This is a genomic window from Actinoplanes sp. ATCC 53533 (assembly GCF_003947245.1).
Genome location: NZ_QHHV01000099.1, coordinates 1 through 55,355 on the forward strand (window position 1 = coordinate 1; position 55,355 = coordinate 55,355).

The 55,355-nt window shown below is 71.6% G+C and carries 54 protein-coding genes and 3 pseudogenes (1 of these 57 running past the window's edge); 17 read left to right on the forward strand and 40 right to left on the reverse strand.

Features of this window, described 5'->3' with window-relative positions; genetic code table 11:
• The coding region (locus DMB66_RS29160; RefSeq protein WP_148112778.1) for a transposase at positions 1-429 on the forward strand (429 nt) is incomplete at its 5' end.
• 14 nt (positions 430-443) lie between these two features.
• Here the strand turns inward: DMB66_RS29160 and DMB66_RS29165 are convergent.
• The 5 genes from DMB66_RS29165 to DMB66_RS29185 form a co-directional block, all read right to left on the reverse strand.
• A complete protein-coding gene (locus DMB66_RS29165; protein ID WP_125807323.1) occupies positions 444-1,559 on the reverse strand; it encodes a caspase family protein in 1,116 nt (371 codons plus the stop codon).
• Positions 1,552-1,953, reverse strand: a complete 402-nt coding sequence (locus DMB66_RS29170) for a hypothetical protein (RefSeq protein ID WP_125807324.1) — start codon at positions 1,951-1,953, stop codon at positions 1,552-1,554. The genes DMB66_RS29165 and DMB66_RS29170 overlap by 8 nt, the downstream gene beginning before the upstream one ends.
• 146 nt (positions 1,954-2,099) lie before the next feature.
• Positions 2,100-2,984, reverse strand: a complete 885-nt coding sequence (locus tag DMB66_RS29175; RefSeq protein ID WP_158647399.1) for a M28 family metallopeptidase — start codon at positions 2,982-2,984, stop codon at positions 2,100-2,102.
• A gap of 78 nt (positions 2,985-3,062) precedes the next feature.
• Positions 3,063-5,153 carry a M36 family metallopeptidase gene (locus tag DMB66_RS29180; protein WP_125807326.1) on the reverse strand — a complete coding sequence of 697 codons (2,091 nt, stop codon included), beginning with the start codon at positions 5,151-5,153 and terminating at the stop codon, positions 3,063-3,065.
• Between the two features lie 124 nt (positions 5,154-5,277).
• A complete protein-coding gene (locus DMB66_RS29185) occupies positions 5,278-6,090 on the reverse strand; it encodes an isocitrate lyase/PEP mutase family protein (protein ID WP_125807327.1) in 813 nt (270 codons plus the stop codon).
• A gap of 89 nt (positions 6,091-6,179) precedes the next feature.
• On the opposite strand from DMB66_RS29185, the gene DMB66_RS29190 reads away from it, so the two are divergent.
• On the forward strand, positions 6,180-7,172 hold the full coding sequence (locus DMB66_RS29190) for a zinc-binding dehydrogenase (protein WP_233624913.1): 993 nt from the start codon (positions 6,180-6,182) through the stop codon (positions 7,170-7,172).
• A 97-nt stretch (positions 7,173-7,269) separates the two neighbouring features.
• Here DMB66_RS29190 and DMB66_RS29195 read toward each other — a convergent pair whose 3' ends face one another.
• Positions 7,270-8,112, reverse strand: coding sequence for a rhamnogalacturonan acetylesterase (locus tag DMB66_RS29195; RefSeq protein ID WP_233624914.1), 843 nt, complete (start codon positions 8,110-8,112; stop codon positions 7,270-7,272).
• A 195-nt stretch (positions 8,113-8,307) separates the two neighbouring features.
• On the opposite strand from DMB66_RS29195, the gene DMB66_RS29200 reads away from it, so the two are divergent.
• Positions 8,308-8,988, forward strand: coding sequence for a type 1 glutamine amidotransferase domain-containing protein (locus tag DMB66_RS29200; RefSeq protein ID WP_125807328.1), 681 nt, complete (start codon positions 8,308-8,310; stop codon positions 8,986-8,988).
• Between the two features lie 8 nt (positions 8,989-8,996).
• Here DMB66_RS29200 and DMB66_RS29205 read toward each other — a convergent pair whose 3' ends face one another.
• From DMB66_RS29205 to DMB66_RS29220, 4 genes are all read right to left on the reverse strand, one after another.
• Positions 8,997-9,293, reverse strand: coding sequence for a hypothetical protein (locus tag DMB66_RS29205; protein WP_255441001.1), 297 nt, complete (start codon positions 9,291-9,293; stop codon positions 8,997-8,999).
• A gap of 18 nt (positions 9,294-9,311) precedes the next feature.
• Positions 9,312-11,978 carry a bifunctional diguanylate cyclase/phosphodiesterase gene (locus DMB66_RS29210; RefSeq protein WP_125807330.1) on the reverse strand — a complete coding sequence of 889 codons (2,667 nt, stop codon included), beginning with the start codon at positions 11,976-11,978 and terminating at the stop codon, positions 9,312-9,314.
• Between the two features lie 149 nt (positions 11,979-12,127).
• A complete protein-coding gene (locus DMB66_RS29215) occupies positions 12,128-12,430 on the reverse strand; it encodes a transcriptional regulator (RefSeq protein ID WP_125807331.1) in 303 nt (100 codons plus the stop codon).
• Complete coding sequence (locus DMB66_RS29220) at positions 12,427-12,870, reverse strand: hypothetical protein (RefSeq protein WP_125807332.1); 444 nt, start codon at positions 12,868-12,870, stop codon at positions 12,427-12,429. Before DMB66_RS29220 ends, DMB66_RS29215 begins: the two co-directional genes overlap by 4 nt.
• 135 nt (positions 12,871-13,005) lie before the next feature.
• Between DMB66_RS29220 and DMB66_RS29225 the strand changes: the two genes are divergently transcribed.
• A complete protein-coding gene (locus tag DMB66_RS29225; RefSeq protein WP_125807333.1) occupies positions 13,006-14,253 on the forward strand; it encodes a hypothetical protein in 1,248 nt (415 codons plus the stop codon).
• On the opposite strand, the gene DMB66_RS29230 is transcribed toward DMB66_RS29225, so the two are convergent.
• The 9 genes from DMB66_RS29230 to DMB66_RS29270 form a co-directional block, all read right to left on the reverse strand.
• Positions 14,246-15,214, reverse strand: coding sequence for an aldo/keto reductase (locus DMB66_RS29230; RefSeq protein WP_125807334.1), 969 nt, complete (start codon positions 15,212-15,214; stop codon positions 14,246-14,248). The two genes, DMB66_RS29225 and DMB66_RS29230, sit on opposite strands and share 8 nt — an antisense overlap.
• Before the next feature lie 61 nt (positions 15,215-15,275).
• Positions 15,276-17,132: a xylan 1,4-beta-xylosidase gene (locus DMB66_RS29235; protein WP_233624915.1), complete on the reverse strand. Its 1,857-nt coding sequence runs from the start codon at positions 17,130-17,132 to the stop codon at positions 15,276-15,278.
• Positions 17,129-18,664, reverse strand: a complete 1,536-nt coding sequence (locus tag DMB66_RS29240) for a glucoamylase family protein (protein WP_233624916.1) — start codon at positions 18,662-18,664, stop codon at positions 17,129-17,131. Before DMB66_RS29240 ends, DMB66_RS29235 begins: the two co-directional genes overlap by 4 nt.
• A gap of 43 nt (positions 18,665-18,707) precedes the next feature.
• Complete coding sequence (locus tag DMB66_RS29245; RefSeq protein WP_125807335.1) at positions 18,708-19,619, reverse strand: carbohydrate ABC transporter permease; 912 nt, start codon at positions 19,617-19,619, stop codon at positions 18,708-18,710.
• Between the two features lies 1 nt (position 19,620).
• A complete protein-coding gene (locus DMB66_RS29250) occupies positions 19,621-20,565 on the reverse strand; it encodes a carbohydrate ABC transporter permease (RefSeq protein WP_233624917.1) in 945 nt (314 codons plus the stop codon).
• Between the two features lie 2 nt (positions 20,566-20,567).
• On the reverse strand, positions 20,568-21,830 hold the full coding sequence (locus tag DMB66_RS29255) for a sugar ABC transporter substrate-binding protein (protein ID WP_125807337.1): 1,263 nt from the start codon (positions 21,828-21,830) through the stop codon (positions 20,568-20,570).
• Positions 21,827-22,861, reverse strand: coding sequence for a LacI family DNA-binding transcriptional regulator (locus tag DMB66_RS29260; protein ID WP_199752675.1), 1,035 nt, complete (start codon positions 22,859-22,861; stop codon positions 21,827-21,829). The genes DMB66_RS29255 and DMB66_RS29260 overlap by 4 nt, the downstream gene beginning before the upstream one ends.
• Before the next feature lie 364 nt (positions 22,862-23,225).
• Complete coding sequence (locus tag DMB66_RS29265) at positions 23,226-24,422, reverse strand: hypothetical protein (RefSeq protein ID WP_125807338.1); 1,197 nt, start codon at positions 24,420-24,422, stop codon at positions 23,226-23,228.
• Between the two features lie 165 nt (positions 24,423-24,587).
• On the reverse strand, positions 24,588-25,655 hold the full coding sequence (locus DMB66_RS29270) for a saccharopine dehydrogenase NADP-binding domain-containing protein (RefSeq protein ID WP_125807339.1): 1,068 nt from the start codon (positions 25,653-25,655) through the stop codon (positions 24,588-24,590).
• A 96-nt stretch (positions 25,656-25,751) separates the two neighbouring features.
• Here DMB66_RS29270 and DMB66_RS29275 point away from each other — a divergent pair, with 96 nt between their 5' ends.
• The gene (locus tag DMB66_RS29275; protein ID WP_125807340.1) at positions 25,752-26,690 is read left to right on the forward strand and encodes a helix-turn-helix domain-containing protein; all 939 of its coding nucleotides are present in this window, start codon (positions 25,752-25,754) and stop codon (positions 26,688-26,690) included.
• Positions 26,691-27,072: 382 nt separating this feature from the next.
• Here the strand turns inward: DMB66_RS29275 and DMB66_RS29280 are convergent, their stop codons facing one another.
• Positions 27,073-28,560 carry an HNH endonuclease signature motif containing protein gene (locus DMB66_RS29280; protein ID WP_158647400.1) on the reverse strand — a complete coding sequence of 496 codons (1,488 nt, stop codon included), beginning with the start codon at positions 28,558-28,560 and terminating at the stop codon, positions 27,073-27,075.
• Positions 28,561-28,900: 340 nt separating this feature from the next.
• A complete protein-coding gene (locus DMB66_RS29285; protein ID WP_233624918.1) occupies positions 28,901-29,212 on the reverse strand; it encodes a helix-turn-helix domain-containing protein in 312 nt (103 codons plus the stop codon).
• Positions 29,213-29,297: 85 nt separating this feature from the next.
• Here DMB66_RS29285 and DMB66_RS29290 point away from each other — a divergent pair, with 85 nt between their 5' ends.
• A complete protein-coding gene (locus DMB66_RS29290) occupies positions 29,298-30,182 on the forward strand; it encodes an NAD(P)-dependent oxidoreductase (protein ID WP_125807342.1) in 885 nt (294 codons plus the stop codon).
• Here the strand turns inward: DMB66_RS29290 and DMB66_RS29295 are convergent.
• A complete protein-coding gene (locus DMB66_RS29295) occupies positions 30,169-31,041 on the reverse strand; it encodes an NAD(P)-dependent oxidoreductase (RefSeq protein ID WP_125807343.1) in 873 nt (290 codons plus the stop codon). The genes DMB66_RS29290 and DMB66_RS29295 overlap by 14 nt on opposite strands.
• A gap of 133 nt (positions 31,042-31,174) precedes the next feature.
• On the opposite strand from DMB66_RS29295, the gene DMB66_RS29300 reads away from it, so the two are divergent.
• Complete coding sequence (locus DMB66_RS29300; RefSeq protein ID WP_125807344.1) at positions 31,175-31,552, forward strand: helix-turn-helix domain-containing protein; 378 nt, start codon at positions 31,175-31,177, stop codon at positions 31,550-31,552.
• A 59-nt stretch (positions 31,553-31,611) separates the two neighbouring features.
• Here DMB66_RS29300 and DMB66_RS66045 read toward each other — a convergent pair whose 3' ends face one another.
• Entirely contained in the window at positions 31,612-31,830 is a 219-nt protein-coding gene (locus DMB66_RS66045; RefSeq protein ID WP_370319447.1) for a CGNR zinc finger domain-containing protein, read from the reverse strand.
• 81 nt (positions 31,831-31,911) lie between these two features.
• Here DMB66_RS66045 and DMB66_RS29310 point away from each other — a divergent pair, with 81 nt between their 5' ends.
• Positions 31,912-32,331 (forward strand): GNAT family N-acetyltransferase, encoded by a 420-nt coding sequence (locus DMB66_RS29310; RefSeq protein WP_199752677.1) that lies wholly within the window; start codon positions 31,912-31,914, stop codon positions 32,329-32,331.
• Here the strand turns inward: DMB66_RS29310 and DMB66_RS29315 are convergent.
• Positions 32,317-33,321, reverse strand: a complete 1,005-nt coding sequence (locus DMB66_RS29315) for an NAD-dependent epimerase/dehydratase family protein (protein ID WP_125807345.1) — start codon at positions 33,319-33,321, stop codon at positions 32,317-32,319. The two genes, DMB66_RS29310 and DMB66_RS29315, sit on opposite strands and share 15 nt — an antisense overlap.
• A 107-nt stretch (positions 33,322-33,428) precedes the next feature.
• Here DMB66_RS29315 and DMB66_RS29320 point away from each other — a divergent pair, with 107 nt between their 5' ends.
• Entirely contained in the window at positions 33,429-34,466 is a 1,038-nt protein-coding gene (locus DMB66_RS29320) for a hypothetical protein (RefSeq protein WP_125807346.1), read from the forward strand.
• Here the strand turns inward: DMB66_RS29320 and DMB66_RS29325 are convergent.
• Both DMB66_RS29325 and DMB66_RS29330 read right to left on the reverse strand, forming a co-directional pair.
• Positions 34,443-34,967, reverse strand: a complete 525-nt coding sequence (locus tag DMB66_RS29325) for an O-acetyl-ADP-ribose deacetylase (RefSeq protein ID WP_125807347.1) — start codon at positions 34,965-34,967, stop codon at positions 34,443-34,445. The two genes, DMB66_RS29320 and DMB66_RS29325, sit on opposite strands and share 24 nt — an antisense overlap.
• Positions 34,942-36,159 (reverse strand): DUF418 domain-containing protein, encoded by a 1,218-nt coding sequence (locus tag DMB66_RS29330; protein ID WP_125807348.1) that lies wholly within the window; start codon positions 36,157-36,159, stop codon positions 34,942-34,944. The genes DMB66_RS29325 and DMB66_RS29330 overlap by 26 nt, the downstream gene beginning before the upstream one ends.
• A 93-nt stretch (positions 36,160-36,252) precedes the next feature.
• Here DMB66_RS29330 and DMB66_RS29335 point away from each other — a divergent pair, with 93 nt between their 5' ends.
• Positions 36,253-36,927, forward strand: a complete 675-nt coding sequence (locus DMB66_RS29335; RefSeq protein ID WP_125807349.1) for a TetR/AcrR family transcriptional regulator — start codon at positions 36,253-36,255, stop codon at positions 36,925-36,927.
• A 6-nt stretch (positions 36,928-36,933) separates the two neighbouring features.
• Here DMB66_RS29335 and DMB66_RS29340 read toward each other — a convergent pair whose 3' ends face one another.
• Genes DMB66_RS29340 through DMB66_RS29350 form a run of 3 tightly spaced genes read right to left on the reverse strand, consistent with a single transcriptional unit; the run spans position 36,934 to position 40,673 of the window.
• Entirely contained in the window at positions 36,934-38,802 is a 1,869-nt protein-coding gene (locus DMB66_RS29340; protein WP_125807350.1) for an ABC transporter ATP-binding protein, read from the reverse strand.
• A 33-nt stretch (positions 38,803-38,835) separates the two neighbouring features.
• The gene (locus tag DMB66_RS29345) at positions 38,836-39,795 is read right to left on the reverse strand and encodes a sensor histidine kinase (RefSeq protein ID WP_125807351.1); all 960 of its coding nucleotides are present in this window, start codon (positions 39,793-39,795) and stop codon (positions 38,836-38,838) included.
• 5 nt (positions 39,796-39,800) lie between these two features.
• Complete coding sequence (locus tag DMB66_RS29350) at positions 39,801-40,673, reverse strand: MEDS domain-containing protein (protein ID WP_125807352.1); 873 nt, start codon at positions 40,671-40,673, stop codon at positions 39,801-39,803.
• A 123-nt stretch (positions 40,674-40,796) separates the two neighbouring features.
• Between DMB66_RS29350 and DMB66_RS29355 the strand changes: the two genes are divergently transcribed.
• Entirely contained in the window at positions 40,797-41,543 is a 747-nt protein-coding gene (locus tag DMB66_RS29355; RefSeq protein WP_125807353.1) for a PP2C family serine/threonine-protein phosphatase, read from the forward strand.
• Here DMB66_RS29355 and DMB66_RS29360 read toward each other — a convergent pair.
• Entirely contained in the window at positions 41,540-42,781 is a 1,242-nt protein-coding gene (locus DMB66_RS29360; protein WP_125807354.1) for a sensor histidine kinase, read from the reverse strand. The genes DMB66_RS29355 and DMB66_RS29360 overlap by 4 nt on opposite strands.
• Before the next feature lie 217 nt (positions 42,782-42,998).
• Here DMB66_RS29360 and DMB66_RS29365 point away from each other — a divergent pair, with 217 nt between their 5' ends.
• Both DMB66_RS29365 and DMB66_RS29370 read left to right on the forward strand, forming a co-directional pair.
• Positions 42,999-44,351, forward strand: a complete 1,353-nt coding sequence (locus DMB66_RS29365; protein WP_125807355.1) for a hypothetical protein — start codon at positions 42,999-43,001, stop codon at positions 44,349-44,351.
• A gap of 18 nt (positions 44,352-44,369) precedes the next feature.
• Positions 44,370-45,770 carry an MFS transporter gene (locus DMB66_RS29370; RefSeq protein WP_125807356.1) on the forward strand — a complete coding sequence of 467 codons (1,401 nt, stop codon included), beginning with the start codon at positions 44,370-44,372 and terminating at the stop codon, positions 45,768-45,770.
• Between the two features lies 1 nt (position 45,771).
• Here DMB66_RS29370 and DMB66_RS29375 read toward each other — a convergent pair whose 3' ends face one another.
• From DMB66_RS29375 to DMB66_RS64130, 4 genes and pseudogenes are all read right to left on the reverse strand, one after another.
• A complete protein-coding gene (locus tag DMB66_RS29375) occupies positions 45,772-46,644 on the reverse strand; it encodes a hypothetical protein (protein ID WP_125807357.1) in 873 nt (290 codons plus the stop codon).
• A gap of 124 nt (positions 46,645-46,768) precedes the next feature.
• A complete protein-coding gene (locus DMB66_RS29380) occupies positions 46,769-47,242 on the reverse strand; it encodes a nitroreductase family deazaflavin-dependent oxidoreductase (RefSeq protein ID WP_125807358.1) in 474 nt (157 codons plus the stop codon).
• A gap of 13 nt (positions 47,243-47,255) precedes the next feature.
• Positions 47,256-48,809 (reverse strand): GGDEF domain-containing protein, encoded by a 1,554-nt coding sequence (locus tag DMB66_RS29385; protein WP_125807359.1) that lies wholly within the window; start codon positions 48,807-48,809, stop codon positions 47,256-47,258.
• A gap of 47 nt (positions 48,810-48,856) precedes the next feature.
• Positions 48,857-49,006, reverse strand: a pseudogene (locus tag DMB66_RS64130) (AraC family transcriptional regulator); the annotation flags it as partial.
• 219 nt (positions 49,007-49,225) lie between these two features.
• Here DMB66_RS64130 and DMB66_RS29395 point away from each other — a divergent pair.
• A complete protein-coding gene (locus tag DMB66_RS29395; protein ID WP_125807360.1) occupies positions 49,226-49,801 on the forward strand; it encodes a hypothetical protein in 576 nt (191 codons plus the stop codon).
• 100 nt (positions 49,802-49,901) lie between these two features.
• Here DMB66_RS29395 and DMB66_RS29400 read toward each other — a convergent pair whose 3' ends face one another.
• The 3 genes from DMB66_RS29400 to DMB66_RS29410 are packed head-to-tail and all read right to left on the reverse strand — an operon-like array spanning position 49,902 to position 52,269.
• Positions 49,902-50,489: a copper resistance CopC family protein gene (locus DMB66_RS29400; protein WP_125807361.1), complete on the reverse strand. Its 588-nt coding sequence runs from the start codon at positions 50,487-50,489 to the stop codon at positions 49,902-49,904.
• Positions 50,486-51,652, reverse strand: a complete 1,167-nt coding sequence (locus DMB66_RS29405; RefSeq protein ID WP_125807362.1) for a Dyp-type peroxidase — start codon at positions 51,650-51,652, stop codon at positions 50,486-50,488. The genes DMB66_RS29400 and DMB66_RS29405 overlap by 4 nt, the downstream gene beginning before the upstream one ends.
• Positions 51,653-51,669: 17 nt before the next feature.
• Complete coding sequence (locus DMB66_RS29410) at positions 51,670-52,269, reverse strand: copper chaperone PCu(A)C (RefSeq protein WP_125807363.1); 600 nt, start codon at positions 52,267-52,269, stop codon at positions 51,670-51,672.
• Positions 52,270-52,431: 162 nt separating this feature from the next.
• Between DMB66_RS29410 and DMB66_RS29415 the strand changes: the two genes are divergently transcribed.
• Together DMB66_RS29415 and DMB66_RS66050 are read left to right on the forward strand one after the other, a co-directional pair.
• A complete protein-coding gene (locus DMB66_RS29415; RefSeq protein ID WP_125807364.1) occupies positions 52,432-52,992 on the forward strand; it encodes a sigma-70 family RNA polymerase sigma factor in 561 nt (186 codons plus the stop codon).
• 159 nt (positions 52,993-53,151) lie between these two features.
• Positions 53,152-53,262 (forward strand): annotated as a pseudogene (locus tag DMB66_RS66050) (hypothetical protein); the annotation flags it as partial.
• Between the two features lie 210 nt (positions 53,263-53,472).
• Here DMB66_RS66050 and DMB66_RS66055 read toward each other — a convergent pair.
• Positions 53,473-53,991: pseudogene (locus tag DMB66_RS66055) on the reverse strand (class I SAM-dependent methyltransferase); the annotation flags it as partial.
• Between the two features lie 34 nt (positions 53,992-54,025).
• A complete protein-coding gene (locus DMB66_RS29425; protein ID WP_125807366.1) occupies positions 54,026-54,223 on the reverse strand; it encodes a hypothetical protein in 198 nt (65 codons plus the stop codon).
• A gap of 224 nt (positions 54,224-54,447) precedes the next feature.
• Between DMB66_RS29425 and DMB66_RS29430 the strand changes: the two genes are divergently transcribed.
• Positions 54,448-55,227: an SGNH/GDSL hydrolase family protein gene (locus tag DMB66_RS29430; RefSeq protein ID WP_125807367.1), complete on the forward strand. Its 780-nt coding sequence runs from the start codon at positions 54,448-54,450 to the stop codon at positions 55,225-55,227.
• A gap of 4 nt (positions 55,228-55,231) precedes the next feature.
• On the opposite strand, the gene DMB66_RS29435 is transcribed toward DMB66_RS29430, so the two are convergent.
• Positions 55,232-55,355: the end of a hypothetical protein gene (locus DMB66_RS29435; protein ID WP_125807368.1), read on the reverse strand. It continues 503 nt past the right edge of the window; 124 of the gene's 627 nt are visible here — the last part of the coding sequence; the start codon falls outside the window, past its right edge; its stop codon occupies positions 55,232-55,234.

The window sequence follows — 55,355 nt, forward strand, 5'->3', positions numbered from 1 at the left end:
GGCGCGGTCAACCTGCTCACCGGCACCGTGCATCACCACGTCAGCGTCAAGAACGTCTCCGTGGTGTTCTGCTACTTCCTGCAGCAACTCCTCGACGCCTACCCGCAAGCCCCGGCCATCGCCGTGATCTGCGACAACGGCAGCACCCACCACTCCAAAATCACCCAACGCTGGCTCGCCGCGCATCCCCGCATCCAGATCATCGAAGGCGCGAAATACAGCCCTCAGGACAACCCGGTCGAACGGATCTGGGCCACGATGAAACAACACATCGCGAACACCGCAACCGCCACGATCAGCGACCGGATCCAACAAGCCCACACATTCTTCCAGCACCGCACCGAAACCCAGAACCTGGCCACCGCAGCACCCTGGACCTCGCCCTGGCTACCCCAGGGTTACGGGAAGGAGTTCTGGCCAGGGGCTTAGCCAGCGCGCCGCGCTCAGTCGGCCGTGCCCGCCGCGGGCCGGCGGAACCGCAGAATGGTGCCGACCGCCAGATAGACCAGATAGCCGCTCAGACCGATCGGCATCGCAACCGTCAGCGCGGCCGGCACCGAATCGTCTTGCGTCCAGTGCACCGCGCCGAGCGCGAGAGCGGCCGCCACGCCGCTGAACGGGCCGACCGGATCGCCCAGCGCCGCGCGCAACGGCTGCCACCTCGCAAATCTCCGGGGCCGGCCGCAGATGATCCACACGTCGCCGTCCGCCGCTCCCCGGACATCCGAGCTGGGCATCATGCGGACGACCTCGTGCGCGGGGAACATCGTGCGGTGCTGGCTGTCGACGTACCGGGCCAGCTCCCAGACCGAAATCCAGCCGTCGCCGTCGCGGTCGGCCCCGATCGACGTCATCCCCTTGATGAGCATGGCGGTGTACGGGCTGCCGGTGTCGCCGTCCCGCGCCGGCTGGCCGTCACCCGCGGCGAACAGGAAGTACAGGCCCCGGCCCTGCTCCGGTGGGCGCGCCGCGACAAGGCCCTTGTCGGCGCGGGTCAGATCGAGCATCGGGTTGGGCCGCGCCGCACCGTCGCCCTCGGTGCGCGGAAAGTCGCGGGTCACGGAATCGAAGAAGCCGTGCCAGCCCTTCGTCCCGCCGCCGGCCTCGCCCGTCACCGCCGCCGCGGCATTGCAGCAGTCGAGGATCCAGATCTTCGCGCGGGCCTTGGATCGCTCCAGCAGGGCCCGGATCTCGGCGGCTCTGAGGGCGGTGCCGACCGGCTTCTTCGGATCGGTGTCGCTCGCCGCGAGCCACAGGCTGTTGTCGGGCTTGGCTCCGGCACCGCGCTCCTCGAGCTTGAAGCCGTGACCGGAGAAGTAGACGAGCGCGGTCTCCTGCTCGTCGAAACTGAACAGGAACGCCTCGATCTTGTCGAGCAACTCCTCGGCGGGACGGTCGATCAGCAGGAGATCCACGGTGAAGCCGCCGAGCTTCCGCAGCGTGCTGCTCATCGCCGCGGCGTCGAAGACCGGGCCCATGAGATCGGGGATGCCGGGGTTGTCGTGCCGGCCGGTGGCGATGATCAGCGCCCGCCGGCCGGGCGGCCCGGTATCAGCCATCGCTCGCGTCGTCGTGCCGGGAGTCGCCCGTGCCGTTCAGTTCACCGATCAGTTGCGAAAGATCGGCCGGTGGATTGTTGGCGTCGATCTCTATCGTGCCGCCATCCCGCCGCTTCGCAGTTATCGTGATCCTTTTGTTCTGGTTTCGCACCCACTCGCCGGCCACCTTGGCCATCCCCGAAATCGCCGTCACGCTGACCAGGTAAATGAGGGCTGCCGGTGTCGCCTCGCCCACCTGGGCGACCATCTCGACGACGTTCTTGTCCCGCGATCCGACAGCCGGGCCTGCCCCGCCATCGGCGACGGCACCGTCGAAGCCCTGCTGCGCCAGCTGCCAGCGCAGCTTCGCCAGCGCCGATCCGGGACCGGCGTGGCCCTCGTCGGGCAAACTCAACGTTACCGTCGTACACGAATCGGGACCCGGCAATGAATCGTTCATGGATAAACTTTCGCCTTTCTCGGCATGCGATTCGAAAGCTTATCCACACCCGCTCACGAGCAACAATTACTGTGCGCCTTTCGGGTATTTCCGCGCCCGGGTCAGGGCGCCGCTGTCGCGCCGAGCGCGGCGGCGACCGCGCCGGCGTTCATCCGGAGAATGCCGACGGCCAGCGCCAGGTCCAGCCCGGCGAGCGTGTCCCGGGGGGTGTGCTCGTCGACGTTCAGCTGGTCCTCGCCCTCGATGGTCAACACCGCCGGGAGGCCGGCGTCGATGAAGGACACGTGGTCGGAGGCGAAGGGCTCAAGCGAGACGAACACCTCCAGGTCCGAGGTGTCGCGCGCGGCCTGGGCCAGGGCGTCGATCACCGACTGGGAGACCGGCGCGCCCTCCAGCAGGACCGACGGCGTGGCCGTGTTACGCCGCCCGATCATGTCCATGTTGACGACCATGGCGATCCTCGACCGGTCGGCGCCGGACAGCCCGGCCACGTGGGCGCGGCTTCCGTGCAGGCCCTGCTCCTCGCCGCCGAACAGGACCAGGCGCAGGTCGTGCTCCGCCGTAGCGGCGCCGAACACGCGGGCGAGCTCCAGCACCCCCGCCGCTCCGGAGGCGTTGTCATCCGCGCCCGGCGCCGGCGCGGCGGCCCCGCCGGCCTGGTTGATCGAGTCGAGGTGCGCCACGACGTACACCAGGCGCCGCTCGGCCTCCGGGGCCGTGCCGGTCTTGTCGGCGATGACGTTGAGCGTCTCGCGGCCCGCCACGGCGACCGGTTCCGAGCGGGTCGCGTATCCGAGGGCCGCGAGCCGATCGCCGGCCGACCGCGCCGCCGTCCGGTACGCCTCCGTGAACGAGTGCCGGGTCGGATGTGCGATGAGCTCTTCCAGGGCCGCCCGGTAGCTGTCGGCCGACACCTGGTCGACCAGCTCCGTGGCTGTCCTTGCCGTCGTCCGCGCGGCGGCCGCCACCGTGCGTGGCAGCAACACCGGCGGCGATTGCCCGGCAGGACGCCGACGGCATCCGATGGCCGGCCCAGGTGCATCCATGACCTCTCCTCAGGTGACCTATGCGGAAGGCACCGTGAAACTCTCCACGATGCCGGTCAGGTCGGTGGAGTTCTGCGCGGGCGCGACCGCCCCGGCTCCGATTCCGCGCTTGGCGAAGCCCGCCCAGATCTCGGTCAGGTCCTCGGGGTTGAGGGCGGTCGCCGCCGAGATGATCCCGTCGCGGGCATGCCGGAACGTCGGTCGCGATGCGGTCAGTTCGAGGCCGCCCACCACATACCGCAGCATCCGCCGCTCGGCCTCCTCATGTCCGTGCTTGCCGACGAGATTGACGAAGATCTCCCACAGGAGGGTGCACCAGATCTCCCCGGCATTGTGGACGGCGTTGTTGGCGCCGCCGCCGTTCGGGCTGATCAGCGGCGCAGCCGGCAGCAACTGGCCGGCGCTGATGTGCCGGAAGGTCAACGGGTTCTTCCCGATGTCCGCGGAGTAGGGATACCGCCGGATCGAGAAGTAGTAGTTGTCGCGGAAGGTCGGAGTCAGGTCGGTCCAGCCGCCGACCGGGAACACGCCGTTGGCGAAGTCGTCGGTGGGCTGCGAGGTCATGCAGATGGCGAAGAAGTCCCCCCAGCCCTCGCCCATGGCCTTGCCCTGCACGTTGGTCAGGCCACTCGCGTTACCCACCAGGCGGTTGGTGATGTAGTGCCCCATCTCGTGAAACGTGATGAGTGCCTCGTGGTTGCTGGTGCGGGTCGGCTGGTCGGGTCGCGGCCCGCGGAATTCGAACATCTGCATCCGGGGGCTGGCGCCGTCCGCCGGGGTCGACATGTTGGCGTTGTCGGTGCCGCTGAAGTCGTTGCCCTCCGCGAGGATCGGATCGCCTCCGATGCCGCCGCGCCCGAAGTTGTCCTGCTGGGCGTTACCGGCGGCCTCGTCGAAACCCGCCTCGTACCAGCGGTCGTGCAGCCAATTGACGTGGAAGAACATGCCGACCAGGCTGTTCTGGAGGTTCACCTGGTCGCTGGCGTCGAGGCTGTGATCGTAGGTGTAGTCGAAGGTGCCCGGAGCCGTGATCCGGCCTTCCACGTCGCCGGGGCCGAAGCCCTGGCCGGCCGCCAGGTCGGCGTAGGCGATGCAGTTGTTTCCGCGGGTCGTCTGCGCGTTCGGCGGCAGCCAGGGGTCGCGGCCCGGCAGGCAGTCGAGCGTCACGAGTTGCTCGGCGACCGGGGCGGCCTGGAATCCGTCCGGCTGTCCACTGGGGTGCGGGGTGCCGGGCGCCGGGCCGTCATGGGGGCGGAACACCGCGTCGCCGGTGTTGTGCACGCGATAGGTGAACGGGGCCTGCTCGCTGGACAGGTTCTTGCGGAACAACACGATCGGGGTGTCCACCGCGTCGATCACGTAGCTGAACGGCGGGAACCCGGCGATCCAGAGCTCCAGGTACTGGCCGGCGGCGAACTGCTGATTTCCCAGGGGGAACATCACGTCCTTCAGCCGGATGGGGCGCTCGAACCGGGGCCGGGGATCGCTGCTCCCGGCGCGGTAGTTGAACAACCGGTACGGACCGCTGTCGGCCGTGGCAGGCGCGGCGACGAAGTCAGCGGCCTGATAGACGACGCGGGTCAGGTCGAACGCGGCCTGGGCGATCCCCTCTTGCGGGCTGCGCGCCGCCGCCGTCGCCGTCCGAGCCCGCCGGGCGGCGCCGTCCAGCCCCGGGAAGAGCTGCCCGGACAGGGAGATCACGCCGTTGTCGGCGTCCAGCGCGACCGTGACGTCCGAATTGAAGACCTCGACACCGTCGACGCTCTGCGTCACTCGCGCGGTCCGCAGGCCGGTGCGGCTGACCGGCTGCACCTCGACCGCGGCCGCGTCCTCGGGCGTGAGGTTCCAGACGTCACGCCGGTCCTGGATGAACTGGCGCACCGCGTCGCCCGGATCCTCCGGTGCCGGCGCGGACAGCCGTGCGCTGGGCTGCCGGCTGGTGACCCGGTTGGGCAGCCCGGTCGTCTCGTCCTCTTCGATGATCAGGTCAGGGACGTCGGCGGCCAGTCGGTCCCGCCCCGCCGACGTCAGGCCCGCGGATGACACTTCGGCGCTCCGGGCCACCTGAATTCCCTGGTCGTAGAGCGCGTGATAATCGTCCGGGATCATTTGTCACCTCTGACGTGCCGGCTGGGACGAAGACAACCGACTCAGTATCCCTCCGCAGCATCACCGCGCAGTCAGGTAAACGTCACCGTGCGCCATCGAGTGACAGGCCGACCTCGCGGACGTCTCAGGTGTCGATCTTGTCGGTGCCCCGGTCGGCGGTCGCCGCCGGCCGGTCGAACAGCGTGGTGAGCGCGGCCGGCGGCATCCGGTCGATCCGTTCGGCGTCACCCTCCTCAGCGATCGCGCGGTAGGCCAGCGACGCCGCCCGCAGCGCGGCGAGCACGGCGGCGAGCGGGTGCAGCACGAGGCGCACGCCCAGGCCGGCCAGCTCGGTGCCGGTCAGGCGACCGCGGCCGGTCGCGGCCTCGGACCGGCTGACAACCAGGGGTACGCCGGGAAGCGCGGCGCGCAGCGGGCCGAGCTCGTCCGCCTCGTGGAGGTCCGCGGGGAACACCGCGTCCGCACCGGCCGCCGCGTACGCCCGGCACCGCTCGATCGTCTCGTCGAGGCCCCGGCCGCGGGCCCGCGCGATCAGCACCACGCCGGGCGCCTGCTCGGCCAGCGCCGCGATCCGGGCGGCTGACCGGTCGGCGTCCGCGCCGTCGTCGAGGCAGATCCCGCTGATCCCCGCCCGCTGATAGGCGAGCGCGGTCCACACCGCGTTCTCCGGGCGGTCGTAGCCGACGTCCGCGTCGGCGAGCAGCGGCACGCCGCCGAGCGCCGGGACCAGGGTGGCCGCCCGGTCGGCGATCTGCGTCGCCGGGGCGAAGCCGAGGTCGGGCCGGCCGAGCATGGTGGCGGAGATGGCCGCCCCGGACAGGTGCACGGCCCGGTGCCCGGCCCGGACCGCGAGCGCGGCACTCGCCGGATCCCAGACCCCCGGTGCGTGCGTGAGGTGGTCGGCGACGAGCATCGCCCGCAGATCGGCGGCGGTCATGGGCGGGGCAACCCGGTGTCGTTCATGCCGCCGATCATGACTGGTCGATCGGCGACTCGCGATCCCCCGCACGGTGCTAGCGTCCATCCGTGACCGAGCTCAGCATGCGGGTGGCCCGTCTACACGGCGCTCGGGACGTCCAGCTGCACACCGAGGAACGACCGCCGCCGGCCGGCGCCGACGCCCGCCTGGTCGAGGTGACCTCGGTCGGGGTGTGCGGCTCCGACCTGCACTGGTTCACCGAGGGCGGGATCGGCGACGCCGTGCTGGCCCGGCCGCTCGTGCTCGGCCACGAGATGGCGGGCATCATCCGCGGCGGAGCGGACGACGGCGCCCGGGTCGCGATCGACCCGGCCATTCCGTGCGGCGCCTGCGAGTCCTGCCGGGACGGCCACGGCAACCTGTGCCCGGAGGTGGTCTTCGCCGGGCACGGCTCCTGCGACGGCGGCCTGCGCCAGTTCCTGACCTGGCCGGCCCACCGCCTGCACCCGCTGCCCGACCACCTCAGCGACGACGACGGCGCCCTGCTGGAACCGCTCGGGGTCGCGCTGCACGCGATCGACCTCGCCCACCTGCGGATGGCCTCGACGGTGGCGGTCGTCGGCTGCGGCCCGATCGGCCTGCTGCTCGTCCAGCTGGCCCGCCGGCACGGCGCCACCCGGGTGCTCGCGGTCGAGCCGTTGCCGCACCGCATGGCGCTCGCCGAGAAGTTCGGCGCGGAGCCGGCCGACGGTGCCGGCGTCGCGGACGTGGTCTTCGAGGTCTCCGGCTCGGACGCGGCGGTCGACACGGCGCTGCGGCTGGCCAAGCCCGGCGCCCGGGTCGTGCTGGTCGGCATCCCCGACGGCGACCGCACCACGTTCAGCGCGGGACAGGCCCGCCGCAAGGGCCTCACGCTCGTCCTGGTCCGCCGGATGGGCGAGGTCTATCCCCGGGCGATCGACCTGGCCGCGCGCGGCCTCGTCGACCTGGCGCCGCTTGTCTCGGACGTCTTCCCGCTGAGCGAGGTGGTCACCGCCATGGCCACCGCCGCCGCCCGAACCGGGTTGAAGATCGTCATCCACCCGAACGAGGCGACGTAGGTAGCGCTCAGCGACGCCAGGTGCGGGTGGTGGTCCTGGTCGAGTTTCCCGCCTTGTCGTAGGCGCGCAGTTGGCCGGTCCCGAGTGCGGAGGTCTGTCACAGCGGGTCGGGCCCGGGCCTGGTCGGGAGCCAGACGAGCAGGTCCTCCGAGATCTCCGGGTCCAGAAGGGCCCGGCAGTCCCGGCCCGGAAGCATCCGCCCCGCCGACACCACGAGCCGGGCCACCTCGATCGCCCCGCGCGCCTGGAAATGGGTGTCGTCCGAGACGCCGTCGGGAAACTTCGGCGACTCGCCGGCGTCCAGCCAGAGGAAGTAGTCCTTGGTGACCTCCGGCCCCACGGCGTCCCACAACGCGAACGACAGGGCGGTGAGGTCGATCAGCGGCGTACCGGTGGCGGCGGCCAGCGCCCGCATCGCGTCCGGATACTCGCCGTGCGACAGGAACGCCGTACCGTCGCTCGCGAAGCGTCGCCGCTCGACCGGGGTGACCAACACCGGGAGGGCCCGCGCGGCCCGCGCGCCCACCACGTAGCGGCACAGATACTCCTGGAAGGTGGTCCACGGCTCGGTGTGCCGGGTCGGGTTCTCGGACTCGTCGGCGTGCCCGAAGGAGATGAGCAGCACGTCGCCGGGCTGGATCACCGCGAGGATCCGATCGAGCCGGCCCACCTCGGCGAAGCTCATCGAGCTGGAAGCGGAGACCGCCTCGTTCACCACCACCGTCTTGGGGTGGAGAAAGGCCGGAAGGGCCTGTCCCCAGCCGGCGCGAGGAACCTCCGCCACGGCGTAGGACGCGGCGGTGGAGTCGCCCACCACATAGATCGTCCGCCGCGACGCGCCGTTCGGCCGCCCCGCGCGGGCCGGCCCGGCTGCACCCAGCCAGCTCCCGGCCACACCGCCGACAGCGGCGCGCAGCAGCACTCTGCGATCGAACATCATGTCCCATATGATCATAAAACCGATGCTTCGCCCGTCACCCCACCCGGCGTCGGCGCGTTCCCGCCGACGACGCTGAGGGCGCCGTTGGTGTCGCCGCTGCCGTGCCCGGCAGCATGGACAGGATTAAGCTGCAGCTCGCCACGATCGCCGGCCGCAACTGGAAGTCACCACTGATTTCGATACGTGGAGGTAGTCATGTCATCTGTCCTGCTGGTGCTCTCCGGTGCCCGGGTGTGGAGTCTCAAGGACGGCACCCAGCGTCCGACGGGCTTCTGGGCCGAGGAGTTCGTCACGCCGCACCGGCTGCTGATCGAGGCGGGCCACGAGGTCACCATCGCCACGCCTGGTGCCCGCGTGCCGGTCGCCGACCAGGTGAGCTTGGCTGACGCCGCCGCGCCGGAACTGCGGGAGTACCTGGACAGCGTCAAGGACCTGTTGGCGTCGCCGGCCCGGCTCGAGGACGTCGACCCGGCCGCGTACGACGGGGTCTTCATCCCCGGTGGGCACGGGCCGATGCAGGACCTGGCGGTCAACCCGGACGTAGCCCGGATCCTCGCCGCGATGCTGCCCGACAGCGGCAAGGTCGTCGCCGCGCTCTGCCACGGCCCGGCGGCGTTCCTCGCGGCCGGTGACGCCGAGGGCAACTGGCTTTTCAAGGGCCGCGAGCTGACCGCCTTCACCGACGACGAGGAGCAGCAGGCCGGGCTGGCGGACAACGCGCCGTGGCTCCTGGAGGAGCGGCTGCGCGCCGGCGGTGCCGTTTTCGCATCGGGCCCGGCGTGGGCGTCGCACGTGGTCGTCGACGGCAACCTGATCACCGCACAGAACCCGGCCTCGGCCGAGGCCGCCGGCCGGGCCCTCCTCGCCCAGCTCTAGCTCGATCTTTACCCGGTGGCCGGTCGGATCGACCCCATGTCCGGGCTCGGGCCGGGCGTCGCCAAGCTTCCGAGGATCGCGAGCAGTTCGGCGCTGCGGCTGCCCGGTTCGGCGTGCACGACCTTGAGAATCAGGCCGTCCGTGCCGATGATGGCCAGCTTGCTGGCGTGCAGCTCGAGGTCGCCGACCTTCGGATGGCGCAGCCGGGTGACGACATGCGACTGCTTGGGCCGCACGGCGTGCCGGCCCCACAGGCGGCGAAACTGCTCACTGCGTACGGACATCTCGCCCACCAGTTCCGCCAGGCGGTGACCTGCCGATGGTCAGCGGTTGCGGTGGGATGCGTCGCGGTGCTGTTCCAGCAGCGCCTCCAGGTGCTCTGCCGGCATCGGCTTGCCCAGCAGGTCGCCCTGGCCGAGCCGGCAGCCCGCCGCCTGCACGGTGTCGAGGTCCTCCGGCGTCTGGAGGCCGTGCGCGATCACCTCGAGGCCGAGCCGGCGGCCGAGTGCGACCGTCACGTCCATGACCGCGCCCCGCTGCTGGACCGTTTCGGCCGGTTGCCCGAACACCTCGCGGTCGACCTTCAGCAGGTCGATCGGGAGAATACGCAGCCGGCTCAGCGAGGTGGGTCCGGCGCCGAAGTTGTCGATCGCCGTACGTATGCCCTGCGCGCGCAGCCGGCCCAGCTGAGCGGCCAGGTCCTCGACCGCGGGTTGCTGCTGGCCGTCGCGGGCCTGCAGGAGGCCTTGCTCGGCGATCTCGATGACCAGCGCCGACGGCGGGATCTGATAGATCTCCTGTGCGGTGTGCAGGCTTGCCTGGAAGGCCGGGTCGACCAACTCGCGCGGGCGGACGTTGACGGCCAGCCAGAGCGACTCGTGCTGCCGTCGCCAGTTGACGAGCAGCCGGCAGGACTGGTGCAGCGCCCAGTGCCCGACCTGGGTGAGCAGGCCCAGATCCTCGGCCAGCGGAAGCAGCTCGTCGGCCGATACCGGGCCGAGTGTCGGGTGCCGCCAGGTCAGCAGGGCCTCGACGCCGACCGGACGGCGGCCCGGCAGCTCGACGATCGGCTGGTAGCTCAGGTCCAGCTCACCGCGGGAGACGGCGCCGGGAAGGTCCTGTTCCAGGGTGGACCGGCGCAGCAACCGGGTCTCCATCTCCTCGTCGTACCACTCGATGGCGCCCGGCGGGCCGGACCGGACCGATCGCAGGGCGAGGGCCGCGCGGCGGATCACCTCGTCGAGGTTCGCGTCCGCGGTGAGGTCGGCCAGGCCGGCCCACGCGGACAGGTGGGAGACCGTGCCGGCCGCCTCGTACGGCGCGGTCAGCGCGTTGAGCAACTGGCTGGCGAGCAGGTGGGCGCGGACCGCGCCGCAGCGGGTCAGCACCGCGAAGCGGGCCTCGCCCAGCCGGGCCGGGACGTCCACACCGTCCACCCGGGTCCGCAACCGGCGTGCGGCCTCCACCACGACCACCTCGGCGAGATCCGGTCCGTGCACGTCGCCGATCGCGGTCAGCCCGCCCATCTCGATGACGATCATCGCGCCCGCGTCCGGGATCAGCTCGCCCGCCCGGCGCAGGCCCTCCCGGTTCGCCAGGCTGGTCTGCTGGTCGAGGTGGACCTCCTGACGCAGCGCCTGCTCGAGGTCTCGCAGGCTGCTGACGTCACGGACGTGCACCACCAGGGTCCGGCCGGGCTCGGCCGGATCCGCGCCGCTCGTCGTCCATTCGGTCTCCCGCCACCGGCCGAAGCCGTCGCGGAGGCGGACCGCGATGCTCTCCCCGGGGGATCGCACACCCTCGACCATCCGTACGGTCAGATACGCGTGCACCGCCTCGGCCTGATCCGGGTGGACCAGCACAGTCGCCGCCCGGCCGAGGACGTCCTGATCGGACAGGCCGAACTGGCGCGCCGCGGCCGGCGACTGCCAGCGCACCGCCAGGTCCGGGTCCAGGACCATCGCCACGTCCGCGGCGCCGAACACCAGGCTGCGCAGCCGGTTGCCCTGATCGGTGAGGTGGTCGGCGTGCCGGCGCAGCGCGATCGCCGACGTCCACTCCCGGACCGCGACGGCCATGACCGCGGTGGCGGCCAGGATGATCGACACCGTGTCCAGGCCGCCGCCGTTGATCAGGTGGTACACGGCGACCAGCGCCGACGCGAGAATCGGCAGCGCGAACAGCGGGATGCCCGCCGACGGCTCGCTGCCCGCGGGCGGGATCGGGCGCACGTCGGGGCGGATCCGGACCGATCCGTGCCACAGCAGAGCGGCGGCCACGTTGATCGCGCCGGCCGCCGCCAGGGCCGCCATCGCCGCGTTCGGCTCGAACGGGAAGTCCATGCCGATGACCAGCGCGGTCAGCCCGATCAGCGACAACGCCGCGCCGGGCCCGCACCACTGCAGCGCCGCCCGGTGCCGGATCGCGTGCACGCCCGCCACCGCGACGGCCGCGGCGGCGCCGCCGCCGAAGATGAGCGCGGTGATCGACGCGCCACGCCTCTCGCCCTCGCTGAACAGGAGCAGCCAGGGCGGGAAGATCAGACAGGCCGTCACGCCGAGAATGTCGAGCCCGACCCGCAGCCGCGCCAGCGGGTTGCGGCGCTGGTGCGGGCGCAGGATCGCCGGCAGGTAGGCCCCCGCCACGAAGAACAGGGTCACCAGCGGGATCTCCGCCGGCAGCGGAACCTCGGCGACCAGCACGTCGGGCGCCACCAGAACGGCGACGCCGCTGGCCGCGCCGGCCAGCGCGGTGAGCAGGACGCCACCGGCCAGCGACAGGGCACGCAGGTGCGGCCCGCTCGATCGGCCGGTGACCACGGCGCGGATCATCATCGCGCCGATCCCGCCGGAGCAGGCCGTCAGCAGGCCCGCCCCGGCGGCCGCCGGGAGCAGGGTGAGCACAGCGGTCAGCACGACCACGACGAGAAACGCCGGTACGGCGACCACTGCCGACCGGCCGGTACGGCGTGAGGTAGATCCGCCTGCCATCGGTGTCATCCAGGTGCTACGAAGGGTGGCTTCGGCGCGCCGACGAGTGCGCACCATACCCGTCAACGATCGACCCGCCGCGATGGTTACGGCCGTCGCTCCACCCGTCTGTGCTCACCCCGGTGACGACGGCCGGCACCACTGCCACGCTATTCGTGACTCACGGTCGGGTTGTCGAGCAGCGACCTGAGGGCAGCGGTGTGTCCCGCGTAGGCCCGCCTGCCCTCGGCGGTCAAACGGACCCAGGTCTTGACGCGGCCCCGGCCGGTGGGCTTGGTGATGGTGAGGTAGCCGGCCTCCTGGAGGACCTTGAGGTGCTTGCTCAGCACCGAGTCGGCCACGCCCAGCAGATCGCGGAGCACGCTGAACTCGGTGCTGGACGTGGCGTCGAGGAAGGCGCAGATCCGCAGCCGGTGGGGGGCGTGCACCACCTCGTCGAACCGGCCGGTCATAGGCCCGCTCGCAACTGGGCCCGCAGCGCCGTGTCGAACTTGCGGCCCAGGACGTTGCCCGCGGCGAACGCCACCGCGGCCAGGCACCATGCCGGCCAACTGAGGCCCGTCCAGTACGTGATCGCCCAGCCGGCGGCGACCAGGGCGCCCAACAGCACACCCAGCGCCACGGCCCACCGGCTGGCGGGGCCGGCCTCGAAACCGGAGATCCAGACGCCGGTCAGCCGGCGGTAGGCGGACGCGAGCGCCAGGCAGCCGCCGGCGAACAGCAGGCTGGTGATCAGCCTGGCGGTGGTGTCGCCGAGGCTGACACCGAGGACGTAGCCGGCGAGGAGCAGGCCGAAGATCGGGTGATACCACATCGGAGTGATCAGCCGGTCGGCGACGGCCGCCCGGGCTGCGGCGATGATGGCCAGGTCCTCAGCACTCTTGCTTTCCATGACGGAAAGTCAATCACATTCCAAGACGGAAAGTCAAAGATTGGTTTTGTCGGCAAGCGGGTGCTTGGATCCACGATCATGGAAGATCATTCGGGTTCACGGGGGCGTCGCCGTACGCTCGCGGTCGTCGCCGGCGTGACAGCGGCCCTGATCGCGATCACTGTGGGTGCCGTGGTGATCTGGCCGTCCCGCGAGCCCGCTGCGGTGGCGCAGCCGCAACCGAGGCCGTCCCTGCCGCCGACGCCGTTCGAGCAGGCTGTCAAGATCCTCGACCAGCAGGCCGCAGCCTTGCTGAGGGGCGACGAGCGGGGCTGGCTCGCCCCGGTCGACCGGGACCGGCCCGCGCTGGTGGCGCGCTACCGAAGCATCTTCCGGAACCTGCGCGGCCTCGGCGTGAGCCACGCCGAGTTCCACGCCTCTCCGAGGCTGGACGGCAATCCCGGTGCGGTGACCGCCAACGCGGCATTCGGCTACTGCTTCAGCGGCGTGGCCTGCCCCAGCTGGCGCAGCGAGACCGGCGACGGGCCGCCGAAGATGATGCAACTCCTCATCTTTGAGTTGATCAACGGCAAATACACGATCACCGTCTTGGCGGATGGACTGGGTGCCGGCACCAACCACGTGCAGCCGGCACCGTGGGACGGCGATGAGCTGGTCTTCGCCCGCGGCAAGCGGGTCACCGTCGCCGCGGCGCGCAGCCAGGCAAAGCACGTGAAGAAGGTGCTGGCAGCTGCCGAGAAGGCAGCGGTCGTCGCCGACCGCTTCGCCGGCCGCGTGCGCAATCCGCAAAAGCGCTACCGCGTCTACCTCGCCGATGAGCAGGCATGGAAGAAGTGGTACGGCGGGGACCGGCCGAAGTGGTCCATCGGCTACGCGGTGCCGCTGAACTCGACCGGCACCGACGTGCTTTTGCGGGCCGGTAAGGCGTTGCGGACCCGGCGTCAGCTTGCCTTCATCATCCAGCACGAGCTCGGTCACGTGGTCACCCTGGCCGGCCTGACCCGGAGCGATATCGCCGGCAACAAGTGGCTGGTGGAGGGCATCGCCGAATACATCGGCGCGTATCCACGAGCGGCGAACAGGACCGGCAACTGGAACATCCTCGCGGCGGAGTTCCGGCGCGAGGACGCACCGACGACGATCGCCACCGAATCGCTCGCCGACGACGCCGACGACCGTACGGTCGACCGGCTCTATGCCATGGGGCACTTCGCCGCCAGTTGCATGGCCGACAAGTACGGCGAGCGCAAGCTGTTCGCCTTCGTCAGCCGCGTGCTGCGGCAGGGCGACATACCCGATCGGGCCGCGCGCGCCGCGTTCGGCAAGTCGTTCGACGCGGTCGACAAGGTCTGCCTGGAGTGGATCAAGGACAATGTCACGTGATCGGCCGGCTCGCGCGCAGTGCCGCGATCGCGTCCAGTTCGGTCTCGGTCAGCGGGCCCCGCGCCTCGGCGGCGACGCACTCGTCGAGTTCCGCGCGGTTCTTGACGCCCAGGATCACCGAGGCCACGCCGGCGACGCTCAGCGCGTACCGGTGGGCCAGAGCCGCCGGCGTCTCGCCCAGCTCGGCCGCCAGCTCGCGGAACGGCTCGGCGCGGGCGAAGTCCGTGCCGGCCGGCTGGCCGGTCACGTCGCGGTCGACGGCCGAGGTGAGCGAGCCGGCAGCCACCACGCGGATGCCGAGCACCGGCACGCCGTGTGCGTTCGCGGTCCGCAGGATCTCCTCGTTGGCCGGCCGCACGTTCGGGCCGAAGGCGCACATGTCGCCGCTGAGGTCCAGCGCGTTGACGACGACCTGGGCGGCGTCCGGCCGCACCTCCTCCCGCAGCGCGCCGAGCACGGCGTCCGGGTGGCCGACCGCCGTGATCCCCCAGGCCCGGATCCGCCCGGCGGCGCGCAGCCGCTCCAGCTCGGGGATCACCTGCTCACGGTAGGTGCGCCAGCCGACGGTGTCCGGGGCGCCGGCGCTCTCGTCGGCCGGGCGGATCTGCCTGTGCAGCAGCAACAGGTCGAGGTGCTCGCGGCCCATCCGCCGCAGGCTGGCCTGCAGGCTCCGGCCGATGACGGCGGCGGCATCCGCGCCGTCGGGCGGTTGCACCTTCGACGTGATCAGGACGTCGGGCGCGGGCCGCTCCCGCAGCGCGGCGCCGACCACCTGTTCGGACTCGTACTCGGAGCCGTAGCTGGGCGCCACGTCGAGCATGGTGATTCCGGCGTCGATCGCGGCGTGCACGGTGGCGATCGCCTCGCCGCGCCCGGTGCTGCCCCAGACCCCGGCGATGCCGCCGCCGCCCAGAGTGAGGGCGCTGACGGTGCCGAGGCGGCCGAAGTCTCTGGTCTGCATGGTGGTCCTCTCGCGGTCGTCGCTTACCGGATGGACCGTACGACCTGGAGTGCGCTCCAGATCAACCGTTGCCTCCCGGTGCGTTTTCGCCGGCACATTCGCCGGGCGACGGTGTGGCCAGGTGGGCGCGGGTCGTTCCCGACGGCGGCGCCGACAACTCGACGAAGGCGATTCCGGGCATCGGCAGCTCCAGCTCGATCGAGAACGTGCCGTCGGCCGGCACGGTGCACTCCCGCTCCGGTTCGGCCTCCGCCAGGCGGTCCTCGGCGGCCAGCGCCGGCCACTGCTCCTGGTCCGGCCAGTCCGCGCCGCCGGACATCGCCGCCCACCGCGACCGCAGGTCACCGTGCCGGGCGTCGACCCGCCACACCCGGAGCGTGCGCGGGCCGGGTGAAAGGCCGGTGAGCTGCACGGTGACCAGCCGGTCCAGCCCGGCCGCACCGTCCACCTTCGACTGGTCCAAGGTGCTGTTCCAGACGAGCACGCCGGTGTCGCTCGCCCACGCCTCGACCAGGCTGCCCGCGCCGTCGCCGCGCACCGTCACCGGCAGTTCGGTGTCGCCGAGCTTCTCGGCCAGGGTCAGCGCCCAGAACTTCGGCTTCGCGAGGTTGCCCACGGTGAGCAGCCCGAACCCGCCGTGCAGCAGCCGCCGCGGCCGGCCGAGCTCCTCGAAGTGGTCGGAGACCACCCACGGCGCGAGGGCCTCCACCCGGCCGGCCGCCGACCGCATGCCGCGCAGCAGGAACGTCGCCGCGAACACGGTGTCGTTGATCGGGTTGCCGTGGGTGGCGGTGATCCCCCACTCGGTCCACCACAGCGGCCGGCCGCCGGCGAGGGGCCGCAGGTCCAGCGGCGGGGTGCCGTAGACGTGCGTGGAGAGGAAGTCGACCGGCGCGTCCACCGCGACCTGACCGCGGATCCAGCCGACCGCCGCCGAGCCGGGCCCGCCGACCCGGATGCCCGGGTCGACGTCCTTGACCGCGCGGGCCGCCACCTCGTAGAGCCGCCAGTACTCGTCCGGGGTGCCGGACCAGAACACCGACAGATTCGCCTCGTTCCACACCTCGAACGCCCAGTGGTCGCGCACCTCGTCGCGGCCGTAGCGGTCCACCAGGTGCGTGGTGAGCTCGCGGACCAGGTCGGCCCAGCGGTCCCAGTCCCGCGGCGGGGAGATGATCCCGCGGTAGGTGAACACGGTCCGCGACGGGTCCCGCGCCAGCGCCGACGGCATGAACCCGAGCTCCACCACCGGCCGGTAGCCGAGCGCCCGGACCGCGTCGTACACCTGGTCGACCCGGCCGAAGTCGTAGCCGGAACCGGTCACCAGGCCCAGGTCGTCGCAGAGAATGCCGTGCGCGCGGACCGTCCGCACGCCCAGTTCTTCATGGGCGCGCCGCAGCGCGTCCCGCAGCTCCGCGCCGATCGCCCGGCCCCCGGTCAGCTCCTCGCTGAGCAGGAGCGACAGGTGCTCCGAGCCGACCATCGCCCGCCACACCCGGTGGATCGGCGTGCCGCCGGTGCCCACCCGGACGGTCACCCGGGCATCGTCCGGGCCCGGCTCGACCGGCGCGACCGCGGACAGCGGCCCCAGCGCCGTCACCGTGGCCAGCGCCGCCACCGCATAGTGCGTGCCGCGTTCGGCGGTGGTGTCCGCGAACGGGCCGTGCGGCACCGCGAGCACGTCACCACCGCCGAAGTCGGCCACCTCGAACGGGAGGTCCCGGGCACGGGCGCGGTATACGGCGTACCCGATCGCCCCCGGCACCGGATCCCACGACACGGTCACCTGATCGCGGCCGGCGACCGCGCGGACCCCGGCCGGGGCCGGCAGATCGGCGTGCACCGCCGTCCCCGGCTCCCGGTCCTGGGCACCCCCGGATCCCATCAGGGCGGCCCAACTGGCCTGGGCCTCCGTCACGAGGCCGGTGTTCCGTGGAGCTGAAGCTGCGGCAGGGGCTGGCGGGCCGGCACGTTGAAGGTCTCCCGGGCCAGCAGCGGCCGGATCTGCCGCTCGAACTCGGGCGTCACGAAGGCGCGCTTCAGGACGTCCGCGGAAAGCTCGTTGCCCAGCGCACCCATGATCATTGCCTGGTCCAGCGACAGGTACCGCTTCGCGACCTGCCCGGTGCCGACGTTGATCGCGTCGTAGAACCCGCCCGGCCCGTACGCGTCGAAGTCGCTCCGCAGCTTGGCCAGGTTGGCCACCACCGGGCCCTTGGCGTACGGCAGCGCGAGGAACGCCGCGTGCGGGGTCACCACGCCGTCGCCGTAGTCCGGGGCCGGACCGGCCGGGCGACAGTCACCGAACCCCGCGTCGTACTTGGACTCCTGCACGTCGGAGGGGTACCCGTTGGTGTCCATGCCCATCGCGTCCACGCCGTAGACGCTGTATCCGCCGGCCGGGTTGGAAGCGGGGGAAAAGCCCCAGTAGCCGTAGCCCGCGTCGTTCAGGCCGTGCTCGATCTGCGCCGCCACCGTGGCCGGGTGGTTGCGGCCCCACGACCGCGGGCCCCAGGCCGCCTCGGGCACGAACAGATCGGGCATCAGCGCCTCGAACATGTCACCGCCCCAGCTCGGCACGAACGTGATGCCGCGGTAGCGGTACGAGCCCTCGTAGACCGCGACCCCGAGGTGGGTGGTGTCGAAGCCCTGCGGCCGCATCTCCTGCCACGAGTAGTCGCAGTTGTCGGGCAGCGTGCGCATGGTGTCGAAGTACGCCTTCGGCGGGATCTGCCCGGCGCCGATGCCGAGGTAGGTGGCGATCCGTGGCTCGGTCACCGTGATGTCGTAGTGGTTGCAGGTGAACCACACCCCGTTCTGCGGCACCGAGCAGCCGGGCGGTGGGCTGTCCCAGAAGCCGCCGCGGATCAGCCCGCGGGTCCCGATCGGTGAGGTCGCGGACGGGTTGTAATAGAAGCCGAAGTTCATCGGCGCGAGCACCCGGTCGGCCTTGCCGCGCAGCTCCGGCAGCGCGCCCTTGACCACGCGCAGGGCGGCGGCCAGCCAGCCGTTGTCCACACTGGACAGAAACGGGGTCACGGTGGCGCCGTCCTCGGGCCAGACCGTGACCACGGAGCCGTCGGCCGGGTCGTACCAGTTGTAGAACATCCCGGAGGCGGTGTGGTGCCGCAGCGTGGCCAGGGTGTCGAGGGTCTTCGACACGCGGGCGCGGGCCTCGCCGCGCGAGATGATGCCGAGCCGCTCGGCCACCACGGCCGACCACAGGTAGCCGCCGATGTTGGTGGGCGAGGTGTACTTCGCGGGGGTGGCCAGATCGCCGGTGATGTTGTCGGACACCAGGCCGGTGCCCGGGTCGGTCATGGCGACCATGGACCGCCAGGTGTCCTTGGCGTAGGTGCGCAGGCTTCGGTCCGAACCGCCGGCCACCGCGGCCGTGCCGGCTCCCAAAACCAGAATCATGGAGATGACGGGTACGAGCAGACGTCTCACAATCCTTCTCCTCGGCTACTTGAGTCCGGCTACTTGAGTCCGGCTACTTGAGTCCGGTGGTGGCGATCCCGCGCAGGAAGTGCCGTTGCAGGACCATGAAGACGATCAGCACGGGCAGCACCACGACGACCGCGCCCGCCAGCAGCAGCCCGAAGTCGGTGCGGTTCTGCCCGATGCTGTAGAGCGCGAGCGCGACCGGCAGCGTGTACCGGTCCTCGGTGGTCGCCACGACCAGCGGCCACAGGAAGTTGTTCCAGCTGGACAGGAACGTGAGGATGCCGAGGGTGGCGAGCGCCGGCCGGCACAGCGGCAGCACCACCCGCCAGAAGATGCGCCACTCGCCGGCGCCGTCCACCCGGGCCGCCTCGATCAGCTCGTCCGGAATGGACTTGAGGAACTGCCGCATCAGGAAGACCCCGAACGGCCCGGCCAGGAACGGCAGGACCAGCCCGGCGTACGAGTTGGCCAGGCCCAGGTTGGACACCAGCACGAACTGCGGCACGAAGGTCACCATGCCGGGCACCATCAGCATGCCCAGCACGACCAGGAACAGCGCCTTGCGGCCGGGGAAGTCCAGCTTCGCCAGCGCGTAGCCGAGCAGCGAGCAGAACAGCAGGTTCCCGGCCGTGATCAGCACCGCGACCAGGGCCGAGTTCATGAAGTACAGCGGGAAGTCGAGGCGGGTGAACAGCTCCCGGAAGTTGTCCAGGGTCCACGTCTCGGGCAGCCAGGTCGGCGGCACCTGGCGGATCTCCCGCTCCGGCTTCACCGAGGCCAGCGCCATCCAGACGAACGGGCCCAGCACGACCAGCAGGCCGGCGATCAGGATCGCGTACAGGGTGATCCGGGCCGCCCGGTCCCGCGGCCGGGTCCGGATCGCCGGCTCTGTCCCCCTGGCCAGCTCTGTCCCCCTGGCCAGCTCAGCCGCCCTGGCCTGCTCAGTCGCCCTGGCCATCTCAGTCCCTCTCGCCGAGCAGCCGGAACTGCAGCACCGACAGCGCCACGATCGCGACGAACAGCACGTAGCCGGCCGCGGCCGCGTAGCCGTAGTTGCCGAAACCGAACTGGTTGTAGATGTGGTACGACACGGACAGCGTCGAGGACAGCGGGCCGCCCTGGGTCATCACGAACGGCTCCTCGAAGAGCTGGAGGAAGCCGATGCCGGTGATCACCGCGCCGAACAGCAGCGTGGGACGCAGCAACGGCACCGTCACGTTGCGGAACTGCTGCCAGCGATTCGCCCCGTCCAGCGTCGCCGCCTCGTAGAGGTCCTGCGGGATGCCCTGCAGGCCGGCCAGGAAGATCACCATCAGGAAGCCGAAGTTGCGCCAGACGGCCATCACGATCAGCGACGGCAGCGCGGTGCGCGTGTCACCCAGCCAGTCCGGCCCTTCGACGCCGATCACCCGCAGCAGGTTGTCGACCAGGCCGGCGTCCGGGTCCAGCAGAAACCGCCAGACCACCGCGATGGCCACGATGCTGGTCACCACGGGCAGGTAGAAGCCGACCCGGAACACCGCGCGGAACCGGATCAGCCCCGAGTTCAGCGCGCTCGCCGCGGCCAGCGACACCACCATGGTCAGCGGGACCCCGATCACCACGAAGATCAGCGTGTTCACCGCGGCCTTGACGAACAGCTCGTCGCCGAAGAGCCGGACGTAGTTGTCCAGCCCGACGAAGTTCACCGCGAACGGGTTCCGCAGGTCGGTGGAGCGCAGGTCGGTGATGCTCATCGCCAGCGAGGCCAGCACCGGAAACGCCATGAAGACCAGGAACAGGGCGGTGAACGGCGCGGCGAACGTCCACCCGGTGACCGCCCGGCGCCACCGCCGGGCCCGGCGTTCCGGGCCGGGGGCGCCCGCGCTGGGCGGCGCGGCCGGCTGCACGTCGAGGACGGTCACGGTCAGCTGCCCGTACCGATGGCGTTTGCTTTGTCCTGAATGGTCTTCGCCGCCGCGGCGGGGTCGGCGCCGGACTTGGCCAGCTTCTCGACCTCGGTGTCGATCACCGCGGCCACCTGCTCCCAGGTCGGGAACGTCGGCGGCGCCTTGGCGTCCTTGAGCTGCTCGCCGAAGACCTTCAGGTTCGTGTCACCGGCGAGCGTCGCGGCCTGCCACGCGGACTGCACGGCCGGCAGGTCCGTGGTCGCCTGGTACCACTTGACCTGCACCTCGGGCCGGGACAGCCACTGGATGAACTTCCACGCGCCGTCGCGGTTCTTCGCGTCCTTGAACACCGCCAGGTTGCTGCCGCCGATGAACGAGGTGGCCGACTTCTGCCTGGGCATCGGCGCCACCGCGAACTTGTCCTGGAAGCCGGCGCCGCCCTGCTCGTTGAGCAGGCTGACCTGCCACGGCCCGGACACGAAGGCGGCGATGTCCCCGCGCACGAAGGCCGGGATGAGCGCGCCCTCGGCCAGCTCGGGCGGCGCCAGCTTCTCGGTGAAGTACGACTGGTAGTAGCGCAGCGCCTCGACCATCTCGGGTGAGTCGAAGGTGTACTTGGTGCCGTCGGCGACCTGTGCGCCGTTCGACCACGCGAACGGCATCACCGTCTGCCAGCTTCCGGTCTTGCCGGGCTGCAGGTTGATGCCCCACTTCGCGCCGCCGGTCTGCATCGCCTTGGCCAGCGCCTTCAGCTCGTCCCAGGTCGCCGGCGGCTTGGTGATGCCGGCCTTCGCGGCCAGATCCTTGCGGTAGAAGATGACCCGCGTCTCCACGTACCAGGGCACGCTGTAGGCGGTGCCGCCGACCACCGTGGTGTCCCACGCGCCCGGGAAATAGGCGTCCTTGGCGATCAGGTCCACCGGTGTCGGGTCCAGCGCGCCGGTCTTGGCGAACTCGCCCTGCCAGGTGGTGCCGATCATCGACATGTCCGGGGTCTGCTTCGCCGCGATCGCGCTGGCGATCTTCTGATGCGCGGCGTCCCAGGGCACCGCGGTCACGTTCACCTTCGCGTCCGGGTTGGCGGCCGTGAACTCCCGCGCGAACTCGCCGAGCTTCTCACCCTCGGCGCCCATCGCCCATACCGTGATCTCGCCGGTCGCCTTGCCCGCCGCGACCGACTCGGCCTGCTCCTGGCCGCCGCCGGATTCCCGGCCGCAACCGGCCAGGGTCAGCGCCGCTACGGCCGCCACGCCAACAATTGCCCGCACGTGTCGCCTCATCGGGACTCCTCGGGAGTGTGCTCACCGCAGCTGCGCCGCACGACGAGCCGGGTGGGAAGGATCCGGCGCCGTGCGGCGACCGGCTGGTTGTCCTGCTCGCGTTCGGCGATGCGCTCGTGCAGCCAGCGCGCCGCGGTGGCGCCCAGCTGCCGCATCGGCTGCACGACCGTGGTCAGCCCGGCGAAGCGGGCGGCCATCAGGTCGTCCCAGCCGGTCACCGCCACGTCGCCGGGAATGTCCACACCGGCCTGCTCGGCGGCCAACTGCACGCCCAGCGCGACCTCGTCGTTCGCGCCGACGATCGCATCCGGTGGCTGCTTCAGCAGCTTGCGGGCGGCCTTGCGGCCGCTTTCCAGATCAAGCCCGCACGGTACGACCACAGGCGCGTCGAGGCCCCCGGCGGCGAGCGCGGCGGCCAGCCCCGCGTGCCGGCCCGCGACGTCGGGTGCGCCGGCCGGGTCACCGAGGAACACGAAGCTGCGATGCCCGTGCGTGAGCAGATGCCCGGCCAGGGCCTCGGCGGTGCGCTCGTTGCGGGTGCGGATCGTGTCGACGCCGTCCACCGGGTCGCGGGCCAGCAGCACCAGCGGCAGCCCGATCGCGGCGATCCGCTCGACCACCGCGTCGTCGACCGTGCGGCCCATCACGGCCAGCCCGTCCACCCGGCCGGCCAGTTCCTCGACCTTCGCGGCGGCGTCGGCCCGGCCGTGCGTGGCCAGGATCAGGACGCTGCTGCCGTACCCGGCGGCGGTCTCCTCATAGCCGAGGATCACCTCGGCGTAGTACGGACCGACCAGATCGGGGAACACGATGCCGTTCGCGGCATGCCGGCCCTCGGCCAGCGACCGGCCCGACCGGTTGGGCGTGAACCGCAGCTCACGGGCCGCTTCCTGGACCCGGGTACGGGTCTGTTCGGTGACCAGATCGGAGCCTCGCAGGGCCCGCGAGACGGTGGCGATGGACACGCCGGCGCGCTGCGCGACCTGATAGATCGTCGCGGCCTTGGATCCTGAAAGCGCTTTCATCGCCATGGCCGGACCATAACCACGCCGACCCGGTCCCGACACTCGGCCGACAGCCGCATTCGCAGTCTGCCGTTTCCGGCAGAAGCCGCAGATCATCCCCGGCCGGGCGCCGGTCCCGGCCCGTCGCCCGGCCGGGACCGGCGGAACCGGGCACGGCCGGCCCCGCCGGTTTCGTCACACTGGCCTCATCACGCCGGCCTCGTCACACCGGCYCCGTCACGCTGGCCTCGTCACGCTCRCCYCGTCACACCGGCYCCGTCACRCYGGCCCCGTCACRCYGGCCCCGTCACACCGGCCCCGTCACACCGGCCCCGTCACACCGGCCCCGTCACACCGGCCCCGTCACGCCGGTCTCGTCACGCCGGTCTCGTCACGCCGGGGTCAGGTGGAAGGTGCCGGATCCGTCCGACATGCCGCCCTCGAACTGCTGGACCGGGGCGCCGTGGACCAGCTCGGCCTGGCCTGCCATGGCCCCGCGGTAGGCGAGCTGGATGCCGATCAGATCGGAGCCCGGCACGTCGCGATAGAGGTAGAGCTTCTGCCGGACCGGCACGCTCTCGCAGGAACGCCAGTCGATCCGAGCACCCTCGGTGGCCGTCGCGCTCGGCGTCAACCCGAAGCAGGCGTTGTACGACCGGTTCACCAGCACCGACGGTTGCATGCCGGTGGCGTCGGCCGGGCCGTTGCACACCGTCCACTGCTGGGACTTGCCGGAGATCCCGCCGATCCAGCCCACGTACTCGCCGTTGTGGCCGTCATCGGCGTCCATCACCAGGCCGTTGGTGCTGAAGATGCGGTAGTACCCGGGCTCGCACACGTACCCGGAAGGCACTGCCGCGGCCACCCGGCCGGCCGCCGCCGGCTTCGGCTCCGCGGGCTTGGCGGCCTCCGCGGCCCGCGCCGCGCGCGCCGCCTGCTGGGCGGCCCGACCGGCGCAGCCCAGTTCGATCTGCGCGGCGCGCATCACCGTGTTGGCGGGGACGACGTCCTCACACCGCACCACTCCTTCCTGGTCACGTCCCCAGGTCGAGTACGAGCCGCTCGCCCGGCGATTCCACTCGGTGACCCAGGTGCCGTCCGACTTCTGCACGCGGAGGCAGTGCAGGGCGCTCATCTGGCCGGACACCTTCTGCATGCCGGAGTAGACGCCGTAGTAGCCGGGCTGATTGAAGTTCCAGGTCAGGGTGCGCTGCTCGGTGGTCGTGCTCTGCGTCGTGTTGGTCACCGCGAATTTGGCGAAGGCCACCAGGCTGGTCAGGAACTTGAAGCCGAAGGTGGCGCTGATCGACGTCTCGGACAGCACCGCGACGGTGATTTGCTGCTGATAGGTCAGCTGCACGACCTGCTGTCCGGTCGACCCGGCGGTCACGTAGTACGCCTTGAAGTGCGTGATGGTCGGAGTGATGTTCACTGTTTCCGGCCAGCCCTGCCTGCGACCCAGGTCGGAGCTGTCGCAAGGCGCGCCCGGCGCCGGCTCGGTGATCGCGGCCGCCGGCCCGGCCCCGGCGAGGACGCCGGCACCCACCAGCGTCAGGGCAGCAAGAATCGCCATTGCTCTGCGTCGCATGACGCGTTCCTCCTCTTCCCGAAGACAATTCGAGGACAGTTTTTGGAAGCGCTTTCATGCTAGTGCAAATCCTATTGATCCTCTTGAATATGGCACGAAGGGCGCGCACGCTCGCAAGACATAGACGTAGGCCGATCAGATGGATGCCGGCGGCGATGCCGCGGATCAGGCGGACTGTGGCGCGCGAGACTCGTGGCGCGGTTCGACCGAGAGGTGCGCGGACAGCGCGCGGAGGAAGTCGGGCGCGTCGAAGATCGCGCCGGCGGAGGCGACACCGCCGGCGCTCGTCCTCGTCCGACCGCCGAGAATGCGATGGACCGCCTCGACCGCCAGCGGTGCGCTGATGGCATAGATGTCCTGGCCGCCGGCGACGACGCGTCGCTGCGTGTCGCCGGAGCGCACGACGACGTCGACGGTGAACGTCTGCGCGGACCGGCCGAGTTCCTCGTCCACCATCGGTGCGGGAGTATCCGGAGCGGCCAGTTCCTTGGCCGCGTCGGTGGTCATGTAATTGCGCACCTCGGGGATGGACAGGTGGCTGGGGACGGTGACGACGTCGGCCATCGTGAACTCACCGAGGACCGTCCGGGTGCCCAGCGGAGCGGGGAAGTCCCATTCCAGGATCGGCAGGTCACCCTCGGCGACGTAGTACTCCAGCCGGCCACCGGCGTAACGGACCCGTCGGCCATCGCGCCGTTCCCGGGAGACGGTGCCGGCGGCGCGGGTTCCGGCCGTGGGGTGCCAGCTGCTCAATCCGTACGCGATGTGCGCCTCGTCGGCCGCCGTCCAATCGCCCATCGCCGCCGTGACCAGCAGGTCGCCGAGTCCGCCGAAGAAGGCCATCGCCGGGACCACCGGGACGCCCGCTGCCCGAGCGCGGTCGGCGAAGCCCGTGAACGTGTCGACATTGGCCTCGATCTCGGCCGCCACATCCACATACGGAACCGCGGCGCGCAGGGCGGCCTCGATCACCGGGGCCGCGGTCGAGGCGAACGGGCCGGCGCAGTTGATGACCGCGGCCACCCCCTGCAACGCCCGGTCGAGCGAGGCCGGATCGTCGACCGACGCCACCCGGTAGGCGAGCCCCGGATGCGCCGCCGCCAGCGCCTGGAGCTGGCCCGCGTCGCGGCCGAGGAGAAGCGGGACGAACCCGCGATCGCGCAACTCCGTCACCACGAACCGGCCGGTGTGCCCGTACGCACCGAACACCGCCACGGTCTGCTTCGAAACCATCTGACGTTCCTCCTCGAAAGATCGACAAGGAAATCCTCCCGTGCCGGCCGGGCCCGGGACAGTGTCTGGAACGCCATCCCCCGTACAGTTTCGGACATGGCCACCATCGCGCTCGCCGCCACCGAGGGGATGCTGCACTTCGAGCTCGCCATGGTCTGCGAGATCTTCGTCCGCGACCCCTCCGGCCTGGCCGACCCCTGGTATGACCTCGTGGTCTGCGGAGCGGGCCCGGTCCGGATCGGCAGATTCCGGATGGAACCCGACCACGGGCTGGAGCGGCTCGCCCGTGCCGACACCGTGATCATCCCGGCCGTGGCGGACGTAGACGCGGACCTGCCAGCCGACCTCCTTGACGCCGTCCGCGCGGCCCACGAGGCGGGCGCCCGGCTGGTCTCGCTGTGCACCGGCGCGTTCGTGCTGGCCGCCGCCGGGGTCCTGGACGGGCTGCGCGCGACCACGCACTGGGCCCACACCGAGGCGCTGGCCGCCCGCTACCCCCGGGTGCGGGTCGACCAGGACGTGCTCTACGTCGACAACGGCACCGTGCTCGCCTCGGCCGGCAAGGCCGCCGCGATCGACCTGTGCCTGCACCTGATCCGCCGCGACCACGGCTCGACGGTCGCCAACGCTGTCGCCCGCCGCCTGGTCGTGCCGCCGCATCGCGCCGGCGGCCAGGCCCAGTTCGTCACCACCCCGGTGCCCGCCCGCGACGACCATCCCCTGGCCGACCTGCTCCCCTGGGCGATGGCCCGGCTGAACCGTCCGCTGACCGTGGAAGACCTGGCCCGCCAGGCGAAGATGAGCTCACGCAACCTGGCCCGCCACTTCAAGTCGGCGACCGGCACCACCCCGCTGCAATGGCTGGCAACGCAGCGGATCCGCCGGGCCCAGGAGCTGCTGGAAAACACCGACACCGGCATCGACGCCATCGCGCAGGCATCCGGCATGGGAACCGCCACCACGCTGCGCCGGCACTTCAGCCGCACCGTCGGCGTGCCCCCGAACGCCTACCGCCGCACCTTTCGCAGCACGTAATGCGGCAGCCGCACGTCGTGATCATGGCAGCTGGGGCTCAGGGGTGGATGGCGTAGGCGCTGGGCCCGAGCGGGTGCGATGTTGGTGTCACCGTCGTGGCCTGTGCAGACGAGGGCTCAGAGTGCTCGGCGGCTTTGATGGTGAGGGTGTCGGTCAGGCCAGCGGGTTTGGTCGATGGTCAACCCGATCAGGCCCTGCCGGGCGGGGTCGCTGTTGTCGTCGGTCGCGGCTGTCGGCTGCGGAGACCATCGGATGGCGATGGCGACCACCGGTTACGGCCACCGGCCACGCAGACCACCAGGACGACGAAAGCAACAACCGCTCAGGCCGTGAAGTGGTGCCCGGAGTGCTCCGGGAGGCGACTCAGCGCAGCACGGTGCGTCTATTGGCGGCGGTGGTAGGTGTTGTGTTGGGGGCGGCGTTCGGGGTCGAGGGTGGCGGGTGGGAGGAATTCGGGGTGCCCGTCGGGGCCGAGTCTTGCTTGCCAGCCGCTGTTGTTGTGGAGGAGTCGGTGGTGGAGGCGGCAGATGAGGCAGGCGTTGGTGAGGGTGGTGGTGCCGCCGTCGGCCCACGAAACTAGGTGGTGGCCTTCGGCCCAGCGCGCGGGTCTATCGCACCCTGGGAAAACACACCCGCGGTCGCGGAGGATCAGGGCGCGGCGGAGCGGGCCGGTGAACAGTCGTCGGGTGCGGCCGAGGTCGAGGACATGGCCGTCGCCGCCGAGGACGGCGGGCAGGATGCGGGCGTCGCAGGCCATGCGTCGGGCTTCGGCTGGGCTGATCGGGGCGCCGGTGTCCAGCCAACCCGGCCCGTCATCGGCGTTGGCGCCGGCATGGCTGCGCGCGCCGGTCCCGGCGTGAGTATTCGCCTGGGAAGCCCAGGACTGCCCGGCGGGCCGCGACTGCCCGGCTGGGGACTGCCCGGCGGGCCGCGACTGCCCGGCTGGGGACTGCCCGGCGGGCCGCGACTGCCCGGCTGAGGACTGCCCGGCTGAGGACTGCCCGGCTGAGGACTGCCCGGCTGGGGACTGCCCGGCGGGCCGGACCTGTTCGGTCAAAGTGGTGAACGGGATGGTGACGACTACCTGTGCCGGGTCGCCGCCGTGTCCCGGCAGATCCGTCCCGTCCCGTAACGCACCCGTGCACACATCCACCAAGGCGTCCGCGCGTCGCTGTGCGGGTGTGCGTGCTCCTGCTGGGTCGTGCCGTGGATGGCAGAGCGGGTCGAGAGCGGCGGTGACGGTAGCCGCACCGGCGGTGTCGAGGTAGCCGCTCAACCGGACCTGACCATTGCCGAGTGGACTGAGCGTGAACCCGCGCTTGCGGTGCGCCCGAGCTTCCTGGCGGGCGAGAAAATCAGCTTCCCGCTGCTCGGCGACCTCGGGGGCGACATGCTCCAGGATCCTTCCACCCATTTTGCCCAGCGTCACCGCGTCGAAATCACCAGCCCACTCCACCAGCATGGCCTCGGCTTTGTCGGTGACCTCCCGGCCCACCTCGGCCGGCAGGTCCGCGACCGTGGCGGCGATGGTCATGGCCTGCTCGGCGGAGACTGTGCCGGCGCAGACCGCGGTGTCCAGCACCGGCCGCGCCTGCAAGGCCTCCGTGAGGGTGACCAGTCGCGCCGCCGTGCCGGGGCTGACCCGGAGCTGGTGGCGTAGCCACATCTCGGTGCTGGTCGCCGCGTGCGCCCGCGGCAGACCCCGCGACTGCGCCTGCGAGATCAGATGCGCGGTCACCGCGGTGAGCTGCTGCACCGCGGCCCAGGCCTGCCGCAGACACTCGACCAGGTCCCGGTCCGGGACCGCCCAGGCAGGGGCCGCGGCGCACGCGGCAGCCGCCCGGCGGGCCTCGGACAACAGCTCCAACACCCGACCAATTTGGCACACACGTGCGACAGAATGGCGGCCCTGTGGATAACCCAGCCCCAAGCCCCAACCCCAAGCCGAGCAGCGCCGGCGACAGCCGCCCGGCCGTACGTGGTCAGATCACGCCAACACCGAGCCCGCGCAAACGAACCTCGGACTCCACCCATGATCTCGAACGGCGGCTGCCGTACCAGCCCTCGGCGTCCCGCCGTGGTATGGCGCCGATGGCCACCTTTTTGTGGGTACTTGTCGGTCACGCTGGGTTTGCGGAAGCCTTGGCCGTGCGGGTCGGAGAGGCCCAGGTCCAGGTCCAGGTCCAGCGAGACGGAGCGGGTGGGGTGTGTCAGGAGACCGGTAGGGCCTCGGCCAGGTTCTCCAGGCGGCGGTGGCCCCAGTCGGAGAGCGGTGCCAGCGCTTCGGAGAGTTCGCGGCCGAACGAGGTCAGTGAGTACACGGTCTTCAGCGGCCACACGTCGTGCACGTCCCGGTGGACCAGTCCATCGGCTGCCATCTCTCGCAGCGTCTGAGTCAGCACCTTCTCGGTGAGACCCGGCATCCGCCGGCGCAACTCACCGGGGCGATGCGGACCGGATTCGAGGAGCCAGAGCACCATCGTCTTCCACTTGCCGTCGATCACGGCGATCGCGGCGGTCACCCCACAGACGTTCGGATCCTGAGCACGACTACGCGTCATTTCCGTCCCATTCATCGATGTTCGATCGCTATTGAGGAGTTGAGGCATGACCTCGCACCCGGAACAGTCCGCCGTCACCGTGCTCGGCCTGGGGCCGATGGGCCGCGCCCTGGCCGGCGCCTTCCTGGATGCCGGCCTGCGCACCACGGTCTGGAACCGGACGCCGGGCAGGGAAGAAGAGCTGGTCGAGCGAGGCGCGGTCGGCGTCCTATCGCCAGAGGAGGCGGTGGCTGCGAGCGGGTTGACCGTGGTCTGCGTCGTCAACCACGACGCGGTCGACGCCATTGTGCGGCGGGGCCCGGTCACCGACGCGCTCAAGGGGCGCACCGTGGTGAGCCTGACCGCCGACACCCCCGACCGGGCCCGGAACACCGCGACCTGGGCGGCCGAACACGGCATCGAGTACCTGGACGGTGCGATCATGACGCCGACCACGACCATCGGCACACCAGGCGCCGTCTTCCTGCACAGCGGCCCGGCGGACCTCTACCGCCGGCACCGGCCGGTGCTGGACGCCCTCGGCGGCACGCACACCCACCTCGCCGAGGACATCGGCCGGGCAGCGGCATACGACATCGCCCTGCTCGACATCTTCTGGACCGCGATGACGGGTTACGCCCACGCGCTGGCGGTGGCGAGAGCCGAGGGTGTCACCGCGCGGGAGCTGGCACCGTTCGCCAAGGGCATCGGCACGATCCTTCCGCCGCTCTTCGAGCAGCTCGCGGAGGACGTGGACAGCGGCAGGTTCTCCGGCGAGAACAACCCGATCACCTCGGCGGCGTCCTCCATGGCCCACATCGTCCACGCCGCCGAGGCCCACGGCATCGACGCGAGCGTGATGCGGGCGGCCGAGGGCCTGGCGCGCCGGGCCATCGGACAGGGTCACGGCACCGACGGGTTCCTCCGGATCACCGAGATCATGAGCCCTTGATACTTTCCATGATGCGGGCGAAGCCGTCCTTACCGTGGCCCGCGTCGACCTGACGGTGGATGAGGCGCTGGACCATCGCTACCACCTCGGTGCTGATGCCCTGGTCGGAACTGGCCGTCAGGATGTCGCCGAGATCGGAGAATTCCAGGCTCTGCTGCCCGTCGACGGTGTAGTCCCCGCCGTCGATGACCGTGGCGAAACCCTGGAAGCCTCCGGTCATCGCGGCCAGCCATGGTGCGGCCATCGCGGCGAACTCTCCCGCCGTCACGCCCGCCGGCGCGACCATGGCGGCACCGTGCATGAACCCGGCGAACATGACGTACATGCCCGCGAGCAGAGCCAGGTCGTACAGCGGTGCCAGCCCGGGGTCCGCGCCGAAGTAGGTGCTGGTTCCCCACAGCTCCAGCAGCGGCTTGTGCTGGTCGAAGACGGCGGCCGACCCACTGTAGAGGATCGCCGACCCGGGCCGGCCGATCATCGCGGGGACGGCCATGATCCCACCGCTCAGGTACCCCACGCCGGCATCGGCCGCCCAGGCGGCAACCTCGCGGGCCTGCGCCGGCGACATCGTGGTCACGTTGATCAAGGTCCGGCCGGCCAACTCGTCGGCCAGTGGATCGAGGACGTCGTGGACCGACGCGTGGTCCAGCAGGCAGACGATGACCAGCTGACCGGCTCGGACCGCGTCGCCCGCGGTGCCGGCGAGGGTAGCGCCGTGGGCGACGAGATCGCTCGCCTTGTGCGCCGAGCGATTCCAGACCGTCGTGGCGTATCCGGCCCGCACCAGGGCGGCGGCGAGTGTGCTGCCCATCGCACCCAGCCCGAGAACGCTCACCTGGATGTCGTGGTTGGTCGTCATGTCGGCTCCCTCATGGTTGTCGGTTCGATGAGAGCCTCTCCGCTGCCGGTAAAGTTGACCAGTACCGACTATTTAGTCAGGTACTAACCTTTTGGTGGGTACGGCGTGTTGGTAGGTACAGCGTGGAGGGCAGATGGCAACGACGGCGCGACGCGGTCCGTATTTCTGTGGCATCGACGCCGCGATGGACGTCGTCACCGGCAAGTGGAAGTCATTGATTCTTTGGGAGCTGCACCACCACGGGACCCGCCGGTTCGCCGAACTCCGGCGGGGCCTGCCCGGCGTCAGCGAAAAGATGCTGATCCAACACCTGCGGGAGATGGAAGAGGACGGACTTGTGCATCGTGAGGTGTACCGCCAGGTTCCGCCGAAGGTGGAATACTCCCTGACCGAGAACGGCGTTTCGCTCAACGCCGCGCTGGCCTCACTTGGTGCCTGGGGCACCGAACGCATCCGACGCATCGGCGCCGAGAAGGTCTCGGCCGACATGGCCAGGCCAGTTCCCAGATAAGCCAGTTCGACGATAAGCCAGTTACGTCTTCGGACGTGAGCGCCGGGAACGATGCCGCATCACCGCTTCGGTGTTTCCGCAGCGTGCCGTGCAATGCAGCGTGCCGTGCAATAACGCCGCCGCCCGTTCCTGGAGGTGTCCACATCCGCTCGGGAGCATTCGGGGCGCGTGCATGAGGCTGGAGACCGTCGTGGGTGGTCACCCGGGCCGGATGGTCTGTCCGAACCGAACCGCCCGCCACCCCCAGATTTGTTCGCTGCCGATCCAGCGCTGGCCACGCCGCACGCGGAGAGTGGTGCCTGGGCGCGGACGCCGAACCGTGAGTCACGGGCCGGCTCCGCGTAGGCCAAAATGCATCCGTGATTCTTCGTGTCTCGGCAGCTGACGTGGAAGTGTTCGAGAAGGCGGTTCGCCGCTTCGTTGGCCAGGCGACCGGCGTCGCCACCTTCGCGATGTCACCGGGGACCATCGCGTTCGTCGCTGTGGAAGATGACGACGTCCAGGGCTGGTGCTGGGGCTATCTCCTGGCCAGGCCGGACGGGGCCAGCATGGTCTACCTTCACCATCTTGAGGTCGCCGGGCGTTGTCGGCGACGAGGCATCGGGCGCGAGCTGCTGCGGGCGTTCATCGAAGCCGGGGTGCGACTCGGCGCAAGCAAGATGTTCCTGACTACCGGGGAAAGCAACACGGTGGCGCGCCGGCTGTACGAATCCATGGGAGCGGGTCTGGCAGCTCAGGGGCCGACCGTGAACTACTGGTTCCAGCTACGACCGGCCTGACCGCGCCGCGAAGGCGGCGAGCAGGGCGGCTTCCCGGGCCGGGCTGAGGCCGGCCCGGCGCGGCCGGTCCAGCCCCGCCGTCCGTTCGTAGCCGAGGATGTCGGTGACCAGTTCGGCCCGGTCGCGGTGGCGCAGGCCGGCCGCGGCCGCGGCAGCCCCGGTGCGGGCGGAAAAGCCCTGCCAGCCCGGCTCGACGAGCCACATCGCCAGCGAGTCCGCACCCATGTACTGCTCGACGCCCTGCTCCAGGAGCCACTGCTGCGGCACGTGCACCACCGGACCGGTGTGCCCGCCGATCCGGCGGGACAGGTCAACCCATTCGCCGAACGGCGTGGTGGGGCCGACAACGTCGTAGGCGCCCGTGGTGCCGCGCTCGGCGCAGTCGAGGATCCAGGCGGCCAGGTCACGCACGTCGACGACCTGGGTGGGCAGGTCGGGCGTGTCGGGGATGAGCATCGGTTCCTCGGGGGCGCGGGCGGCGCGGGCCACCCAGGCGCCGGACCGGCCGCTCTGGTCGCCGGGGCCGCCGATCAGGCCGCAGCGGGCGATGAGCAGCCGGTCGCCGAGCGCGGCGGCGCTGGCATTTTCACAGGCCACCTTGGCTTCTCCGTAGAGCTCCCGGTCCACCTCGTCCCGGTCGGTGGGTTCGCGCAGCGGGAACGACTCGTCCGCGCCCGGGGTGTCGAATGCCGCGTAGGCGTTGCCGGAGGACACGTAGGTCCAGTGCCCGGCCCGTGCGGACAGGGCGGCGAGGGCCGCGCGCGCGAAGCCGGGTTGCCAGGAGACCTCGATGACCGCGTCCCAGGACTGCTGCCGGGCCTCGTCGTAGGCGGCCGGATCCCGGCGGTCGGCCGCGATCAGCCGGGCGCCGGGTGCGGGCTCTCCGCTGTGGCCACGGGCCAGGCATCCGACCGCGTGGCCGCGATCGACGGCCTGCCGGGCGATTTCGCGGCCGAGCCACTGGGTGCCGCCGAGGATGAGGATGTCCATCGCCCGAGTGGAGCATCCGATGATCTCCTACGACAAACCGGTTCGCGGGCGGCGGAACGGCGGCTTTGATCTGGATCGATCAATCATGTGCTGCGACGATGGACCCCATGGGGGTACGGGACGGGTGGCGCCGGCGGTGGCCGCGCTCGGTGGGCACCAGGCACTGGCTGTCCTATCTGTACGCGACGATCGGCGCGTTGCTGCTCGTCATCGCGTTTCTGCTGCTCTACCCGCTGCGTCACGTCGACGGCTTCGCGACGGACCTGCGGATCAACGTGGGGTCGAACCTGCTCGACCTGGTGCTCGCGGCGCTCGTCCTGCAGCCGTTGATCGTTTCTCTCAGCCGCAACGCCGTGCGCTGGCGGAACCGCCTCGACTACCGGGATGTCATCCGGCGCATCGAGCGGGCGACCGACCGGATGGAGATCTGGAAGCACTGGACCGGCCTGCTGGAGAACCAGTACGAGCCGGGGTTCGAGGCCGCGGTTCGCGGTGCCCTCGACCGCGGGGTGCGATTCCGGATCATGCTGACCGACCCGTCGTGCCCGGATGCGGCCGAGCGGGCCCGGCAGGTGGCGCCGACCGATGCGCTGAGGCTGATGCGGCAGAACATCGAGCGGCTGGACAAGATCATCAGCGAGCTGCCGGCCCAGCACCGGGACCTCTTCCAGGTGTGGATCAGCTCCGTCGGCCCCGCGCACGCCATCTACCGCGTGGACGACTGGCTGTCGTACGGGCTCTTCCGCGATCGGCGGGTGAGCGAGTCCTCCCAGCGCGAGGTGCGGGTTCGCGGTGATCTGGGCGAGCTCGCGCTGGAAGCGTTCGACAACCGGTGGAACGGCACCGGCCTGCTGAGCATCGCCGATCACTACCGGATGTCCCTGCGTTTCACGGTCCACGACGCGACCGTGCAGCATGAGCTCACCTACGTGCTGCACGACGGCGAGCACTGGGTCAACGTCAACCCGGCCGCCCTGCAGCACGCGTTCCACCCGGACCACGAGGTGTCGGTGTGCGGCGACGGCTCACGGCGGTACGTCCTGGCCGACGCGAGCCCCGAGACACGCGAGCGCGTGCTGGCGCTGTACGCCGCCAAGTACGGCGCGGACCAGGGCGCCGTGCTACTGCGGCTCAGCAATGCCTGAATGGACGCGTTCCGCGGCGATGCGGGTCTGCTCGTCGAAGAGCACGAGGCGGACGACCTCCACAGTGGTCGGTTCGCTCCGCAGTGCCGTCAGCGCCTGGACGACGGCGTCGTCCTTCGGCCAGCGATACACACCGGAAGAGATCAGCGGGAACGCGACCGACCGCGCGCCCAGGTCGGCGGCGATCGCCAGCGCGGCGGTGTAGCAGCTACGCAGCACCGGCGAGCGGTCCTCGTCCGGGCTGAACACCGGCCCGACGGTGTGGATCACCCAGCGGGCCGGCAGCCGCCCGGCGGTGGTCGCCACCGCGTGCCCGGCCCGGAGCCCTCGCCCGTACCGGCTGGCCCGGAGGGCCCGGCACTCTTCCAGAATGGCCGGGCCTCCCTTGCGGTGGATCGCGCCGTCGACCCCGCCCCCGCCGAGCAGCGAGGAGTTCGCCGCGTTGACGACGGCGTCCACGTGTTCGGCGGTGATGTCACCCGTGACCAGCTCGATCCGCATGCGTGGTACCTCCGCCGACAGTATGGACGGACCGGTAGCTGAGCCGGCGCAGCAGCACCTCGGCGGGGCCGCGCCAGCCGCGCCGGCGCATGCCGTCGGCGAGCAGGACAGTGCCGAGCCAGACGCCGGCCGCGACCGCCGAGGCGCCGGCGTCGCTGAGCCGGCCGCCGAGGGCACCGAGGTACGGCACGAAGAGCGCCACGAAAGCCACCGACTGGAGCAGATAGCAGGTCAGGGACCGTTGCCCGCAGGCGGCGAGGGCGGTGATCACCCGGCCCGGCGCGGCGGCGCGGCGGTGCGCGATCAGGCCGGCCAGCGCGGCGTAGCCGAGGCCACCGGCGATCCCGGTCAGGCTGTGCAGGGCGTACGCCGGCACCGCGGTCGCGGTGGACCAGTCCGTCCAGACCCGCGCGTCGATCAGGGCGAGCGGGGCGCCGCCGAGCACCGCGACCGCGACGCCGGCCACCGCGACCCGCACCAGCATGGCGCGGTGCCGGCCGGGCTCCTCGAGCAGCCGGCGCCGGGCCGCCCACATGCCGAGCAGGAACGGGGCGATCACATCCAGGATCAGCATCGGCGCCAGCACCGACCAGGCCGCCAGCCGGGCGCCGACCCCCGCCAGCACCGACTCGGCGTCGGTCGGGTACGGCGTCGACCCGTTCTCGATGATCGTCAGTGCGGTCAGGCCGGCGAGCGTGCAGAAGATCAGGGTCGAGAGCCCGGCGACCAGGAGCAGGGTGCGGTCGCGGGCCCGCACCAGGCCGGCCAGCAGCAGCCCCATCAGCCCGTACGTGGCCAGGATGTCGCCGAAGAAGAGCAGCAGGGCGTGGGCGAAGCCGAAGGCGAGCAGCCACCAGCTGCGCCGGCGCAGCGTCCGGCGCGCCTCGGGCCAGTCGGCTCCGGCCGCCATCCACCGTTGCGCCAGGCGGACCAGCCCGTAGCCGTACAGTGCGGCGAACATCGGCAGCGCGCGAGCGTCGACCAGCAGCACCTGAAGGCCGGCAACGAGCCGGTCGACGGGCCCGCCGTCGAGTGAGTAGCCGCGGAAGCCCCGCTCGTGCCCGTACAGATACATGTGGGCGTGGGCGAGCGCGATCAGCAGCAGCATCGCGCCCCGGGCGAGGTCCGGGGCGAGCGAGCGGCCGCCGGTCGCGGCGGCGACAATCCGTGCGTGGGCGGGGACTGTTGACATGGTTCACCCCTGACGAAGAGGACGATTAGCTACGCGTACGTATCTAACCGTCCGGCAATAAGATACGCAAGCGTTTCTTATACGGGAGCCAGTATGAGTGGAAGACGGCCCGAACCGGAGCCGGCGCCGGCCCGCAGCCGGCGGCGCGGGGACGACCTGATCCGGGCGATCCACGCGGCGGCGCTCGCCGAGGTCGCCGACGTGGGCTTCGCCGGGCTCACCATGGAGGGCATCGCCCGGCGGGCGGAAACCGCCAAGACCTCGCTGTACCGGCGCTGGCCCTCGCCCCGCGAGCTGCTGCTGGACGCGCTGTACGACGCGCATCCCCAGGAGGAGCCCTCGCCGGGCGCGGACGATCTGCGTGGCGACCTGATCCGCGCGCTGCGCCAGCTCACCGACTGGCTGGCCACGCCCGCGGCCCGCGCCGTGGCGGAGATCATGGCGGCTCGCAGCCGCCACCCCGAGCTCGCCGAGGCGCTCTACACCCGGGTCTTCGGCCCCCGCGGCGGCACCGTCACCCAGCCGGTGCTGCGCCACTACGCGGCCCGCGGGCAGTTCGATCCGGCGCTGATCACCTCCGTCGTGGCGGACATCGGGGAGGCGCTGGTGTTCAAGCACATCACGGACACCGACCGGCTACCGGACGACGTCACCCTGGCTGCCATCGTGGACCAGGCGATCCTTCCGGCCGTCGGCGTCGTCACCCCGGGCCGCCGGGACGGCCGCGGGAGCGACTCCCACGGCCCGTCCGGCACCGGTACGGGCTGACCGCCGTCAGGCGGGCACCGGCTGATCGAACTGGGTGCGGTAGAGCTCCGCGTACCGGCCACCACGGGCCAGCAGGTCGGGGTGCCGGCCGCGTTCCACCACCCGGCCGTCCTCCAGCACCAGGATCTGGTCGGCGGCGCGGATCGTCGACAGCCGGTGCGCGATGACCACGCTGGTCCGGCCGGTCAGGGCCGCGCCGAGCGCCGCCTGGACGGCCGACTCGGAGGTCGAGTCCAGGTGCGCGGTCGCCTCGTCGAGGATCACCACGCGCGGGCGCGACAGCAGCAGCCGGGCGATGGTGAGCCGCTGGCGCTCGCCGCCGGAGAGGCGGTATCCCCGCTCGCCGACGACCGTCTCCAGACCGTCGGGCAGCGAGTTGATCAGATCAGCCAGCTGGGCGCGGCGCAGCACGTCCCAGAGGTCGTCCTCGGTCGCATCCGGCCGGGCGAACAGCAGGTTCGCCCGGATCGAGTCGTGCAACAGGTGGCCGTCCTGGGTGACCACGCCGACGGCATCGCGGATCGTGTCGGCGGTCAGGTCGCGCACGTCCTGCTCGGACAGCCGGACCGCACCCGCCTCCACGTCGTAGAGCCGCGGCAGCAGTTGCGCGATGGTCGACTTACCCGCACCGGACGAGCCGACCAGCGCCACCAGCTGTCCCGGCTCGGCACGGAACGAGACGCCGTGCAGCACCTCCTCGCCGCCGCGGGTGTCGAGCTTCGCCACATCCTCCAGCGAGGCCAGCGACACCTTGTCGGCCGACGGGTAGCCGAAGCGGACGTCGTCGAACTCCACCGCCACCGGGCCGTCGGGCAGCGCCCGGGCGTCCGGCTTGTCCTCGATCATCGGCTTGAGGTCGAGGATCTCGAAGACCCGCTCGAAGCTCACCAGGGCGCTCATGATCTCCACCCGGGCGCTGGCCAGCGAGGTCAGCGGCGCGTACAGCCGGGACAGCAGCAGGGCGAGCGCGACGACCGTGCCGGCGTCGAGCTGCCCGCGGATGGCGTAGACGCCGCCGAGGCCGTACACCAGAGCCAGCGCGAGCGAACCGACCACCGTGAGCGCGGTGATGAAGACCCACTGCAACATCGCGGTACGGATGCCGATGTCACGCACGCGCCACGCGCGGGCGGCGAACTCGGCCGACTCCTCGGCCGGCCGCCCGTAGAGCTTGACCAGCGTCGCGCCGGGCGCCGAGAACTTCTCCGTCATCCGGGTGCTCATCGCCGCGTTGTGCTCGGCCGCCTCGCGTTCGAGCTGGGCCAGCCGGCGACCCATCCGCCGGGCCGGCAGCACGAAGATCGGCAGCAGGACCAGGGCCAGCAGCGTGATCTTCCACGAGAAGGTCAGCATCACGGCCAGCGTCAGGAGCAAGGTGACGGTGTTGCCCACCACGCCGGAGAGCGTGTCACTGAACGCCTGCTGCGCCCCGATGACGTCGTTGTTGAGCCGGGACACCAGGGCGCCGGTGCGCGTCCGGGTGAAGAAGGCGACCGGCATCCGCTGCACGTGGTCGAAGACCGAGGTCCGCAGGTCGACGATCAGGCCCTCGCCGATCCGGGCCGACTGGTATCGGGTGATCAGGCCCAGGCCGGCCTCGGCCAGCGCGATCACCGCGATCGCCACCGCCAGCCAGACCACCGTCGAGGTCCCGGTGCCGGACACGATCGCGTCGATCACCCGGCCGGCCAGCACCGGCGCCGCCACCGTCAGCACCGCCGCGACCACGCTCGAGGCCAGAAACCAGGCGAGGAGCCGGCGGTGCGGGCGCGCGAACCCGCCGATCCGCTTCAGGGTCGCCTTGGAGAAGGGCCGTTGATCGCGCTGGTGCATCGCGTGGTGCAGGGACATCCATGCGGTGACTTCCATACTCATACGGCGAAGCTAAAACCTGGAGAAAGGTTGAGGTCAAGGCGTTATCGCTGACCTGTTGTCGTGGAGAGTGACGGCGAACCGGACCACCGTCGTCGCGCCGCACTGGCCGATCGCCAGCGCGTCGCAGAGCTGCTGGGCGATCCACAGGCCCCGGCCGCCGGCCAGCGCCTGGACCGGTGGCCGGTAACCGAGCAGCGGATCCGCCAGGCCGGGTCCGCCGTCGCTGACCTCGCAGGTGACCGTCCGGTCGCGGACCCAGATGCGCAGGTAGCGAGGCTCGTGGCCGTGCCGGATGCTGTTGGCGGCGATCTCGCTCATCGCGAGCATCAGGTCGTCACCGCGGTGCAGGCCGGACCAGCCGTAGGCCGCCACGAGCGTCGCCAGGCTGTGCCGGGCGACCGCGACGTCGTCCTTGAGCTCCATGGTGATCGCGGGCGGTCCGGCGACTGCCGGCATCGGCTCGGGCACCGTACGGAGAAACTGCTCGGCCGGCAGGTAGCTGTCGCTGTCCCGCCGGTTCGGATGGGCCATCACGGTCGGGTGCGTACGCCGGGCGTCGCCCAGCAGCGCGGCGGGCAGCGCCCGGGTGTCGTACGGGCAGACGATCCAGGCGGGCGCCTGGGCGAACACCTGGTTGAGCGCCGCCTCGTACCGAGTCCAGGTCGGGTGCCGCTCGTCGGCGCCGAACCCGACCTCGCCGATCAGGCGCATGTACCGGTGGCCGCGCTCGATCGCGCCCGCCAGCAGCCGCTGCCAGCCCGCCACGGTGCTCGCCGGCCGCTCATACCACTCATCGCGGTCGATGAAAGACACCGCGCTGGCGTCGGCGCCCAGGGCCTCGCGCAGCAGCGCGATGTTGGCTCGGGTCACCGCCGCCGTCACCGCGTCGCCCCGCTCCAACCCTTCCCGGACGAACGGCACGAGCGCGGTGACAAGGTCCTCATCGCTGTTGTAGAACAGCGCGTCGTGAGTCAACGTCGTGGCGGGCGGCATCGGTTTCAGGTCACCTCGATGAAGGATTCGACGCGGTCGAACTCGGCCAGGCGCCAGATCCGGCGAAACGTGGGTGAGGCCCCGCGGATCCTGGCCTGCCCGGCGTGGCGGACGAGGGTCTGGCAGGCGCGCGCGATCGCCCGCATCCCGGCCACGTCGACGAAGTCCAGATCGGTCACGTCGAGCACGCCGGACCGGGAGCGCCGGGCGGCCACGACGAGCGCCTCGTCGAGGTCGGCGGCGAAGGTCAGATCCAGATCCCCGCTCAGCCGGATCGCGCCGTCGCGCTGACCACCCGCCTGGAAGCCGGTCGTCTCCGCGCGGGAGGTGTCGGGCGCGCGGTGCGAGTGCATCGCCTCGATGAGGGCGAGTTGGCGGGGCTGCCAGGCCCGCCGTTCGTACAGGCACAGGGCGGCGAACGGGAGCTGGGCGGCCAGGAGGTCTGCGCCCAGCTCGTACCCGGGCCAGGCCCGCTGTGCCTCCGGGTGGCGGTGCAGCCACCCCACGTCCGAGGCCACCCGCAGTCCCCCGTACCCGTCGTCCAGGGCCGCCTGCACGGCCACGGCATGTGCCGCCAGCCGCCGCTGCGGGTCGAAGAGGGCTTCGCCCGCGTATGCGTCCTCGGCCAGACCGAAGATCAACTGCCCGCGGGCGGTGAGCGCGTCAACCGCGACGCCGTCGGCGGCGAGATCGGCCGCGACCTGCTCGCAGTGCTCGGGTGACGCGCCGTAGAACCCGACCCGCTCCCCGCGGCTCAGCCCGAGGCCGAGATAGCGCGTCAGGCGCGGACCCCGCTCGACCGAGGCGTCGGACACCCAGCACGCATGATCGTGTAGTTCAAGATCTTCCACCCGGGAAGGCGCATCGATCGGCGGCATAGCGTCTACGCACTTCCTTGCTAGTGCCCGGCGGCTGGAAAGGGATGGCCACCTCAGGCTAGCGCCTGGCCGGCCGTGGCGCGTCGCGACAGAGGCTAACCTGATGGACCGGAGGCGACCCAGATGGAGATCAGCACAGCGACGTGGACGGTCGGGAAGCAACGGTTGACCACGGCCGCGGGCAGCGTCGTCGGTAACCGATACCGCGACAACTACGACGTGCTGCACCTGGACGACACCCGGCCGCTCGCGGTGGTGGCCGACGGGATGGGCGACGGTCCGGGCAGCCGGGCCGCCGGGCGTACCGCGGTGGAGGTCTTCGTCCGGCAGGCCGTGGCCGCCCACGGAGCGGGCGCGCTGCGCGCCGCGGTGGCCGCCGTCCAGCAGGCGGTGCGCGAGGCGGGCCGCGGCCTGCCCGGTCTCACCGGGTGCACGCTGACCGCATTCGTCGGCGATCCGGCCGCGGACGACAGCTCGGCCTGGCTGGTGCAGCTGGGCGACTCGCGGGCCTACCGGCTCCGCGACGGCCTGCTCGAACTGCTCACCGTCGACCACACCGCCGCCTGGCTCGGCCTGCTGAACGGCTGGTTCACTCCGGAATCGCCGGAGGGCCGCGCCGCCCGCTACCGGCTGACCCGGTACGCCGGGCATCCGGACGTACCGGAACCGGATCTGCTCAATGTCGGCCTGCGGCCCGGCGACTTGTTTCTGCTCTGCACCGACGGGATCTCCGACCAGGTGAGCTACGAACGCCTGGCGGAGCTGCTCGCCGCCGCCACGAACCTGGCGGCGGCGGTCGAGGCCCTGCTCGGCGACAGCCTGCTGATCGGCGACGACAACGCGACGGCGGCGCTCGTCCGGGTGGGCTAGGCGCTCGGCGCTTGCGGGACCGCCGCCGGCAATGCCGCCGATGTCGGCAGGGTCAGGACGACCTCGAAGCCGCCCTCCGGTCGCGGGCCGGCGGTGAGCGCCCCGCCGTACAGCTCGGCACGCTCGCGCATGCCGAGCAGTCCGTGGCCGCCGGGCACCCCGCCGCTGGCCGGCGCCGGCCGCCCGTCGTCGGTGATCCGGACGGTCAGCCGCTCGGCGCCGTGATGCAGGGTGATGGTCGCGTGCGCCTGGGCGGCGTGCTTGAGGATGTTCGTCAAGCTCTCCTGGATCACCCGGTACGCGCAGAGGTCGATGCCCGGCGGCAGCCGGCGCGGGCGGCCGGTGACCACCAGCTCGACCGGCACCCCGGCGGCGACGATCCGCTCGGTGAGCTGGTCGAGCTGGTCGAGGCCGGGTGCCGGGGGCGTAGGTTCGGCCGTCCCCGGCCTGCGGGACTCGTCGGCCTCGCCCGGCTCGTCGGGTCGCAACCGCAGGATGAACAGCAAACGGCGCAGCTCGTCGAGGGCCTCGCTGTTGGTGCCCAGCACGGTGTTCAGCGCCGTACGGGCGGTCGGCGGGTCGGACTCCAGGACGTAGAGCGCGAGCCCGGCGTGGACGGAGATGACCGACATGTGGTGGGCGACGACGTCGTGCAGCTCTCGGGCGACCCGGACCCGCTCGTCGACGATCGCGCGCCGGGCCCGCTGCTCCTGTTCGTACTCCAGGCGCAGGGTGAGCTCGGTGAGCTGCCGGTTGCGGATGGCCAGCTGCTGCGCGCCGTACCCGAAGCCGATGATGATGCCGGTCCACACCGTCCCCTGGAGCGCGGCGAGGCCGGGCGTGTTACTCCCCGCGTAGACCCACACGCCGGTCGCGAGCGCCGCGCCCGCGGCCGCCACCCGGACCCGGCGCAGTTCGGCGACGGCGTACAGCGCCAGCAGCATGCCCGGGCTGTTCACCACCGCCGGGTAGCCCAGCGCTATGTATTCCAGCCACACCGCGCAATACACGATCAGGACGGTCGCCGGCGCCCGCCGCCGGGCCACCAGCAACGCGGTGAGCAGCACTGTCAGCGCGGTGGCCCGGGCGTCGACCGGACGCATGCCGTCGGCGTCCTGGCTGCCGAGGGCAAGGCCGACGGCCCCGGTCACGAAGGCCAGCACACAGTCCAGGATCAGCGGATAGCGGTCGAGCAGCCGCAGTCCGTGCGCCAGCCAGGTCGTCGATCGGGCGAACATGCGCGAACCGTAGTCCACAGCGGACCCGACCGGCGGGCGAAGCCGCGCCACGACAACCGCGCCGCCAGCCGGCCCGGCGGGCCGCGGGAAAGAAAAACCCCCGTTCTCAGCGTCCACTGTCGCCCAACGGCGCCCGTCCGAGCGTCTCGGTAGGTATCAGCGCGCCCGAGTCATGCCTTTTGATCGTTTAACTCAATCACGGGGATCGAGTAAACACGTGGAAACCGAGAACGCTCAACACGCTGGAGCCCGCCCGCCGGCGTCCCGCGCCAGGCGGGGCCTGATCGAGACGGCCTGGCTGCTCCTGATCATGGTGATCGCCACCCTGCTCTTCTTCGCCCGGTACGAGGATCCGCGGCGCATCGCCGGCGGGGACAGCTTCTGGTACATGAGACAGGCATTGATCTTCACCGGGGTGGACCCTGAGACGGCTCGGCTCCAGGCGGCGCAGCAGGTGTGCCGGGACGCGAACCGGTCATTCCGCGCGAGCAAAGAGACGTCGAGGTGCGAGCTGTACACCAGCACCGGCTTCTCGCCCCGGTATGTCGCCATCTTCGACAGCCGGCCGGGCTACCCGATGTTCGCCGCCCCCTTCGTCGCGACCCTGGGGGCGTGGACCGGCATGATGGCCGCGACCCTGGTGCTGGCGCTGATCGCGGCCGTGCTGGCATACCTGGCGGTCTGGCTCGCCAGCGGCCTGCGCCTGGCGGGGGTGTTCGCCGCGGCGATCCTGTTCATCCTGCCGTCGGGCTTCGCCATGACCCGGATGATGACCGAGGGCGGCGTCCTCGGCGGGTATCTCGCCGTCGTGCTCGGCGCCACGCTGCTGTCGCGCGGCCGCCGGCTCGGCCTGCCGATCGTGATCGTCGCGCTGACCTGGCTCTTCCTGGTCCGCTCGGCCAGCGGGATGGCGATGGCCCTGACGTTGCTCGCCGCCGGCGTCGTCACCGCGTTCGGCCGCGGGCACCGGCGGCCGGGCCTGACGATGGGTGCGGTCGGCGTGCTGGCCGTCGCCGCCTGGCAGGCACTCAGCAAGGTGCTGCACCTGCCCGGCCTGAACGACACGATCCAGGACTACGCGACCGGCCACTTCAAGCTGCACGCCGACGTCGCCGACCCGATCGGCTGGCTGATCGAGCGGAACCTCACCTTCTGGCCGGAGCAGCTCGCGGCCGAGGCGGCCGTGCCGACCACCATCGCCGCGCTGGGTTTCGCCGTCGCGGTGCTCCTGCTGCGGATGCGGGTCGCCGCCGTACCGTGGATCTTCACGGGGTTGACCGGGGTGATGATGGTCGTGGCACATCCGATGATCACGCAGTACGACCGCCTGATGGTGCCGCTGTGGCTCCCGGTGGCCTGCGCCTTCGGCTACGCGGCGGCGCTCGCGATCGGTCGCCGGGCACCGGCGGCCGCGGCCCGGCCGGCCGGCGAGCCACCGGCGCGACAAGCCACCCAGGAACCCACCCCGCTGCTTCCTCACCAGGCCGAACGCGTTCCCCGCCGGGTCGAGCACGAACGTGGCCCAGCGGCGCCGGCGCTCCGAATACGGCTGGACATCAACCGGGCTTGAGGTCATACAGTCTGCTTCATGAACGTCATCCGCGGGCACCAGAAGGTGTTCTACCAACTGCTGGGCAGCACCCTGCTGGTGTCGGTCATCAACTTCACGGTCTGGTTCGCGATCACCTTCTACGTCTATCTGCAGACCCGGTCGGTCTTCGCCACCGGCATGGTCGCCGGGATCTTCCTCGTGATGACGGCCACGACCGGCATCTGGTTCGGCAGCCTGGTCGACCACCACGCCAAGAAGACGATGATGCAGGTGTCGGCGGCGGCGTCGTTCGTGCTCTACGGCGTGGCTTTCGCGGTTTACCAGTTCGCACCGCGCGAATCGTTCACCGACCCGACGAGCGTCGCGCTGTGGGCCCTCATCGTGCCGCTGATGGTCGGCGTCATCGCCGGCAACATCCGCACGATCGCGCTGTCGACGCTGGTGACCGTGCTGATCGCGGCGGACACCAGGGACCGGGCCAACGGGCTGGTGGGCACGGCATCGGGCGTGTCGTTCCTGGTGACGTCGGTGATCAGCGGGTTGCTCGTGGCCCTCGGTGGCATGTTCTGGGTGCTGGTCCTGGCGCTGGCGGCGCTCGCCGTCGCGCTGGTGCACCTGGCCCTCGTCCCGGTGCCCGAGCGCTCGGAGGCACCGGTCGCCGCCGACGGGGCCGCGTCCGCCGACGGAGCGACGCCGGCGGTCGCCCCGAAGCACACGGTGGACCTGCGGGGCACCATCCGGGTGGTCGGCGAGGTGCCCGGGCTGGCGGCGCTGATCCTCTTCTCCGCGTTCAACAACTTCCTCGGCGGCGTGTTCATGGCGCTCATGGACGCGTACGGGTTGTCGTTGGTCTCGGTCCAGACCTGGGGACTGCTCTGGGGGGTGATGAGCACGGGTTTCATCATCGGCGGGCTCCTCATCGCCCGGACCGGCCTGGGCCGGAACCCGGTCCGGCTGCTGCTGCTCGTCAACCTCGTGCTGTGGGTCGTGACCATCCTGTTCCCGCTCCGGTCCTCGATCATCCTGCTCTCCGCGGGCATGTACGCGTACATGCTGCTCGTGCCGTACGCGGAGGCCGCCGAGCAGACGATCCTGCAGACGGTCGTGCCCTATGAGCGGCAGGGGCGGGTATTCGGCTTCGCGCAGAGCGTCGAGCAGGCCGCGTCGCCGCTGACCGCGTTCCTGATCTCGCCGATCGCCCAGTTCGTGTTCATCCCGTTCATGACCGACGGCGGGGGCGCGCGGGCGATCGGCGGCTGGTTCGGCACCGGAGCCGACCGCGGCCTCGCGCTCGTCTTCGTGCTGACCGGCGTCATCGGCCTGCTCGCCACCATCCTGGCGCTGGGCAGCGGCCCGTACCGGCGGCTGAGCCACCGCTACCTTGCGGGCCCGGCGCCGGCCGCCGAGCCGGCGACGGCGGAGCCCCGGCAGAGATAGCTCAGGTGCGGTGGTGCTTTTTCACGAAGGTGTAGCCGGGCGCCAGCGGGCTGGCGACCTGCTCGCTCTCGACGGCCCGCTCGTGCAGCGTGAGCTGCTTCTCCGACGGCTGGGCGCCGGGCGGCAGCTTGCGGACGAAGCCGTTGACCCAGTGGTCACGGCGGTCGGTGCCCTCGGCCTCGGGATCCGCATCGGGATCCCCGGGGTACGGGGCCGGCTCGACCAGCGGCGCGTAGAAGAGCATCTCGGCGGATTTCTGGCCGTCGACGGCGGGATAGGTGGGATAACCCGCCGCGTCGACGCTGCCGGGCACCCGGGTGAGGTAACCCTCGCGGATGAGTTGGTCAACGGCGTTGCGGAGCAGGAAGGACCCGCGGGCTCCCCGGCCGAGCCCGCACAGCGCGGCAAGGCCCGACTCGGCGAGCACGGCGCTGCCGTCGGAGAAGACGCGGCCCTGCTTGCGCACCGCGTGCATCACCTGCCCCCGGTTCGACGTGGTCACGTTGAACTCGCGGGTGACGACCCTCGGGTCGTACTCGTGGAAGTAGTCGACGCCGTCGACCCGCATCGGCTCTTCCAGGGGCGCGGTGCGCACGACGACCTCGTCCTTGGTCGACTGCCACACGACGGTGACGAGCACGCCGGGCCGCAGCTCCGCCGGCCAGGTGATGTCGCCGAACTGCCACTCGACGTCCTGCGACAGGGAGGTCTCGAAGACCTGCCGGGTGGGCGTGAGACCGTGGTCACGGTGCTCCAGCACGAGCGCGATGCGCTCCCGGTGGCGCAGAACCTCGACGCACTCTTCCGGTACGGCGCAGACGCCGCCGTCGAGATCGGCCTGCCACAGAGCGAATCGACGGGTCACCTTCGTCATGATCCACCTCCGTGTTCCCCAGCGCGAACCGAACATACCTCGCCGCTTAGGCTCCGCCGCCGAGCTCGGCCTCACCCCGGACGGGGCTCACGCGTGAATGAGCCCATCGCCTGATCCCGGCGCGTCAGCTGTCGGGCGTGAGCCGGAAGATCCGGATCTCGCGGCCCTCGGCGCGCTCGGCGTACGCCGCGTAGCCCGGCCAGATCCGCTGCACCACGGCCCAGAGGCGGTCCCGCTCGGCGCCGGTGGTCAGCGTCGCGCGCACCCCGAACTCTCGTTCGCCGAGGGTGACCCGGGCGTTCGGCTGCGCGATCAGGTTCGCCGACCAGGCCGGATGGCTCGGCTGGCCCCAGTTCGAGCCGACCACGACGTAGCCGTCCCCGTCGGTGGCGTACAGCAGCGGTTGGGTGCGGGGCAGGCCCGACTTACGGCCGGTCGTGGTGATCAGCAGCGACGGCAGCGCGTGCCGGCCGACGACCGACCAGCGTCCTCCGGTGAGCCGGTACAGCCGGCGGTCCAGCGGGGTCAGCAGGCGGCCGAGGGTGGCGAACCAGCGCTGGTTGCCCAGGCGCCGCAGCAGGGCGGTGTATCGCGACATCGGATCAGTATCACTATCGCGGCGCCGGCCAGGCCCGCAGGTTGGCCTCGACCCGGTTACGACCGCCGCGCTTGGCCGCGTACAGGGCCGCGTCGGCGGTCGCCAGCGCCTGTGCCTGGGTGACCATCCGATCGGCGACCGTCATGCCGACGCTGACCGTCACCGGCGTGTCGCCGGTCAGCGGCGACCAGTCGTGCTCGGCCACCGCGCGCCGCAGCTCCTCGACCCGCCGCACGGCCTGCGCCGCACCCTCCCCGGTCAGCACGACCAGGAACTCCTCGCCGCCGAGCCGGGCGGCGAAGCCCGGCACCGCGGCCGCGCCCAGCAGGCCGGCGATCCGCATCAGCACCTGGTCGCCGACGTCGTGCGACCAGGTGTCGTTGATCAGCTTGAAGTGATCCAGGTCGACCATCGCCACGGTCACCGGCGTGCCGGGAGCCGCCGCGAGCAGGCCGGGCAGGTGTTCGTCGACGAACCGGCGGTTGCCAAGGCCGGTCAGCGGGTCGAGCAGAGCCTGCTCCCGGAAGCGGTCCGCGTCGCGGCGGGCCTCGGCGGTCTCGAACATCGCGTGCCGGGTGCGCGCCTGCGCCTCCCGCTGCTCGGAGACCAGCACCTGCGAAGCCTCGTGGAACCGCTTGTAGGTGGTGAAGGCGAGGTCGAACCGGCCCCGGGCGGCGTGCAGTTCGGCCTGCTCCTGCAGCACCCGCACGCCGATGCCGGCCAGCTCGCGCTCCCGGCACAGCAGCGCGCACTCGTCGAGGCAGCGCTGGGCGTCCGCGACGTCGCCGCGATGCCGGTGTGCCACCGTCAGCGTCAGCAGGTATTCCGCGAGCGCGTCGGCGTCGTCCATGCCGGAGAAGGCGTGGTCCTGCACGTTCGCCTCGGCGGTGAGGACGGCGTCGGTATGCCGGCCCAGGGCGATCTGGATGCGGGCCAGCGTGTCCACGGCGTCCGGGGTGAGCCGCTGCCCGGCCCGGTCGGTCGCCGACCGCAGCCGCCGCATGGTGTCCCAGGCCTGCTCGGCGTGCCCGGCGACGTAGTCGGCGTAGGCGAAGTTGTTGAGCACCACGAGCAGCATCTCGGTGTCGCCGGCGGCCAGGGCGACCCGTTCGGCCTGCCGGTAGCGCTCGCGGAACGCCGACACGGAACCGTCCATGGCCAGGTCGTCCGCGAGCTTCACGAGCAGCACGGCACGCATCCGCGGTGGGCTGTCGTCGTCGAGGAAGCCCACCGCGAGCACGGCGTGTTCCAGCCCGGTGGCGGTGTCGCCGAGGTTGTCGTAGATCGCCGACAGCTGCTGGTGGCTGCGGGCCAGCAGCGTACGGTGACCACGCTCGGCGGCCCAGCTGTTGACGGCCCAGCACATCCGCGCCGACAACGCGAGGTCGCCGCCGCGCCGGTGCATGTTGGCTTGGATCAGCCGGGCGCGTACCACCGAGGCCTCATCGCCCTGCGCGGCGGCAGCCAGCTCGAGCTGCTGCGCCCGGGCCAGGATGTGCCCGATGTCCGCGCCGAAGCGGTCCTCCAGCGAACCCAGCTCGGCGGCCAGATCAGCTGGACTGCTCATGTCAGCCATTATCGGCACCGGGAAACCGGGATCCGAGCGATCCGCCGAAGTGCCGCCACCGTCCACGGATACGCCGGGTCGGCGTGCAACATGCGCAGGGCCGGGCCGACCACCGGATCACCGTGCGCGCGGTACCAGGCCGGAACCGCGGCGCCGGGGCGGGTGAACCACGCGCGCAGCGCGCTGATGAGCATCAGGAACTGCCGCCGGACAGCACCGCGACTTCGCCCGCGGCGCTGCCAACCGGGGCGGGCTGGCGGCAGCAGCCGGGCGGCCGAGTGCCGGAACCATCGGGGGCCGGCGAGCGACTATCCCGGTGAGTAGGAGCTGGTCCTCGACGATACGGAGCACAACGCATGGGAGCCGATGCCCGCCCTCCGGCACCACGAGCCGCCGGCTCCCGGTACTGCCGGAGCGTGCGGCGTCGCACCGCGATCCCGGGCACCCGGCTGACGGCCCGCCACGTCGGCGGTCGAATCGTCGTGCTGCCCCGGCTCGCGCCCCGGCCCCCGGCGCGGAAGGTGTCGCGCGCCGGCCCGGTGACAGTCACGGTCGCGGTGGCGGCGCTGATCGTCTGCGTGACGCTCCTGCTCAACGGCGTCGAGGTCGCGCCGCCGCGGGCCGAGGGCCCGTGCCCGGCGCGAACCTCGGTCACCGCGGTCGCGGGCGGGCACAGCCTGCAGGTCCGCCGCGAGCAGACCGACGACTTCACCGCCCTCGTTCATCTGTGCGCCAGCTCTTCCCTGGGGCCGGTCCGGAGCTGGTCGATCGGCGTGGACGCGCCCGCGCGAGCGGCCGCTTCGGTGGCCGGTCCGGTGGCCGGGACAGTGGCCGGTCCGTTGGCCGGGACGGTGGCCGTCCAGCGGCTCGGTGACCGGCTCGCGCTGGCCATAGCCCCGATGGCGGCCGACCGGCGCGCCACCCTGACCGTCACGACCGTGCCCCGGACCGGACCGCCGATCACGTTCCTCGTCGACGTGGCCGTCGGCTGAGACACGGCCTTCTCCCGGGCTGCATCCGGGCCTCCTCCCGGGGCTGCATCCGGGCCTTCTCCCGGGCTGCATCCGGGCTACGTCCAGGCCTTCTCCCAGGCTATGTCCGGGCCGCGACCGCCCGGCGCCGTCTGGACACGTACAGGTAGCCGGCGCCCGCCGCGAGGACCACGCCCAGCCCGATGAGCGCGATGGGCATGCCGTCGGCGGCGCCGCCGGACCCGGCCGCCGGCGCCACGGCGACCGTGGGAGCGGAAGCGGAAGCGGGCGGCGCGGCCTCGGGAGCGGAGGCCGCGGCGGACGGTGCGGCATCGGCTGCCGGCGCGGACGGGTCGGCGACGGTGAAGGTGTACTTGCCCTGCACGGTGTGCCCGTCGACGGACACCACGCGGTATGCGACCTGGTATGCGCCGTTGCCGAGCGCCTGGTCGAGCGTCACCGTCGCGGACTTGGCCTTGATGGTGGGCGCGGACGCGGGGATGGGCCGTTTCGCGGCGTCGCTGACCACGATGGTGGTGAAGTCGGGGTTGAGGCGCTGCAGGAAGGCGAGGGTCACCGCCGTGGGTGCCTTGCGCAGCACGGCGTTGCGGTCCGGCTTGGCGGAGACGAGCTGGTTGTGGGCCAGGGCCGGGCCGGCGGGCAACAGCACCACACAGACCGCGGCGAGGACGAGCAGGAGTCTTCTCATGCCAGCTCCTGCTCGCCGATCCAGCCGCCCTCGGCGCAGCCGGGCGGAATCGCGAAGACGGCGGAGCCGATCGGGGTTATCCATTCGTTCAACAGGTCCTTGTCGGCGAGGCGTTGCTGGATGGGCAGGAACTGACGGACGATGTCACGCTGATAGGCGGCGAAGATCAACCCGCTGTCGGGGTGACCGGCCGCGTTCGGCGCGCCGTCATAGTTGTACGGCCGGCGCAGGATCTTCAGCGCCGGATCGCTCACGTGCGCGCGGGTGACGTGCGAGTAGTCCGGCATCACCGGCAGCCCGGACGCGTCGAGGGCGGTGAAGTCCGGCTCGTCGTGCTCGTGCCGCCCGCTCAGCGGCGCGCCGGCGGCCATCGTACGGCCGACGGCGTTCTCCTTGTCGGCGACGCTGAGCAGGTCCCACTTCTCGATCTCGGCGCGGATGCGGCGCACCACCAGCGTGGAGGAACCGTCCGGGTTCCAGACCGCGGCGTCGAGCACCGCGTCGCGCGGATTGGCGGTGCCGTCGAGCTGGCCGAGCAGGTTGCGCTGGGTGTGCGTCGGCGCCTGCACTCCGGGGCTGCGCCGGAAGCCCTGCTGCACCCAGCGGACTGCCGCGAACGGACGCGCGTCCTTGATCAGCATGCGCTGGGTGTGCGCGACGGTCAGCGGGTCGTCGGCGCAGACCTGCAGCAGCAGGTCGCCGCCGGACCACCGGGGCTCCAGGCGGTCGATGGGAAACTTCGGCAGCTCGGCGACGGGCACCGCCAGCCCGGCCGCCCGGTAGAGGCCCGGGCCGAAGCCGAAGGTGACGGTGAGCCGGGCGGGCAGCGACGCCAGGTCCGCCTCGGTGTCGCCCAGCGCGGGAATGCCCTGGGTCAGGCGGGCGGCGTCGTCGGTCAGCAGGCGCAGCAACCGGCCCAGCGCGCGCCGGTCCGTGCCGGCCGGGAGGGTGAAGGCGACGAACGCGGCGTGCGCGGGTGGGTCCTGGCTCACCCCGGCCTGGCGCGGACCGTGGAACGCCACGGTGGCCGTACCGGTGTCAAGGGCCGCGGCGGCGGCGACCGGGACCGGGGTGTCCCGGCCGGCGGCGGCGACGGCACCGGCGCCGGCCGCCGCGCCGAGACCGGCGACCGCACCCCCGGCGAGCAGGCGGCGCCTGCTCACCGCGACAGGCCGGGCGGTCACGGCGCGGCGCTTGCCATCGGCGACATCGGCATGCCGGAGGCGGGCATCGACATGCCCGGGTCGTAGCTCTCGCCCGCCCCGGCGAACGGCTTGGCGATCGCGGTGAACGGCAGCGTGGTGCCGTCGCCCAGCTTCAGGGTGAACGGCACCTGGTCGCCGGCCTCGATGGCGGCGCTCGGATTCATCAGCATCAGGTGGTCGCCGCCCGGGCCCAGCTCATGGGTGGACTTGGCCTTGATGACGAAACCGCCCTCCTTGGGCTGCATCACCATCTTGCCTTCCTTGGTGGTCATCTCGTGCAGCTCCATCGGCGACGCCGTGGATTCGGCGCCGACCACGGTGATGTCGGCGCCGGTGTCGTTGACGAGAATGGCGAACGCGGCGGTCATCGTCCCGGCCTTCGCGGCCTTCACCCACGGGTCCTTGACGGTCAGCGTCGCGGCGACCGCGCCCGCGGACGGCGTGGCGGCGGGGGTGCCGCCGCTCGCGGCGCTGCTGTCACCGCAACCGGTGAGGCCGAGGGTGCTCAGCGCACCGGCGAGCGCGAACGCCGCGAGCGCCCGTCGTCGAGTGCCGCCGGCCAGGGTGTTCTGCATCGTGTTCCCGCCTCCATCGTGGGTGTCGATGCGTTGGTCGCGGAGCGGGGCGGCGAAGTTCCCGGTGGCCGCCGGTGTTTCGTCCGCGCGAGGGCACTTGAACCATTCCGGCAGCGGGCCCGTACCTGGTCACAGACGTCCTACGAGAGGAAACCGCAGGCCATGCCGGAGCACGAACTCACCGCGCTCGCGTACGCCGCCGCGCGCGGCGACCGGGATGCCCTGACCAGCCTGATCCGCGCCACCCAGCGTGATCTCATGCGGTTCCTCGGGCCCCTGTCCAGCACCGGGGACGTCGAGGATCTGACGCAGGAGACGTACCTGCGCGCGGTGCGGGCGCTGCCCGACTTCGCCGGGCGCTCCTCGGTGCGGACCTGGCTGTTCGCCATCGGCCGCCGGGTGGCCGCGGACGCCGTACGCCAGGCCACCCGGCGCCCCCGGGTGGCCGTCCTGCCCGACTGGCAGCCAGCCGCCGACGCCGCCGCCTCGTCCGGTCACGCCCGGTTCGAGGAACAGCACGCGCTCAACGACCTGCTCGCCGGCCTCGCCCCGGAGCGGCGGGAGGCCTTCGTCGCGACCCAGCTCGCCGGGCTGTCGTACGCCGAGGCCGCGGAGGTCTGCGGCTGCCCGGTCGGCACCATCCGCTCCCGCGTGGCCCGCGCCCGCGAGGACCTCGTGGCCGCGATGCGCGACGGCCGGTCCGCCGGTCACGCCGCAGGCTGAGCCCGCCCGACGGCGTCATCGGCCGGCGGTTCGGCGGGCGACCAGCAGATATCGCTCCGCGTCGTCGGTGTAGGTGGTGTGCTCCAGCGCCAGCCCTACGGCCCGCAGGTCGGCGACCAACTCGTCGTGGCCGAACGGCCAGTATGCGAGCCGCTCCTGGTGGGTGGTGACGGCGACGACGCCGGCTCCACGATCGGACTCGCCATCGGCTCCACCACCGGCTCCACAATCGGTTTCGCCACCGGCTCCACCACCGGCTCCACCACCGGCTCCGCCATCGGTTTCGCCATCGGTTTCGCCATCGGTTTCGCCATCGGCGAAGAGTGCGACAGCCACGTCGACGTGGTCCGGCCGCTCGGCGGAGTCGGACAGATCCCAGCTGTACAGCACCAGTCCCGTGCGGCCCGCGCGCCGGGTCAGGCTGTCGGCCACCCGCAGCCCCGGGCCCTGTGCCCGGACCAGGTCCCAGTTGCGCGACGTCAGCGCCAGCACGCCGCCCGCGCTCAGCACACCGGCCATGGCGGACAATGCGGCGCGGCGTGGGCCCGACGGTCCAACATGGGCGATGGAGTTGCCGACGCAGAAGACCGCGTCGAACGGCTCCCGCCAGCCCTGCCGGCCGAGCGCCGTCCAATCGCAGGTGACCGCCGGGAGATCGACGTTGCGCTCGGCGGCCAGCGCCCGCGTCCGCTCCACCATGGCCGGACTGAGGTCGGCGGCGACCGCAGCGAAACCGCGCAGCGCCAGCCCGACGGCGAGCTGTCCGGTGCCGGCAGCGCAGTCGAGGACCCGGCCGCCGGCCGGGAGGTGGTCGACGACGCTCGCGAACGCGTCGGCGGCGCCCTCGGGAGTCAGCAGCGGCTCGGGCACCAGCCACTCGTACACGTCGGCCAGCGTGTCGTAGGCGACGGGTGAGGTGGTCACCACACCAACGATAGGGGGCGTTCCGCCCACGTTCCGCGCGTTGCGGGCCGGCCGGCCATGCGGGCCCAGGGCCACGCGGAGCGGTCGCGCGGGCGGTCGCGCGGGCGGGTCAGAGGACGGCGGCGACGGCCAGCAACAGCGCCGAGATGCCGACCGCGAGCAGGCCGATCCGGATCACGGCCGCGTCGGTCAGGATCGCCAGCAGCTGGGCGCGTCCCGGCTCCGGGCGGTGCGGCAGTTGCGCGGCCCGGCCGGAATGCCAGTCGGTCCGCGGGAAGTCCGCCAGGACACTCGTGTCGTTTCCCATCGTCGTCTCCTCGGCTCGGCAGCGCCTTCCGCCGCGATGAGAACGACTATTCCGCCCGGCCGGCCCTCGCCGCATCGCCACTGAGCGGGGTTCCTCGGGCCGCCCCCTCCGACGAAAGTCGTAGCGGCCACCGTGCCGACCTGCCCCTGAGACAGATGATCCCGGCCCGAGCGGGCCGCCGGCCCGGGATTAGCCTGTCCGGAGTCGATGACGGAGGCGGTTTCATGCGGTACGCGGCGATCGGGGACAGCTTCAGCGAAGGCGTCGGTGACGAACTGCCGGACGGTTCGGTGCGGGGCTGGACGGATCTGGTCGCCGCCGGGCTCAGCGCCGGACTGGCCGACCGGGGCGAGCGCCTGGAGTATGCCAACCTGGCCATCCGGGGCCGGCTGCTGCGACCCATCGTCACCACCCAGCTCGACGCCGTCCTCGCCCTGCAGCCGGCCGCCGACCTGATCACCTTCAACGGCGGCGGCAACGACATGATGCGCCCGGGGGTCGACCTGGCCGACCTGGTCGCGATGATCGAGCAGGCCATCCGGCGGTGCGCCGAAGCGGGCGTACGCCTGGTGGTGCTCAGCGGCGCGGACCCCACCGGGCAGCTGCCGTTCGGCCGGACGATCCGGCGCCGTGGCGACTATCTCACCGCGGCGACCGCCGAGGTCTGCGCCCTGCACGACGTGACCATGGTCAATGTCTTCGACGACGAGGAGATCCGCGACCACCGGTACTGGTCCCCGGACCGGCTGCACCTCAACAGCGTCGGCCACCGGCGGGTCGCCGATCTGGTGCTGCACGCGCTGGGCTTCGGGGAATTCCCCGGTCCGGCCGCGCCCGGGGCCGCGGGGCGGCGCCGGATCGCGGACAACGTCCGTTACTACGGGGAGCACGTCCTGCCCTGGATCCAGCGCCGGCTGCGCGGCCGCTCGTCGGGTGACGACCGGAACCCCAAGCACGCCCGGTGGGAGCTCATCGAGCCGCCCACCCAGAGCCCGCTGCGCTGAGCCGTCACGGCACCGCGCCCGCCTCGGTCTCCTCGACCGCCGCCGCGTGGCGGCGGGCCTCGGTCACGGCAGCCATCAGCCGGTCCCATTCCGGATCCGGACGGAACGGCCCGACCGGCAGACCCGCG

Coding starts and splice junctions, on each gene's coding strand:
- DMB66_RS29165 (WP_125807323.1), bottom strand. CDS start 1,559: ATGGCTGATACCGGGCCGCCCGGCCGGCGGGCGCTGATCATCGCCACC.
- DMB66_RS29180 (WP_125807326.1), bottom strand. CDS start 5,153: ATGATCCCGGACGATTATCACGCGCTCTACGACCAGGGAATTCAGGTG.
- DMB66_RS29185 (WP_125807327.1), bottom strand. CDS start 6,090: ATGACCGCCGCCGATCTGCGGGCGATGCTCGTCGCCGACCACCTCACG.
- DMB66_RS29195 (WP_233624914.1), bottom strand. CDS start 8,112: ATGATGTTCGATCGCAGAGTGCTGCTGCGCGCCGCTGTCGGCGGTGTG.
- DMB66_RS29200 (WP_125807328.1), top strand. CDS start 8,308: ATGTCATCTGTCCTGCTGGTGCTCTCCGGTGCCCGGGTGTGGAGTCTC.
- DMB66_RS29210 (WP_125807330.1), bottom strand. CDS start 11,978: ATGGCAGGCGGATCTACCTCACGCCGTACCGGCCGGTCGGCAGTGGTC.
- DMB66_RS29215 (WP_125807331.1), bottom strand. CDS start 12,430: ATGACCGGCCGGTTCGACGAGGTGGTGCACGCCCCCCACCGGCTGCGG.
- DMB66_RS29220 (WP_125807332.1), bottom strand. CDS start 12,870: ATGGAAAGCAAGAGTGCTGAGGACCTGGCCATCATCGCCGCAGCCCGG.
- DMB66_RS29230 (WP_125807334.1), bottom strand. CDS start 15,214: ATGCAGACCAGAGACTTCGGCCGCCTCGGCACCGTCAGCGCCCTCACT.
- DMB66_RS29245 (WP_125807335.1), bottom strand. CDS start 19,619: ATGGCCAGGGCGACTGAGCAGGCCAGGGCGGCTGAGCTGGCCAGGGGG.
- DMB66_RS29255 (WP_125807337.1), bottom strand. CDS start 21,830: ATGAGGCGACACGTGCGGGCAATTGTTGGCGTGGCGGCCGTAGCGGCG.
- DMB66_RS29260 (WP_199752675.1), bottom strand. CDS start 22,861: ATGGCGATGAAAGCGCTTTCAGGATCCAAGGCCGCGACGATCTATCAG.
- DMB66_RS29265 (WP_125807338.1), bottom strand. CDS start 24,422: ATGCGACGCAGAGCAATGGCGATTCTTGCTGCCCTGACGCTGGTGGGT.
- DMB66_RS29270 (WP_125807339.1), bottom strand. CDS start 25,655: ATGGTTTCGAAGCAGACCGTGGCGGTGTTCGGTGCGTACGGGCACACC.
- DMB66_RS29275 (WP_125807340.1), top strand. CDS start 25,752: ATGGCCACCATCGCGCTCGCCGCCACCGAGGGGATGCTGCACTTCGAG.
- DMB66_RS29290 (WP_125807342.1), top strand. CDS start 29,298: ATGACCTCGCACCCGGAACAGTCCGCCGTCACCGTGCTCGGCCTGGGG.
- DMB66_RS29295 (WP_125807343.1), bottom strand. CDS start 31,041: ATGACGACCAACCACGACATCCAGGTGAGCGTTCTCGGGCTGGGTGCG.
- DMB66_RS29300 (WP_125807344.1), top strand. CDS start 31,175: ATGGCAACGACGGCGCGACGCGGTCCGTATTTCTGTGGCATCGACGCC.
- DMB66_RS29315 (WP_125807345.1), bottom strand. CDS start 33,321: ATGGACATCCTCATCCTCGGCGGCACCCAGTGGCTCGGCCGCGAAATC.
- DMB66_RS29320 (WP_125807346.1), top strand. CDS start 33,429: ATGGGGGTACGGGACGGGTGGCGCCGGCGGTGGCCGCGCTCGGTGGGC.
- DMB66_RS29325 (WP_125807347.1), bottom strand. CDS start 34,967: ATGCGGATCGAGCTGGTCACGGGTGACATCACCGCCGAACACGTGGAC.
- DMB66_RS29330 (WP_125807348.1), bottom strand. CDS start 36,159: ATGTCAACAGTCCCCGCCCACGCACGGATTGTCGCCGCCGCGACCGGC.
- DMB66_RS29335 (WP_125807349.1), top strand. CDS start 36,253: ATGAGTGGAAGACGGCCCGAACCGGAGCCGGCGCCGGCCCGCAGCCGG.
- DMB66_RS29340 (WP_125807350.1), bottom strand. CDS start 38,802: ATGAGTATGGAAGTCACCGCATGGATGTCCCTGCACCACGCGATGCAC.
- DMB66_RS29345 (WP_125807351.1), bottom strand. CDS start 39,795: ATGCCGCCCGCCACGACGTTGACTCACGACGCGCTGTTCTACAACAGC.
- DMB66_RS29350 (WP_125807352.1), bottom strand. CDS start 40,673: ATGCCGCCGATCGATGCGCCTTCCCGGGTGGAAGATCTTGAACTACAC.
- DMB66_RS29355 (WP_125807353.1), top strand. CDS start 40,797: ATGGAGATCAGCACAGCGACGTGGACGGTCGGGAAGCAACGGTTGACC.
- DMB66_RS29360 (WP_125807354.1), bottom strand. CDS start 42,781: ATGTTCGCCCGATCGACGACCTGGCTGGCGCACGGACTGCGGCTGCTC.
- DMB66_RS29370 (WP_125807356.1), top strand. CDS start 44,370: ATGAACGTCATCCGCGGGCACCAGAAGGTGTTCTACCAACTGCTGGGC.
- DMB66_RS29375 (WP_125807357.1), bottom strand. CDS start 46,644: ATGACGAAGGTGACCCGTCGATTCGCTCTGTGGCAGGCCGATCTCGAC.
- DMB66_RS29380 (WP_125807358.1), bottom strand. CDS start 47,242: ATGTCGCGATACACCGCCCTGCTGCGGCGCCTGGGCAACCAGCGCTGG.
- DMB66_RS29385 (WP_125807359.1), bottom strand. CDS start 48,809: ATGAGCAGTCCAGCTGATCTGGCCGCCGAGCTGGGTTCGCTGGAGGAC.
- DMB66_RS29400 (WP_125807361.1), bottom strand. CDS start 50,489: ATGAGAAGACTCCTGCTCGTCCTCGCCGCGGTCTGTGTGGTGCTGTTG.
- DMB66_RS29410 (WP_125807363.1), bottom strand. CDS start 52,269: ATGCAGAACACCCTGGCCGGCGGCACTCGACGACGGGCGCTCGCGGCG.
- DMB66_RS29415 (WP_125807364.1), top strand. CDS start 52,432: ATGCCGGAGCACGAACTCACCGCGCTCGCGTACGCCGCCGCGCGCGGC.
- DMB66_RS29425 (WP_125807366.1), bottom strand. CDS start 54,223: ATGGGAAACGACACGAGTGTCCTGGCGGACTTCCCGCGGACCGACTGG.
- DMB66_RS29430 (WP_125807367.1), top strand. CDS start 54,448: ATGCGGTACGCGGCGATCGGGGACAGCTTCAGCGAAGGCGTCGGTGAC.